This window comes from Corynebacterium gottingense, from assembly GCF_002285125.1.
Taxonomy (GTDB): Bacteria; Actinomycetota; Actinomycetes; order Mycobacteriales; family Mycobacteriaceae; genus Corynebacterium; species Corynebacterium gottingense.
On record NZ_NSGN01000012.1, the window covers coordinates 1 to 55,810 of the forward strand.

Consider the following 55,810-nt stretch of genomic DNA (forward strand, 5'->3'; position numbering starts at 1 on the left):
TAAGAGCGCAGTCCGTGAATGGCTAAAGTTACTAATAGGAGAACAAAGCTCCAACTATTCTGGGAAAATGAAAATATTAGTACGCCACAGATTTCGAGCTGCACTGAACCATTGGCGGGTGGAAAGGCGACGTTGACGATATGTGTTAAAACACATAGACCTGTGGATGTTCATAGCTGCAGGGGAGGTGCGGGTAATGCCCACAACGAAGTACGAAGAATTCATGAAGCCGTACAAAGAGCAAGCTTCGGTTGAAGCGAGGCGTGTGCACGAGGCGGCCGGAGATCGCAGCGCGTGACGCGATCGGCGCGACGCTAGCTGCCGCGCGTCAAAACAGGCGTCTTTCCCAGCAAGCGGTGGCCGACGGTGCCGGGATTCCGCAAGCCGAGTTCAGCCGGATCGAAAACGGGCTAGGGAACCCCACGGTTGATACTCTGCTTAAGATTCTCACCACGCTGGACTTGCAAATGACCCTGGAGTCGTCCTCCGTCTCTGTCTATAACCAGGGGAAATGAACTTTTTGCCGAAAAGTTAGTCGGCGATCGCGTCCAGCGGCGGGGTGGACGCGGCGCGCCGGGCGGGCCATAGCGCAGCCAGCGCGCCAACGATCACGGAGCCGCCCAAGACGGTGGCGATGAGACGGCCGGGGATGATGATCGTCGATAAGCCTTGGCTCTCCAGCACGGTCAGGAACGCCCAGCCGAGCCCCAGCCCGAGCAGGACGCCGAGGGTGGCACCGAAGACGGACATTTGCACCGACTCGAGCGTGATCATGGTGCGGATCTGGCGGCGCTGCGTGCCCACGGCGCGGAGCATGCCGATCTCCTGGCGGCGCTCAATAACCGAGAGCGTGAGCGTGTTGATGATGCCGAGGACGGCGATGATTACCGCCAGGGAGAGCAGCGCGTAGAGGATGAACAGCATCTGATCGATCAGCGTGGCGGCCTCGCCCGCGACGTCCTCGGCGGAGCGGACCTGCACTACGATGTCGTGGCGCACCGCATCCTCCAAGTTGGTGCGCAGCTGCGCCTGGTCCACGGTGCCGTCGCCGCTTACGCCCACCATGAGGATGGTTTCCGCCTTCCACGTGGCCACCTGGGCGGCCGCCTCGCCGGAAACGACGAAGGTTTGCAGAATGTTGGAGTCCTCGAAAAGGCCGCCCACGGTGACCTCGACGGTATCGGTGGACACCCCGGGTGCGGCGAGCTCGAGCGTGTCGCCGACGTGCCAGCCGCGCTCCGCCGCGACCTCGGCGGGCGCGATGAGCGTGTCGCCGGTGAGGTCCGCGGTGCCCTCTACCATGGTGAGCTGCAGCAGGTCGGCGGTGTTGCCGTCGATGACGTCGGTGGCGCCGGCGGCCCCGAGCTGGTGGCCGTACTCGCCGCCAACGGTCACGGGCGCCTGGCTGTAGCTGGTCACGGTCTCGACGCCCGGTGTTTCGGCGAGCCGGTCCGGCAGGTCGCTGGGCACAGGGAACGAGCCGAGCTCCGGGCCGTAGAGGACGTAGTCTGCGCTGACCTCGCTCTTAGCTACGTCGTCGACGGAGTGCTTCATCGTCGCGCCGAGCATGCCAATCACCGTGACCAGGGCGATGCCCAGCATGAGCGCGAAGGCGGTGGTGGCGGTGCGTCGCGGGTTGCGGTGCGTGTTCGTGGACGCAAGCTTGCCGACGGCACCGAACGGCAGCCCGATGGCCCGTCCAAACGGCGGCACCACCGGCAGGCTGAGCGCCGGGCCGGCGAGGAACAGGCCGGTGATCGCCGCCAACGCGGCCGCGCCCACCAGCGCAGCCCGGCGCCCGGTGGAGCCGCCGTCCCACGCCATGCCCGCGGCGGCGGCTGCGACGCCCGCACCGATGAGCAGCACGCCGGCAACCGTGCGCCATGTCAAGGGCTGGGGCGTGGCCGATTCGCTCGCGCGCATCGCCTCGACGGGTCGGGTGCGCCCCGCGCGGCGCGCCGGCGCGAGTGCGGACAGCACCGTCACCACGGTGCCCACGACCAGCGGCACGGCGACGGCCTGCCAAGATAGCCCCACACCCGCGTCCGGCAGGTCCAGGCCGTACCAGCGCATCGTCAGCTTGATCGCGGCGACCAGGCCCACGCCGGCGGCCACGCCGAGCGCGGAGCCGAGCAGGCCAACCAGCGCGGACTCCAGTGCGACGGAGCGCGTGATCTGCCCGCGCGTCGCGCCGAGCGCGCGCAGTAGCGCGAACTCCTTGGTCCGCTGCGCCACGATCATGGAAAAGGTGTTGGCGATGAGGAACGTGCCCACCAGCAGCCCCACCAGCGCGAACGCGATGAGGAAGTAGCTGACAAAGCTCAACGCCTCGCGGATCTGCGCGCTCGTCTCCTCCGCCACGGAAGTGCCCGTGGCGATCTTCAGGTCCGGGTGCGCGGCCCGAAGCTTTTCGACGATTGCCTCGTCCCCGACACGCTCCGCCGCCACCGTGAGCGCGGGCACCGTGTCGCCGCGCGTGTAGAACTCGGTGTACGTCTCCGGGCTCACGCGGAACTGCAGCGACGTCTTCTGCGAGAGGGCGTCGTCGTAGACGCCGGTGACGATGATGTCGTGGCGCCCGTCCTTGTCCACCGCGATGAGGTGCTGCCCGAGCGTGATGCCGTAGTGCTCGGCGCCGTTGGCGTTGACGACGGCCTCGCCGAGCGCGTCCGGGGCGTGGCCCGCGGTGAGCTCCGTGGGCGCGCCGACGGAGTCTTGGGCGCCGTAGTAGACGCTGACCCGGGAGCCGCCCATCTGGGTTTGGATGGCCTCCTCATCCTCGCGAGCTGCAACGATGGACTTTTCGGCGAAAATATTGCTCCGTGCTACCTCGGGGTCGGCGGCGATTGCGTCGGCCTCCTCGCGCGGGATGGCGCCCTTGCCCTCGCCGGGCCGGATGACCGCGTCGGTGCCGTCGAGGACGGTGCCCACTGCGGAGTCGAAGGTGGCGGACAGCATGGAGGTGAACATGAGCGCGCCGGAGAGGAACGCGGTTCCCAGTACGACCGAGAGCACCGTGAGTGCGAGCCGGAGCTTGTGGGCGGCCACGTTACGCAGCGACACCGTGGCCATCGGGGAGGCCATCTATCCCTCCATGGCGGACATGACCCGCAGGATCGTGTCCATGTCCGGGCGCGCCAGCGAGTCGACGATGTTGCCGTCGCGCAGGAAAATTACGCGGTCGGCGTAGGAGGCGGCCCGGGCGTCGTGGGTGACAATCACCACGGTTTGGCCGTCGCGGTCCACGGAGGTGCGCAGGATGTCCAGGACCTCGGCGGAGGAGTTGGAGTCCAGGTTGCCGGTGGGCTCGTCGCCGAAGATGATGTCGGGCCGGGAGACGAGCGCGCGGGCACAGGCGACGCGCTGCTGCTGGCCGCCGGAAAGTTCGGCGGGACGATGCGTGAGGCGTTTGGTCAGCCCGAGGCGCTGGGTGATCTCGCCGAACCACGCGCGGTCGATGGTGCGGCCCGCGATGTTGGTAGGCAGCGTGATGTTCTCCGCCGCGGTGAGGGTGGGCACGAGGTTGAAGGATTGGAAGATGAACCCGAGGCGGTCGCGTCGTAAAGCGGTGAGTGCCTTGTCGCCCAGGGCGGAGAGGTCGGTCTCGCCGATGTAGGCGGAGCCGGAGGTGGCGGTGTCCAGGCCGGCCATGACGTGTATGAGGGTGGACTTGCCGGAGCCGGAGGGGCCCATGATGGCGGTGAACTCGTCGCGACGGAACTCCACGTTGACGCCGTCGAGGGCGGTCACCTGCGCCTCCCCCTGGCCGTAGGTTTTGACCAGGTCGACGGCGCGCGCTGCTGGCGGTGTGGCCACGGTATTACGCCGCTACTACTGCGGGCGCAGCTCGAGGACGTTGATCATGCCGCGGAGCAGGATGTCCATTACTCGGGAGGTAATGCGGTAGCAGAAGTCCTGGTTGTCGTAGGCGAGGACGCCGATGGTGGCGAGCTGTGAGACGCCGTGGATGGATGCCCACAGCGCCATCATCTGGGTGTAGAGCACCCAGGTGGAGCGCGGTCCGTCGGACTGCGAGATCGCGTCGCGGACGATATTCATCAGGAAGGTGAACGCCTTGCCCATGTCGAAAGGCTGGGCGGTGCCGCCCTCGTCGTCGAAGGAGACGGGGACGATGGAGCGGCTGGCAATCTCGATGAGGGCGACGAATCCGACCGGGTCGGTCAGCGCGTACTGCAGGTAGCCGAAGCCGGTGGCCTTGATGTAGGTCAGGCCCGGCGAGCCTTCGGAGACGAAGCTGCTCTGGCGCAGGATCGTCTGGGTGTTGGCCTCGTCGAGGTGGACCTCAAGTTCGCGAAGGAGGGCCGCGTCGCCGTCGAAAAGCTGGCGCGCGGTACTCACTGGGAGGTCGGCTTGCTCGGCGGCGGCCTCCAGGGTCATCCCGTCGACGCTGCGGGCGATGACGACCTCGGCGGCGCCGCGGAACAGGGCCTCGCGCGCCTCGTCTCTGGTGCCACGCGGCATGTCCTTGGCCTTGGTGGTAAACGGCTCGAGGAGCTCGCCCTTGATGTGCTCCGGCTCGAAGGCCAGGATGTGGCCCTCCTTGATCGTGTCAGCGAGGCCGGACAGCAGAGTCTGCAGGGCCGCCTGGAAGGTCTGCCGCTTCGCAGTGGGGGAGAGGTGGCGCATGATGCCAAACGTGGCCAGGTGGGCGAGGCCGTGTATCTCCGAGAGGACCGCCATGGTCTCGCGGAGGATGAGGGCTTTGTCCACCGGCATGCCCATCTCCTCGGTGAGCTCCACCAGCAGCCGGATAATGCGCGTCGTCGCCGGCGGGAAGGCGCCCAGGTCCGGGGCGTTGTCGACCTGCGCCTCAAAGCTGGGGAACTGGTGCGCCACCTTCGAGCGGCTGTACGCGGCGAAGTAGGTGGGGTTGTCCAGTGCCTGGTTGAAGTAACCGGTGGCGTTGGCGCGCAGCTTCTGCGTCACCGACGCGTCAGCGGGCAGCTTTGTCAGCTCTTGGTCGACGAAGCCACGGAGGCGCTCGTCAAGGAACGCGCTGACCTCGCTATACAGATCCTCGTCGGAGCTGAAGAGTGTCTTCGCTTCATCGACGGTGATGCCTGCCAGGTCAGCGGCTGCCGGGATGGTCAGCGCGTCGCGGCCCCCGCGGCCGAGGAGGCGGGTGGCTTGGTCCAACAGGTGTAGCTTGACGGAACCTGTGCGGCCTGTGGACGAGGCGGGGTGTTGTTCTGCATTCACCCTCGCCAGTGTACCTCGTCTTCGACACCTGTCCCACCAAACCGCCGCTTCTCATTCAGTGTTTATGCACAACTTATGCGTAGCTTGGGTGATTAAAGTTTCTTCATAGAAAAACGGGCCGCGCCCGGGAAGGGGTGCGGCCCGTCAATACGGGAACCGAGGGTTACTCGGAGCCGAGCTTGCCGTCGATAGCATCGCGAGCCTGGTCGACCTTGTCGGCCTTGTCCTCGCCGAGCTTGCCCTTGGCAGCGTCCGCAGCCTTGTCCAGGCCCTTGTCGGTAGCTTCCTCGGAGTTCAGTGCATCCTTTGCCTTGTCAAAAACGCCCATTGTGCTAAATCCTTTCGTTCGGGTATTTGCTAATCCGTGGCCCCTCTCGGAACCAGTGGCACCCAACGTAGCGACCAATTGCGGACGCGTCGACCAATCTGGCGGATTTTAAGAGAATTGTTACTTCGCCGTGAGGTCCGCGTGGCCAGCATTGCGCTTCTCGACGCCACGCACCCACGCAATCGTCGGGTAGGTAATGGGCAACAGCACGACCTCCAGCAGCGTCTTCCACAGGAAGCCGACCAGGACGTAGTTGATGAAGTCGCCCGCCGTGCTGATGCCGATCACGCTCGCCGCGATCGCGCAGAACAGGAGCGTGTCCACAAACTCGCCCACGACGGTGGAGCCGATCAGGCGCGCCCACAGGTTGCCCGTGCCAAAGCGGTCCTTCATCTTCTGCAGGACCCACGCGTTGGAGAGTTGGCCCACCACGTAGCCGGCCAGCGACGCCGCCACGATCTGCGGCACCAGACCGAGCACGGAGGCGAACGTGTCCTGGGCGTCGTAGAAGTCCGCGGCGGGGAGCCAGATGGCGATGTAGAAGGAGACGACCGCGAGGATGGCGATGCCAAAGCCGGTGAACACGGCGCGGCGGGCCGCCTTGAAGCCGTAGACCTCGGCGAGGACGTCGCCGATGACGTAGGAGAGTGGGAAGAGGAAGAACGCGCCGTCGGTAAGCAACGGCCCCAACGCCACGCCCTTCTGCGCGGTGATGTTGGAGATGAGGAACACTGCGCAGAAGACGGCGAGCAGGATCGGGTACGGGGAGCGGGAAACTGGGGTATTTGGGGTTGTCACGAATGAGTATTCAACCATAAGTAGGCTCGGGGCATGTCTGCTGGGAGATACGCGCCCTCGCCGAGCGGGGACCTGCACTTTGGCAACCTGCGCACCGCTGTGCTGGCGTGGCTCTTCGCTCGCCGCACCGGCCGTGACTTCTACCTGCGCATCGAGGACATTGACTCGGAGCGTTCCAGCGCGGAATCGGCCGCGCGGCAGATCGAGGACCTCGAGGCGCTGGGCCTGGACTTCGACCCGCCGGTGACCTACCAATCCGACAACGGGGAGCGCTACGCCGCCGCGCTGGAGGGGTTGGAGACCTACGAGTGCTACTGCACGCGCCGTGACATCCGCGAGGCCGCCAGCGCTCCGCACGCCCGCCCCGGCCTCTACCCGGGCACGTGCCGCGACCTCACCGACGCCGAGCGCGAGGCGAAGCGGGCCGAGCTTGCGCAGCAGGGGCGGATGCCGGCGCTGCGGCTGCGCGCCGGGGTCACCGAGTGGCTCGCGCGCGATTTCTATGCCGGCGAGGTCGTCGGGCCGGTCGATGACGTCATCCTGCGCCGCGGCGGCAACCTCAACCAGGCCCAGGCGGGGGATTGGGCGTACAACCTCGCCGTGGTTGTGGACGACGGCGAGCAGGGCATCGACCAAGTCGTGCGCGGCGATGACCTCGCGTTTTCCGCGCCCGCGCAGGCCTACCTGGCCCACCTGCTGGGCTACGAGGAGCCCGAGTACGTGCACGTGCCGCTGGTGGTCAACGGGGAGGGGCGCAGGTTGGCAAAGCGCGACGGGGCGGTGACGCTGCGAGAGATGACGCGCGAGCGGCCGGTGGAGGCGGTGGTGGGGGAGATTGCGGCGTCGATAGGCTGCCCCGGCGTGGGCAGCGTCGGGGAGCTGCTGACACAGTTCGACCCAGGGGCGCTACCGCGCGAACCCTGGGTCTGGAGGGACTGAAGACTCCTCGTCTTATTCGTCGCCGCGCTGTGCGAGCTGCTCGTCGATGCGCAGCAGTCCCGCGCCGTCATTGCCAACGAGCTCCAGCTTGTCGATGATGCCCTGCGCGCTCGACTCCTCTTCAACCTGCTCGGAGAGGAACCAGTTAATGGTGTCGCGGGACTCCAGATCCCCCACCTCGTCGGCGACGCGGGCGATGTGGCGAATCTCCGCCGTCACCTTCTGCTCGTGCTCAAGCGAAGCCTTGAAGGCTTCGAGCGGGCTCGCGATCTTTGGCGCGTCGAGTTCGATGCTGGTGAGCACCACGCGCTGCCCGCGGTCCTGGAGGTGCTTGGTGAACTTGGCGGCGTGCTCCACTTCTTCCTGCGCCTGCGCAATGAACCAGGTGGCAGCGCCGTCGAAACCGAGCTCTGTCATCTCGTTGGCCAGGTGACGGTACAGGTACGCGGCGAGGTACTCCTCGGTGACCTGGGCGTTCATGACGTCGTAAAGCTTTGCGTCCATGGTGATCGGGCCTTTCTTCTGCGGGGCTGATGTCGTGTGGCCAAGCCTAGCCGGAAACGGCGTACGAGTGCTGTGCCGCTACGCCACCTCTCGAAGACCCCCGGCGTCCTCGTCAAACGGGGCTGTTGCCTGCCGGGGTGTGGGGGTTTCCGGTGTTTTTGGCTAGATGACGAGCGCAGGATGACGAGGATGCGGACAACGTCTCGCATCTTTGTCAAGGGGTTCTCGTCAAACAGGACGGAACTCGCCCCCGGCGAGCCCCGCCAGGCGCACAGCCCCCGGCAAAAATAAGGGGACCCCACGCACCTGCCAGAGCTCGCTGACCCTTGCTGCGTTCCCGCCCTGGGGGAGTTCACAAGATAAGCACCGCGTGGGATCCTGCCCCACACTGTAGCCAACAATTCCCGCGAGCTCCAAACCCCGCCAGAGCCCAATGCCTATCGACGCCCCGCCACACCCCTTGCCCAGCGGTTTTGGACCGAATAGGCGCATGCGCTAAAGTATTGCCACGACGCTGTGAGCGTTACTCATTGGAGGATTCGACTAGCGGCCTATGTCACACGCCTGGAACGCGTGCGGGTAGCAATACCCTCGTGGGTTCAAATCCCACATCCTCCGCCAACTCACCGGCACCCCGCAATCACGCGAGGTGCCGGTTTTGCGTTGCTGGGCGATCGCAGCCCCGTTGTAAGATCGGAGCAAAACGTTATCGCCTACCCACGATTGGATGCGTGAATCGCACATGGGACACACTCCGCTGACAGACCACACCCCGGAGCAGCTCGCTGATCTGGCGCAAGAGGTCCGCGCGCAGTACGCCGACCTGCAGGCGAAGGGCCTGAAGCTGGATCTGACACGCGGCAAGCCGTCGTCCGAGCAGCTGGACTTTGGCAACGAGCTCCTGGAGCTGCCGGGCAAGGACCACTTCGCGGACAGCGCCGGCGGCGACGTGCGCAATTACGGCGGCGGCGTGGGCATCCCGGACATCCGCAACCTGTGGGCGGAGGTGCTCGGTGTGGACCCGAAGCTGGTCATCGCCGGCGATTCCTCCTCGCTGAACATCATGTTTGACCTGGTGTCCTTCTCCTACATGTTTGGCAACAATGACTCCGCGCGCCCGTGGAAGGACGAGGAGCACGTCAAGTGGATCTGCCCGGTGCCGGGGTACGACCGCCACTTCTCCATCACCGAGCTGTTCGGCTTCGAGATGGTCACCGTGCCCATGCTCGCCGACGGTCCGGACATGGACAAGGTCGAGGAGCTGGCGAAGGACCCGCAGGTCAAGGGTATGTGGACCGTGCCCGTCTTCAGCAACCCCACCGGCACGGTCTACTCGCGCGAGGTGATCGACCGCCTCGCCGCGATGGAGACGGCCGCGCCTGATTTCCGCATCGTGTGGGACAACGCCTACGCCGTCCACACGCTCACCGACGAGTTCCCGGAGAACCCGAACGTGCTGGAGATCGCCGCGGCCGAGGGCAACCCGAACCGCTTCTGGTACATGAGCTCCACGTCCAAGATCACCCACGCGGGCTCAGGTGTGGCCTTCTTCGCCTCCTCGGAGGAGAACCTGGCCTGGTACACCAAGATCGCGGGAGTGCGCGGCATCGGCCCGAACAAGCGGAACCAGCTCGCGCACGCCATGTACTTCCACGACGCGGAGGGAGTCCGCGCCGTGATGCGCAAGCACGCCGGGTCGCTCGGTCCGAAGTTTGCGGCCGTCAACCGCGCGCTGGAGGATCGCCTCGACGGCTACGGCATCGCTCAGTGGACCAGGCCGGAGGGCGGTTACTTCGTGTCCCTGGACGTGCCGGACGGCACCGCGACCCGCGTGTGGCAGCTGGCCAAGGAGGCCGGCATCAAGCTCACGCAGGCGGGCTCCCCGTTCCCGCTGCACGATGACCCGCACGACCGCACCCTGCGCCTCGCGCCGTCGCTGCCGCCGCTGGATGAGGTCGTCGAGGCGATGGACGGCGTCGCGCTGTGCGTCCTCCTCGCCGCCATCGAGCAGCGTGAGGCCTAACCAGGCCGCGGAGTGGCTCCGCTCGTTATTGCCCGCGGAGCCATCGCTTATCGACGCCCCACCCGCCCCCTTCCCCGCCCTCGCCGCCGAGGGGATCGCCGCCACCTGCGGGTTTTCCGAGGTAGATACCGGACTCGCCCTCGAATCTGAGACGGGTACGGATGTGCGGTGCGAGATGGTGGTGCACGCGGGCGTCGATAAGCAACTGCTCGGTGCCGCACTGGGTGCCGCCGCGACGATGGTCCTGGAGCTGGGCGTGCCCGCGCAGCCCGGGGTGCTGCTGGAGCACCTGCTTGACCGGGTGGACCTGCCGGCTGGGGTGAGTGTGCGGCACGGGTGGCTGCGCGAGCCGCGCCTGTTCGAGCAGGGCACGCCGCTGGTGCGCGAGCCCGGGCGCCTGACGCTGCTGCTGGAGCTGGTGCTGCTCACAGACGACGAGTTCGCCATTGCCTCGGAGCAAGGCGGGGCTGTGCTCGAGCGGCGGATGCGGCGGCGCGGGGCCGCAATGGCCGACTGGCATCGCGATGCCTAAACTTGGGCGGCGTGGCTCTCTACCGGAAATATCGTCCCGCGACCTTTGGTGAAGTAATTGGCCAAGAGCAGGTGACAGTCCCGCTGTCGACCGCCCTGGACAACGGGCGCATCAACCACGCCTACCTGTTTTCAGGCCCGCGCGGTTGCGGCAAGACCTCGTCGGCCCGCATCCTTGCCCGCTCCCTGAACTGCGTGGAGGGGCCGACGTCCACCCCGTGCGGGGTGTGCGACTCGTGCCGCTCGCTCGCGCCGGGCGGGTCCGGCAACCTGGACGTGATGGAGCTGGACGCGGCCTCGCACGGCGGCGTCGACGACATGCGCGACCTGCGCGAGCGCGCCATGTTCGCGCCGGCGGAGTCGCGCTACCGCGTTTTCATCATCGATGAGGCGCACATGATTTCCCAGTCCGGTAACAATGCGCTGCTGAAGATCGTGGAGGAGCCGCCGGAGCACCTCATCTTCATCTTCGCTACCACGGAGCCGGAGAAGATGCTGGGCACGATCCGCTCCCGCACTCACAACTACCCGTTCCGCCTGCTCACCCCGCAGGCGATGCGCGAGCTGCTCGAGCACGTCGTGGCCGAGGAGGGCGCGCAGGTCGACGATGCTGTCTATCCGCTGGTCATCCGCGCGGGCGGCGGCTCGCCCCGCGACACCCTGTCTGTGCTGGACCAGCTGCTTGCCGGTGCCGGCCCCGACGGCCTGACCTACGACCTGGCGCTGCCGCTGCTTGGCGTGACGGACCTTTCGCTTCTCGACGCCGCCGTGGACGCCCTCGCCTCCCGCGATGCCTCCGCCATCTTCCACACCATCGACAACGTCATCGAGTCCGGCCACGAGCCGCGCCGCTTCGCCCTCGACCTCCTCGACCGGCTGCGCGACCTGCTCGTGGTCCGCACCGTCCCCGACGCGTTTGGGCAGGGGCTTGTCGACGCCCCCGTGGACCGCGCCGACATCCTCCGCGCAGAAGCCGAGCAGTTCAGCCCCGCGCAGCTCTCGGCCCTGGCCACCGAGGTCAACGACCGCATCCAGGACCTCCGCGGCGCCACCTCGCCGCGCCTGCTGCTGGAGGTCATGATGGCGCACCTGCTCACCATCGATGGTGGGGCCGGGGCTCCCGCTCCCGGTTCTGCCGCCCCGGCGCAGCGGCCAGCGTCCGGCGGCTCTGCTGGTGGTGGCGCTGGTGGCGGCGCTGCGGCTGCGGCGGCGGCCGCTGCGGCGGCTGCCGGTGGGCGAGGCCAGGTGCGCAGCAAGTCCACCCCGCCGCCGCAGCGTGCCCCGCGGCCGGAGCCGCAGCAGCGCGAGCAGGCGCCGCAGGAAACTCCTCCGCAGGAAAAGCCGCAGCCCACCCCGCCCGCGGAACCCGCCAGGCCGGCTGCGCCAGCCGAGCCCACGCCGCAGGAGCCAAAGCAGCAGAAGCCCGCGCCGCAGGAGCCTGCGGCTGCTCAGGCCCAGGATTCCCAGGACCCTGACGAGCTGTTCGAGCGCGTCCACCGCGATTGGACGCAGCTGCGCCAGTCCGTCGGCAAGCGCAACAAGGTCGCGGAAATCATGCTCACGGAGGCGAAGCCCCTTGGCGTGGATGGTCAGACCCTCGTGATCGGCCACAACACGGGCGCGCTTGCAGAGCGCATCAACGCGGACCGCAACAACGCCGACATCGTCGCTGTGTTTGAGGAGAAACTTGGACGTCGCGTGCAGGTGCGCTGCGTAGTGGGCACCGACCCGTCCGCGGCGAACGTGCGACCGCGGGCGACGCCGCGCGCGGAGCAGGTGTGGAACCCGAACCAGGGGACCTCCTCGAACGAGCCGGCACCGGAGGAGCCTGCGGGGGCGCCGACAGCACAGAAGAGCCAGAAGAACCAAAAGAACCAAAAGAACACAGCCAACGACTGGAAGGCCGCCGCGCAGGCGGCGAGCCGGAAGGCTGCGGAAAAGGCGCAGCGCGAGCGCGACGAGATCCCGCTGCCGCCCGAGCCGATGGACGACGAGCCCGACTACGACCCGTACGCCGACGGCGACGGATTGCCGCAGGACCCGGCGCAGGCTCCGTCACAGTCACAGCCACAGGCGGCACCGGCGCCGCAGCAGCCGGAGCCGGCACCGCAGCCGGCTCCGGCGTACACGCGCGAGGACGAGGAGCGCGACATGGCTGAACAGGCGTTCTCGGAGGAGGGCACGATCGATCACCGCGACGCCACCGAGGTGGCCATGGAGCTGTTGAGTAAGGAACTCGGCGCGAAGCCGATGTAGCCGTTCGCTGGTAGCAAACAGGCGCGGAAGGCGGCGCGGGAACGGGTACACTAGGCCGGGAACGCACCGCCCCAGTCGGGGGAAACAATACTGAGAAAGGTTGCACACCATGACCGAGCCGAACATGCCGAACGATATGCAGGACCTCATCCGCCAGGCGGCGGAGGTACAGGCGCAGCTGCAGCAGGCCCAGCAGGAGCTGCTGGCTACTGAGGTCACCGGTACCGCCGGCGGCGAGCTGGTGAAGGTCACCATGACCGGCGGCGCTGAGATCACCAACCTGGAGATCAAGAAGGAAGCGGTGGACCCGGAAGACGTCGAGTCCCTGCAGGACCTTATCCTCGCTGCGTACCGCGACGCGCACACCAAGGCCGGCGAGCTCGCGCAGGAGAAGATCGGCCCGCTGACCGGCGGCTCCGGCCTGGGCCAGCAGGGCGGCCCGACCGGCGGCCAGTCCGCTGGTGACGGCGAGATCCCGTTCGGCGGCATCATCTAAGCACCGCACTGTTTTTACGTCTGTAGCGCCTGGCCGTGGGGCCGGGCGCTTTGGCGTGTAGTACCCCCGCAAACCAAAGCAAATCAGGGCAAACCAAGGAGGCAATGCCATGTTTGAAGGCCCGCTGCAGGACCTGATCGACGAGTTCTCGCGCTTACCCGGCGTCGGCCCCAAATCCGCCCAGCGCATCGCCTTCCACCTGCTGAAGACGGAGCCGGAGGACATTGACCGGCTGCGCTCCGCGCTGGCTGCGGTGCGCGACGGCGTGACGTTCTGCCGGATCTGCAACAACGTCTCCCGCGACGAGGTATGCCGTATCTGCGCCGACTCCGGCAGGGATGCCACCACGGTGTGCGTAGTGGAGGACGCCAAGGACATCCAGGTCATCGAGCGCACCGGCGAGTACAGCGGGCGCTACCACGTGCTCGGCGGGGCGCTGGACCCGCTGGCCAACGTCGGCCCGAAGGACCTCGCCATCGCCCCGCTGCTCAAGCGCATCGGTGGAGTGCTGCCGGACCGCGACGGCGAGGATTCGCCGCAGGTCAGCGAGGTAATCCTGGCCACCGACCCAGACACCGAGGGCGAGGCGACCGCGTCCTATTTGGTGCGCTTGCTCAAGGACTTCCCGGAGCTGACCATTTCGCGCCTGGCGTCGGGTATGCCGCTGGGCGGCGACTTGGAGTTCGTGGACGAGCTCACGCTGTCGCGCGCGCTTAGCGGCCGTTTGAAGCTGTAAGCGGGACCCGCTACTTCAGCCGCTCGGCGCGCAGCGCGTCCACCACGTCCAGCTCCAGCGGGGCGAGCTCCGCGGTGTCCACGCCGAGGGCGCGGGCGAGGAGGAGGTCCGCCAGCTGCGGGTTCCGGGCCAGGACCGGGCCGTGCATGTAGGTGGCGATCACGCTGCCCTGGACCGCGCCCTCGACGGTGCTGTCCAGGTTGCCCACGCCACGCGTGACCCGGCCGAGTGGCTGGGCGTCCGGGCCGAGGACGGTGCCCCCCATGTGGTTTTCAAAGCCGGTGAGGGGCTCGGTGAGGAGGTCGGTCGCCGGGGTGGTGGTGACTTCGCCGATGGCGCGGGTGGAAAGGGGGGTGGTGGTGGCGTCGATAAGCGAGATGCCCTCGACCGAACGACCAGCAGCGTTGAAGGAGTGGCCGAGGACCTGCAGGCCTGCGCAGATGGCCAGGATCGGGGTGCCGTTGTCGGCGGCTCGCTGCAGGCCTGGCGACGCCTTGAGTCGCTCCGCGGCGAGCACCTGTGCCGAGTCCTCGCCGCCGCCGAGCGTGTAGACGTCGCAGTCGGCGGTGATCTCGTCGGTGAGCAGGAAGGGGCGGATTGCCGCGTCGAGGCCGCGCATGCGGGCGCGCTGGCGCAGGACGAGCGCGTTGCCGTCGTCGCCGTAGGTGCCCAGGACGTCGGGCAGAATCAGGCCGATTGTCAGTTGCTTAGCCACGGTAATCCTCCTGCTTGGCCAGGTCCCGCTTCAGATCGCGGAACGCGGTGTAGTTTGCCAGCACCTCGACGCGCCCCGGCGGGCAGGCGCGGATCGCCTCAACCACGTCGTGGACCACCTCGTGCTCGATGCCCGCGTACAGCAGGCGCACCGCCAGGTCCGTGCCGCGCTCGCCGGCGGACTTCACCGCGATGCCGTCGAAGTCCTCAAACTTCACGTCCCACAGCCAGGACACGTCCGCGCCGTCGCCCTGCTGGGCGTTGACCGCGATGACCACGCCGTCCGCGTCGCGGTCCAACATGGTCAGGGCCTCCTGCCAGCCGGCCGGGTTCTTGGCCAGCAGCAGGCGCACCTCGTGCTCGCCGAGTGTGACCGTGGCGTAGCGGCCGGCCACGTTGTCCACGCCTTCCACGGCGCTTACGGCCTTGTCCAGCGGGACGTCGTAGGCCTCGACGGCCGCGGCGACGGCCTGGGCGGCGTTGCCGCGATTCGCGCGGCCGGGCAGCGTCAGGTGCATGGGCACCTGGCCGGACGGGGTGGAAAGGCCCTGCGCATCTACCGTGTAGGTGGGGGAGGGGCGGCGGAACTCGGTGCCGTCCGCGAGCTTTTCGGTGGCGTACCAGTCGCCCTCCGGGGTGCGCACGACGTAGCCGGGCCCGCGCGGGTTGGTCACCGAGTCATTGACCCAGCCCGCGCCCGCGGACACCCACACCACGTTGGGGTGGTCCCATGCCACCGACGTCATGAGGACGTCGTCGCAGTTGGCCACCACCGTCATCTCGGGGCTCTTTTCCACACATGCGCGCAACGCCCGCTCGATCTTATTGATCTCGCCCACGCGGTCCAGCTGGTCGCGCGACAGGTTGAGCAGCACGAGCGCGTCCGCGTCCAGGCTCTCCGCCACGTGGGGGACGTGGAGCTCGTCTACCTCGAGGACGATGTTGGCGGCGTCGCCGCCCGCCATGAGGGCGGAGATGATGCCGGCGTCCATGTTGTCGCCGCCCTCGTTCGTGGCCACCGTGTACGTCGTGCGCAGCGCCTGGGCCAGCATGCGGGTCGTGGTGGATTTGCCGTTGGTGCCGGTGACCAGCACCGTGGGCCGCCCGCGGCCCAGGCCGTCCATAATGTTCGGGTCGATCGCGCCCGCGACCAGGCCGCCGATCATGCCGCCTGCGCCGCGACCGGTGGCGCGGGAGGCGGTGGTGGCGAGCTTCGCCGCTGTGAGCGCGGCGTTCGTGCGGATGCGTGCAAGGCGTCCTCTCGGATTCATGAGCTCTACGTTAGTGCACGCGCTCTGCAGAACCCATCTGCTCCACGGCGGTGAGGAACTCCTCCCCGGTCAGTAGCGGGATGTCCTTGCGGTGCCCGTGCATCGCCTTCCCGCGGAGTTCGTCCGGCGACGCGCCCCTCGCCATGGCGTCCGTGACCACTACGGAGCTCTCGCGGGTGAGCTTTTCGGTGTAGGTCAGGCCGGCGCGGACGGCGGCGTCGATAAGCGTGTCGGGCTCGAGCGCGATGTCGTCGGTGACCACGACCTCCATGCCCTTGCGCAGGCCGGTCTCCCGGGAGTACTTGCCGGGGTTGTCCGCCGCGGCACCGGCCTTCTCCGCGTCGACGCGCACGGTGGAGCGCTGCAGGCCGAAGCGGTCCGCGGCGAGCTCGTCCGGCGCGCGGCCCGGCACCTCGCCATGCTCACGGAGCTGCATGTACATGGCCACCAGCTTGAGGGTCTGCTCGCGCGAGATCTCCGCCTCGGGGCGGGCGGCGCGCTCCGCGTTGGCCACCGGCGACTCGGAGGCCACGCCAATCAGGTCCGCGACGGCCCCGATGCGCAGGTCCGTGGGCACCACGCCTTGCCGACGCGCCGCGGCCAGCAGGTCCACGATCTGGGTGGGGTGCGGGACGTGGCCCACGCGCTGGCGGCGGCGCCCGTTGCGCTTCTTGCGCGAGCGGTTGGCGCGGGCGGCGGCGCTCATGGCGCGGCGCGCCTCGCTGACGATGAAGCCCCAGGTAGTGGGGGTGTCGAAGGTGACGAGCACGCGGTTGTCGAGAAGCTTGTCCAGCGACTTAAGGAAGCGGGTAAAGCGCGGGGCCTGGGCGACCTCGTGGGTGCTCAGGCCGTGGGTGTGGCGGGGGCCCGGGTCGCAACCGGGGTTGATGACGGCGTGGAATTCCTCGCCGACGCGGCCGCCGTCATCAAAGGTCACGGCATCGATGGTGAGGATCCGCCCGGTGGACGGGTGGATGCCCGTCGTCTGCGCGGAGAGCGCAACGTAGGGGTAGGACTCGTTCGATGTCATTGTTCACATAGTAGTCGGGCCGCGGGCGGTGCGGCCCGCGCCCTGGCCTACTGGTCCAGCACTGCCGGATCCTGCGGGTCCTCCACGGAGGCAACGACGGTGTCGTCGTAGCTCGTCGGCGAGATGCGCGCCGCGGCGCTGTTGCCACTGTTCCACTGGGTGCTGATGGCAATGACGCCCGCGATGGTCAGCAGGATCAGCAGCGTGCCCGCGGCGATGCAAGCCGGGTGGAGGCGGCTCGCCCCCGCCGGCTTCTCCACGGTGTCCTCCGTGACCGCTGCGGCTGGCTGGTCCGGGGTTTGCTCCGCGGCGAGCGCGGCTGCTTCCGCGTCGTCGTCGGCGCGGAAGCGCGGGAAGCGGCGCCGGGGCTGATCGGGTTCCGCGACGCTCTCCTCGGGCTCGCCGATGAGCGTGGTGGACGCGGCCACAGCACCCGCAGGTTCCTCAGCGTCTTTGGCCACCGTCGCCGCGGCGACCTCGCGCGACGCCGGGTCCACCTCGGGCTCCGCCGGCGCTGGCTCGTCCAGCAGCGGGGAGGGGGCTAGTGGGATCGAGTCGCCGGTGAGCTCGCCCGACGCGAGGGAGGGGCGACCGCAGGATGCCTCGTTCGGGGCGCCGACGGTGACGAGCTCCGGAATCCGCTGCGCCTCCGGCAGCGGGAGGAACGGCACCGGCGAAACTTCATTCGGGGTACCGGTCTCGTCCACCCCGCTGAGGTTGACGGTGAGCTCGACGCCGTTGGCGGTGGGCGCATGGTAGCCGCGCACGACCACGATGAGGCCGCGCTGCTCAAGGTTGCGCAGCGTCGGGGTGATCTCGGACGCGGTGCGCGGGTCAAGCGTGCCCACGCCGCCCTTGCCCAGGCAGGCGATGACGTCGCCGGCCTCGTCGAAGCCGAGGCGGACAAGTAAGCTCATCCGGTCATTCATGTCGCGCTCCGCAGCGTCCGGCAGGTAGGACACGACGCGGGGGCCGGTGCCGTCCAGCAGTGCCCAGGGCTCGGTCGGGGGCTCGTTGGCGGGGATGCACAGGCCCGGGCGGGGGAGGCGGAGGGTGAGGTTCACGGTGCCGCCAGCATGCGACTCGGCCCTTGCGGTGACCTCCGGCGTCAGGCCCGCCTCGGCGATGTGGGCGAGCTCCTGGTACTCCAGCGCGTCGTGCTCGGCCATCGCGCCCAGAATTTTGCCGTCAGCGGCGATGTAAAAGCCTGCGTCCTCGCCGCGCTGCAACAGAGTGACCTGGAAGTCGGCGTGCCCGTCGCGAGCATTCGCCAGGTAGTTGCGCACAAGCGCCTGATCCACATCGCAGGTAGGAATGCTTCGGACGGCGCCGATCCCGTGGTCAGGAACCACGTAGCTCGGGCTTTGCATGATCCTTCTCCACCTTACTGTTCGGATTGGAAATACGGGCGGGATGTTGTTGTGTCACGTTGCTCTTAGCTGGCAGCCTATCTCAGAGCGCGGTGATGTTCGACGTGCCGGGTGTCTCCCCAGTGCAGAACTTGCGCTGCGCTGCAACTGCCGGTTCTGGATCAAGTATATGTGTCGCCGTAATCGGGACGAAGTGTGCCTGTTGAACAATCGTGTAATTTACGGGGTTTACGTGCAATAACGCGCGTTCTGCTAGAAATCGGCTGAGAGAGCGCCGGGAGGCGAGTGGTCCGACGTGCGTGAACCACTTAAGAGACTCGGGCACATACTCAGGATCCCCGAGCCGCGCCGCCACCCCCGAAGCGGGGCAGCAAAACGTTGGACTCGCGATGGTGATCGGCTACACGCCGCCAGCCTTTCCCGCAGTCAGGCCGCGGTTCACAGCCGAGGTGATCGCCTTGAGCGACGCGCGCGTCGTGGACGCGGCGATGCCAACACCCCAGGCTGTAGCTCCGTCGACGTCGGCGTAAATGTAGCAGACCGCGTCGGCGTCGTCGCCCGCCGTGCGCGAGCGCTGCGAGTAGTCCTGCACCTCAAAGTCGATGCCCAGGGACTCGAGCGCGTTTGCAAACGCGGCGATCGGGCCGTTGCCGGTGCCGCGCAGCTCGTGGCGCTCGCCCTTATAGTCCACCGTCACCTGGACCGCGGAGTCGTCGTCCTCCGCGACCGCGCCGGTGACCTCGTAGTCCACCAGTTCCAGCGGGGAGTCCAGGTCCAGGTAGGCGCCGGCGAAAATGTCCCACATGTTCTTGGAGTTGACCTCGCCGCCCTCGCTGTCGGTGATGTTCTGCACCACCGCGGAGAACTCGGGCTGCATCGCCTTCGGCATGTTGATGCCGTGGTCCGTCTTCATAATGTAGGCCACGCCGCCCTTGCCGGACTGCGAGTTCACGCGGATCACGGCCTCGTAGGTGCGGCCCACGTCCTTCGGGTCGATGGGCAGGTACGGCACCTCCCACACCGTGTCGCGCAGCTCCTCCCAGGTGACATCGTTGGAGGAAGCGTTCGGGTGCACGCGCTGCGCCAGCGCGTCCAGGCCCTTATTAATCGCGTCCTGGTGCGAGCCGGAGAAGGCGGTGAAGACCAGGTCGCCGCCGTACGGGTGGCGCTCCGGGACGCGCAGCTGGTTGCAGTACTCCACGGTCTGGCGGATCTTGTTGATGTCCGAGAAATCGATCTGCGGGTCCACGCCCTGCGTGAGCATGTTCAGGCCCAGGGTGACCAGGTCCACGTTGCCGGTGCGCTCGCCGTTGCCAAACAGGCAGCCCTCGATGCGGTCGGCGCCGGCCAGGTAGCCCAGCTCGGCGGCGGCAACGCCCTCGCCGCGGTCGTTGTGCGGGTGCAGCGACAGGATGATGGACTCACGGTGCGCCAGGTTCCGGTGCATCCACTCGATGGAATCGGCGTACACGTTCGGGCTGATCATCTCCACCGTGGACGGCAGGTTGATGATCATCGGGTCCGCCGGCGTCGGCTCCATGACGTCCACGACCGCGTCGCAGACCTCCTTGGCGAAGTCCAGTTCGGTGCCCGTGTAGGACTCCGGCGAGTACTCCCAGCGCCAGCGCGTATCCGGGTAGTCCTCCGCAATGGACTTGATCAGCTCGGCCGCGTCGGTGGCCAGCTTCTTAATCGCCGGGCGGTCCTTGCGGAAGACCGCCTCGCGCTGCAGCTTGGAGGTGGAGTTGTAGAAGTGGACGATGACGTTCTTGGCACCCTCGCAGGCCTCGAAGGTGCGGCGGATCAGGTGCTCGCGTGCCTGCACCAGGACCTGGATGGTCACGTCCTCTGGGATCATGTTCTTCTCAATGATCTCGCGCACGAAGTCGAAGTCCGTCTGCGAGGCCGACGGGAAGCCTACCTCGATCTCCTTGTACCCCATCTCCACCAACAGGTTGAACATGCGGCGCTTGCGCTCGGGGCTCATCGGGTCAATCAGCGCCTGGTTGCCGTCGCGCAGGTCTACGGCGCACCACTGCGGCGCGACCGTGATCTTCTTGTCCGGCCAGGTGCGGTCCGGCAGGGTAATGTCCTCGACTTCTTCGGCGAACGTCAGGTACCGGTCCGCCGGCATCTGGGACCCGCGCTGCTTGTTCCACGCCGGCTGGCCCTCGTTCTTGGGGCCGTTTGGGGTCTGGATCTCGCGGGGTACGTAAAAGTCGTTGGCGTTGCTCATTGGTCTTCCTTCCACGGGTGGGCGTTTGCACTATTCACGGCCGGCAAACACGAACTCCGCGACGGGGTGCCGGCCGTGTTAGTGAAGGGCCTGATTCCCGCCGCGGCGTAGAAGGAGTAGCTGCCTGTGTGACATGCCAGACATCTTACATAGCCCAGCCCCTGTGTCACGCGGATCACATATTTATATGCAGGGAGTGCTTATTAACGCCACCGCTACCGAATACTCACGCGCGTCACCATCGCCGCGCTGAACAGCATGCCCGCGATGAGCAGCGCCATCGCTGTCCAGCCGAGGGCCCCGGACAGCGAGAACTTCTCGCCCAAAAGTACAAGTCCCAAGGTCAGGGCCACGAGCGGCTCGACGACCTTCATCGCCGGCAGCGTGGTCGCGAGCTTGCCCGCGCCGAAGGCGAACTGCTGCACGACGGTGCCGATCACGGCGCAGGCGAGCATGGCCCAGAACTGCCAGGAGGCGAGGATGCCCAGGACGCCGCCGTGGACGTAGGCGTCCACGGCCACCTTGGAAAACACGGCCAGGTAGCCGAAGATGGCGCCGCAGAGGATGCCAAAGGCGAGGCTTTGGACGGCCGCGGAGTAGGCGCGGGCGAACGCGAACGTCGAAAAGAGCCCCACGAGCCCGATGCCGACGGCGGTGAGCCACTCCCAGGTGTGCGGCGCGCGCTCGCCGGGCAGCGGGCGGCCGATGACGACCACGACGCCGACGAACACGGTGAGCAGGATGGCCCAGAACGAGGTGGCGGCGGACATGCGGCGGCGCTCGACGCGCGCGGAGAGCAACAGCGTGAGCATGAGGGAGAGCACGAGGACGGGCTGCACGACGAGCAGGGAGCCGAACGCGAGCGCGACCGCTTGGAAGCCGTACGCCGCCAGCGCGAGCGCGAGGGAGAACCACCAGGCGGGGCGCTTGAGGGCGCTGAGCGGGGAGTCATTGACCTCCCCTTGGTCGCGTCCGGCGCGCAAGATTTGGTGGCGCCAGACGGTGCCCACCGCGATCAGGAGCGCGGACGTGAATGCGAAGCCGACCGCAAGATAGTTGTTGTGCACGCAGAATTATATTAGTGCGATACCTCGAATCGTGAGTTTTCGCCCGCTAAGGTTGGATGACGGGTTTGCAACGTTTGCGCGGCCCCAGAATTGTCACCTGAACGGAAGGCGTACAACACCAATGGCACTGATCGTCCAGAAGTACGGAGGCTCATCCCTCGAAAGTGCGGAGCGAATCCGCGCCGTCGCTGAGCGAATCGTTGCCACGAAGAAGGCCGGGCACGACGTCGTCGTGGTGTGCTCCGCAATGGGCGACACCACCGATGAGCTCCTGGACCTCGCCGCGGAGGTCAACCCGACCCCGCCCGCGCGCGAGATGGACATGCTGCTCACCGCGGGCGAGCGCATCTCCAACTCGCTGGTGGCCATGGCGGTGGCCTCGTTCGGCGTGGACGTGCGCTCCTTCACCGGCTCCCAGGCCGGCGTAATCACCACCGAGCGCTACGGAAACGCGCGCATTATAGAGGTCACCCCGGGCCGCGTGCAGGAAGCGGTGGACGAGGGAAAGGTCGCCATCGTCGCTGGCTTCCAGGGTGTGAACCGCGATACGCGCGACATCACCACCCTAGGCCGCGGCGGGTCCGACACCACCGCGGTGGCGCTCGCTGCGGCGATGCACGCGGACGAGTGCGAGATCTACTCGGACGTGGACGGCGTGTACACCGCGGACCCGCGCATTGTCTCGGACGCCCGCAAGCTGGACAAGCTCTGCTTTGAGGAGATGCTCGAGCTGGCCGCGTCCGGGTCGAAGATTTTGGTGCTGCGCAGCGTCGAGTACGCGCGCGCGTTTAACGTGCCCATGCGAGTCCGCTCGTCTTACAGTAACGACACCGGCACTCTCGTCGCCGGAGCATTGGAGGATATTCCCATGGAAGAAGCAGTCCTGTCCGGCGTCGCCACCGATAAGTCGGAGGCAAAGATCACGGTGCTCGGCATCCCGGATACCCCGGGCGAGGCCGCGAAGATCTTCCGCACGCTCGCGGACGCGGAGATCAACATCGACACCGTGCTGCAGAACATCTCCACCCGCGAGGAGAAGAAGACGGACATCACCTTCACCCTCCCGGTGGCGGACCGCCCGCGCGCCATGACCCTGCTGACCAAGCTGCAGCAGGACGAGGGGTGGACCGATGTGACCCACAACGATGAGATTGGCAAGGTCTCCCTTGTCGGCGCGGGCATGAAGTCGCACCCTGGAGTCACCGCTGACTTTGCCGAGGCGCTTCGCGACGCCGGCGTGAACATCGAGATGATCAACACCTCAGAGATCCGCATCACCGCCGTGATCCGCGAGTCCGAGCTGGACAACGCGTGCCGCGCCATCCACGATCGCTTCGACCTCGGCGGCGACGAGCCGGCCGTGGTCTACGCCGGCACCGGCCGCTAAGCTCACGCCACACCGTATATAACCGCAACGCTTTCAAGGAGCTGTTTTCCCCATGACCACCATCGCCGTCGTCGGAGCAACCGGGCAGGTCGGGCGCGTAATGCGCACCATCCTCGCGGAGCGCGATTTCCCGGCAGACACCGTCCGCTTCTTCGCTTCCCCGCGCTCTGCGGGCAAGAAGTTGGACTACCGCGGCACCGAGGTGGTCGTGGAGGACCTGACCCAGGTCACCGAGGACTCCGTCAAGGACATCGACATCGCCCTGTTCTCCGCCGGTGGCTCCACCTCCAAGGAGTGGGCCCCGGTCTTCGCCGCGGCTGGTGTGAAGGTCGTGGACAACTCCTCCGCGTGGCGCAAGGACCCCGAGGTTCCGCTCATCGTCTCCGAGGTCAACCCGGACGACGCGAAGGCCCTGCCCAAGGGCATCATTGCCAACCCCAACTGCACGACCATGGCGATCATGCCGGTGGCGAAGGCGCTGCATGACGCAGCCTCGCTCACCACCATGCGCGTCGCCTCCTACCAGGCCGTTTCTGGCTCTGGCCTAGCGGGCGTGGAGGCCCTGGCGGACCAGGTCGCGGAAATCGGCGACCGCAACACCGAGCTCACCCTGGACGGCTCCGTGCTCGCCCCTGAGGACCTTGGCCCCTACGTCGCCCCGATCGCCTACAACGCGGTCCCGCTGGCGGGCAACCTTGTTGACGACGGCACCGAGGAAACCGACGAGGAGCAGAAGCTGCGCAACGAGTCCCGCAAGATCCTGGGGATCCCCGAGCTCAACGTCGCCGGCACCTGCGTCCGCATCCCGGTCTTCACCGGCCACACAATGGTGGTCCACGCCGAGTTTGCCAAGGCGATCACGCCCGACAAGGCGCGGGCCGTGCTTGCGGACGCGTCGGGCGTCTCCGTTGCGGACGTGCCCACGCCGCTCGCCGCCGCGGGCAAGGACGAGTCCCTGGTTGGGCGCATCCGCCAGGATCAGACAGTTGAGGGCAACCGTGGCCTGATCTTCGTCGTTTCCGGCGATAACCTGCGCAAGGGCGCGGCGCTGAACACGATCCAGATCGCCGAGCTGCTGGTGTAGCAATACGGTCGTCCTGCGATAGGTCACGAGCAGGGCGACAAACGGTTGCAATTCCATAAAGAGAGTTGCCTGTAGCTGAGATTTCGCCAAAAATGGTGGCTATGAGTATTCGACGCCGACGCAACCGTGCCCAATTCGCGGCACACGCAGCAGTCGGCGCTCTGCTCCTGGGGGCTATGGGGGCCGTCACGCCAGCGCCTGGCGCGCTGGCGGCGGAGACGGGCAAGTGGTCGAACACCACGATCAAACCCGGCCAGACGCTGTTCTTGGTAACGGCGAAGGAGAGCGGGGCGTCGCTGCGCATGAATTCTGAAGACCCAAGCACGCTGCCCGCGGGCTGGAGCGCCATTTCCCGGCCGAACGGGCTGCGCCTTACCGCGCCGCAGTCCGCCAATGGCAGCGATTACGCCACGGTCCAGGTGACGGAGGGCGGCGCCGTGGTTGATGAGTTCAAGGTGCGCCTGGACACCAGCGGCACCGGCAAGCGCGCCCGAGCCACCGCCACGTCCACGCTGGCGCCCGCGCCGGAGACCAGCGAACGCAAGCAAGAACAGGACGAAAAAGCCCCCGCGACAAGCGCGGGGGAGCGTCCGACCCCGACCCCCGTGGCTGCGCAGCCCGTCGCGGTGGTGGCGACCTCGGAGGCCCCCATGACCTCGGCTGAGCCGACCAGCGAGACGGCGGTACTGCCCGCCGCGCTACCGGGATCCGAGACCGGCGCGGCGTCCGAGGGCTGGTTCGGCGGGATCGTGTCCCGCGTGAACAGCCTCTTCAGCCGCTAGGCGGCCGCTACAGGCGGGTGCTGCCGTTCCCGTTGCCCGTGTCGGCGTCGTCGCCGGACTCGGCCTCCTCGGCCTCCTCCTTGGCAATCATGTCGTCCACGGTGGTGTCGTTCCACGGCTCGTCCGGGTTTTTGGCGTACTCCTCCTTGGACTGCGGCTCCGTGTAGGACACGTAGACCACGTCGCCGTCGGGGTCCTCGGGGTCGTATTCGACCTCGTCGTCGTCGATAAGCTCCTGGCCCACCTCGTCCTCGAGGGCCTCGGTGAACTCCTCCTCCTCGATGACGGATTTGCTGGTCAGGTATTCCAGCTCCTTCTCATCGTTCTTGGTAAAGCGCTCGCGCGGATCCAGCTTGAGGCGGGTCAGCTCGAGGGCGCGACGGCGGCGGTTGCCCTCCTTGCGCAGCTTCTGGGCGCCGCGCAACCATGCCGCAGCGACGACGACGATGAGCAGGATGCCAATGTAGCCCAGGACCGGGTAGACGTACGCAACCAGCGTCTTAAAGCCGACGAAGGAGAGCGCGAAACCGACCAGGCAGGTCACGCTGAAGATGATCGGGTACTTGTCCTCGCGGCCGCGCGAGAGGCGCTTGCCCAGCGCGTAGAACATGCCCATCGCGGTGGCGAAGATCATGCCGAAGACCACAAGCGCCATGATGGTGCCCAGGATCGGGTTGATGTCATTGATCAGGGTCAGCATCGGCATGTCCTCGCCGGAGACCGTGTCAATCTTGACCATCAGCGCGGTGGCCAGCAGCATGAGCATGACCAGGTAGCCCATGCCGCCAATGAAGCCGCCCAGGCCCGCGGCGCGGGTGTCCAGGTAGTTACCGCCGATCACGAGGGCCATCGAGACCACGCACATCACGTTGAGGCCCGTGTAATTCAGCGCCGCCATCCACCAGTTCGGCAGGGTGGTGTTGACCTGCTCTGCGGACATGTTGATGCTGTGCCAGTCAATGTCGGTGGTGATGAGGGTGTACGAGCAGCCGAAGATGACAAAGGCCAGCAGGAACGGGGTGAGCGAGCCGATCGCGGCCGTCACCTTGTCCACGTCGAGCATGCCCACACCCAGCACGAGCACGAGCATGAGCACCGCGCCGATCCAGACGGGGATGCCAAACTGCTGGTTCAGGTTCGACCCCGCACCGGCGAACATGACGAAGCCGATGGAGAACAGGGTGGTGATCGTAGCGATGTCCAGAATCCAGGACATCACCTTGCTGGAAATGTTTCCCAGCACTTCCATGTGCTCGTTGGCCTGGAAGTACGACCCGAGCTGGAGGATGGACACGCCGGCGATGAGCATGAGCACGGAACCGAGGATGGCGCCGTAAATGCCTTCAGTGCCGAACGCTGAGAAGTACTGCATTGCCTCCTGGCCGGATGCGAAACCCGCGCCAACAACCACGCCGATAAAGGCGAAGGAGATACCTATTGCGTTTTTAAGCATGAAATCTTTCCGTAAGAAATCAGGGATGTTCGGATAAACCTTTGCAATAGTATCGCCATTTGCTCTCAATGACAGTTAAGCGGGGAGCATGCTTTGCGACGCCACGCTGTCCACAGCTACCGCTCACTGACGACGGTGCTGCCGCCGTCCTCCCGCTCCGACTCGTCGTCGGCCCACTGAGCCGCGAGGTCTTCCTCGCTCGGGTTGCCCTTCCACGGCTCGTCCGGGTGCTTGGCGTAGTCCTCCTTGGACTGCGGGTCCGTGTAGGTGACGTAGACCACGTCGCCGTCTCGGTCCTCGGGGTCGTAATCGACCTCGTTGTCGTCGATAAGCTCTTGGCCCACCTCCTCCTCGAGGGCGGCCTCGAGCTCCTCGTTGTCCACGATGGAAGCCTGGATGATGAAGTCCAGTTCCTTCTCATCGTTTTTGGTAAATCGCTCGCGGGGGTCGAGCTTCAGGCGCATGAGCTCGCGGGCGCGGCGGCGGCGATTCCCTTCCTTGCGGAGCTTCTGCGAGCTGCGCAGCCACGCGGCGGCAAGGACGACGATGAGCAGAATGCCCAGGTAACCCAGGATCGGGTAGACCACGGACACGAGCGTTTTGAAGCCGACGAAGGAAAGCGCGAAGCCGATGAGGCAGGTGGTGATGAAGATGGGGCGGAACCGCTCCTGGCGGCCGCGGGCCAGGCGCTTGCCCAGCGCGAAGAACATGCCGAGTGCGGTGGCGAAGATCATGCCGAAGATGACCAGGGACATGATGAAGCCGAGGACCGGGTGGATGTTGGTGATAAGGGTGAGCATCGGCATGGCATCGCCCGCGATGCTGCCCACTGCGGCGAGCAGACCGCAGGACAGCAGGAGCAGCATGACGAGGTAGCCCATGCCGCCGAGGAAGCCGCCCAGGCCCGCGGCGCGCGTGTCCAGGTAGTTGCCGCCAATAACCAGGGCCATGGAGGCGACGCAGATGGCGTTGAGTCCCGTGTAGTTCAGAGAGGAGATCCACCAGTTGGGCAGTGTGGTGGAAACCTCCTGGGCCTGCGCGTTGAAGCTGGACCAGTCGAGGTCCGTGGTGCACAGGGTCCAGATGCAGCCGAAGATGACAAAGAACAGCAGCAGCGGGGTCACGGCGCCGACTGCGGCGGTGACCTTGTCCACGTCCATCATGCCGATGACCAGCACGAGCGCGAGCATGAGCGTCGCGCCGATCCACACCGGCCAGCCGAACTGCTGGTTCAGGTTGGCGCCCGCGCCGGCGTACATGACAAAGCCGATGGAGAACAGGGTGGTGATGGTGGCGATGTCCAGGATCCAGGACATGACCTTGCTGGACACGCTGCCCAGTACCTCCATGTGCTCGTTGGCCTGGAAGTACGAGCCAAGCTGGAGGATGGAGACGCCGGCGATGAGCATGAGCGCGGAGCTTAAGGCCGCGCCCCAGATGCCCTGCGTGCCGAACGCGATGAAGTACTGCATTGTCTCTTGCCCGGAGGCAAAACCGGCGCCGACGAGGACGCCAATGAACGCGAAGGCGATGCCAATTGCGTTTTTGAGCATGAGAGGCTCACTACTTTCAAGAATGTTCGTGTGATTTCCACACACAAGTGTAGCGTGACCTAGCTCACGGCGTGTGACTGACCTTAATCGTCGTCGGTGTGGTGAATGAGATCACGCCTTGCGCGGGCGACGCGCGAGCGGATCGTGCCCACCCGCACGCCGGTGATCGCCGCGGCCTCCTCGTAGGTGTAGCCCAGGACTTGGGTCAGCACGAGGGCTTCGCGGCGCTCGGGGCGGAGGCTGTCGAGGAGGAGGCGGGCGTCGATAGCCTCTGACCAGGCGTTTGCGTCATCGGGGCTGGCTTCCTGCGCGGCCACTTCGTCGTACTCGGCGACCGCCTTGCGCGGGCGCGCCATGTCGTGGCGCACCGAATCGACCCACGCGCGGCGCGCGAGCGAGAGCAGCCAGGTGCGTGCCGACGAGCGCGCCTTGAACCGGGGGAGCGACCCGAGGACGCGCAGGTACGTCTCCTGGGCGAGGTCGTCGGCGTGTTCGGCGCCGGCGAGGTGGGCGAGCAGCCGCCAAACGTCGTCTTGCGTCGCGGCGATAAATTGCGACAGCGCGGCCTTGTCGCCGCGACCCGCTTTGAGCGCGAGGGCGGTGACGTAGTCGTCGTCAGTGCTGCTCACGAATGCTTAGGCTACCAGCGCACGCGAAATTCCCTAGGCTTGGCGGGGTACGTGCCACCGACAGTCAAGGAGGAGCCACCAATGGCTGAGAAGAGCAAGGCAGAAGACATCGTTGCAAAGGGCGAGCGCCCCGCGGGCAACGGCCGCACCACCCAGCTGAGCGGCCAGCCGGTCGCCTCTGAGCACCTGTCCATCGTCCAGGGTCGTCGTGGGGCCAATGTGCTTAACGACGTCCACATGATCGAGAAGCTGGCCCACTTCAACCGGGAAAACGTGCCGGAGCGCATCCCGCACGCGAAGGGCCACGGCGCCTTCGGTGAGCTGCACATCACCGAGGACGTGTCCAAGTACACCAAGGCCAAGCTGTTCCAGCCCGGCACCGTGACCCCGATGGCGGCGCGCTTTTCCACCGTCGCCGGTGAGGCCGGTTCCCCGGATACTTGGCGCGACGTCCACGGCTTTGCACTGCGCTTCTACACCGAGGACGGCAACTACGACATCGTGGGCAACAACACCCCGACGTTCTTCATGCGCGACGGGCTGAAGTTCGCCGACTTCATCCACTCCCAGAAGCGCCAGCCCAACTCCGGCCTGCGCGACGACGAGATGCAGTGGGACTTCTGGACCCGCACTCCTGAGTCCGCGCACCAGGTGACCTACCTGCTGGGCGATCGCGGCACCCCGAAGACCTCCCGTCACCAGGACGGCTTCGGCTCCCACACCTTCCAGTGGATCAACGAGGAAGGCACCCCGGTGTGGGTGAAGTACCACTTCAAGACCCGCCAGGGTTGGGAGTGCTTCACCGATGAGGAGGCCACGGAGAAGGCCGGGTCCGACCCGGACTTCCAGCGCGAGGACCTCTTCAACGCGATCGCGGAGGGCGACTACCCGGTCTGGGACGTGAAGGTCCAGATCATGCCGTTCGAGGAGGCGAAGGACTACCGCTTTAACCCCTTCGACCTGACCAAGGTCTGGTCGCAGAAGGACTACCCGCTTATCGACGTCGGCTACTTCGTGCTCAACCGCAACCCGAAGAACTTCCACGCCCAGATCGAGCAGCTGGCACTGGACCCGGCCAACCTGGTCCCGGGCGTTGGCCTGTCGCCGGACCGCATGCTGCAAGCCCGCGTGTTCGCATACTCCGACCAGCAGCGCTACCGCATCGGCGCGAACTACAAGGACCTGCCAGTCAACCGCCCGTTGAACCAGGTGAACACCTACTCCGAGCGCGGCAGCATGGCGTACTTCTTCAACGAGGAGAACGAGCCGAACTACGTGCCCAACCGCACCGAGAAGGGCGCCGGCTACCTGGACAACAACGAGGATTCTTCCTCCAACTTCACCGACTACGGCCAGGCGGAGAACCTCTACGTCAACCCGGACCCGGAGGGTACTGACCTGGTGCGCGACGCCTACGTGAAGCACGCCGAGGACGACGACTTCGGCCAGGCCACCACGCTCTACCGCGACGTCTTCGACGACGCGGCCAAGGAGCGCTTCGTGCACAACATCACCAACAAGATGATGGCAATCAAGAACAAGGACGTTGAAGAGCGCGTCTACGCCTACTGGGGCAAGGTCGACGCCGACCTGGAGACCAAGGTCCGCGAGTCCCTGGCCAAGAAGCGCGCCGAGCAGGAGAAGTAACTTCTGATTCGCACCGCGCGTTGGAAGGGGGAGGCCCGTGTGGGCCTCCCCCTTTTTTGCTCTGCGGCCGCAGAGTGGCTGTAGGGCGAAGCGCTAAGTTCGGGGGCATGACGTTTGTCATGTGGCATTGATGACAAACGCTTCTACCAGCCAGGATGTGTTCCGGGCAGTGTGGAAGCCATGGAACACGTCATTGAAGTCAGCAACTTGCAACGCCGTTACGGTGAGTTCACCGCCGTCGACGGCATTAGCCTCCATGTCGCCCGCGGCGAGGTGTACGGCCTGTTGGGCACCAACGGCGCGGGCAAGACGTCCACGCTAGAAATCCTGGAGGGGCTCGCCGCACCGGGCGCGGGCGAGGTGCGCGTCTTGGGGATGGACCCGGTGGCGGATCGGGTACGCCTCCGCCCGCACACGGGCATCATGCTGCAGTCCGGTGGGCTGCCACGCGCACTTTCCGTGGAGGAAACGTTGACCATGTGGGCGGGCACGTGCACCGCCCCGCTGCCAATCGACGACGTGCTGGCAGACGTCCAGTTGACGCATAAACGTGAGGTGACAGTCGGGGCGCTGTCAGGCGGCGAGCAGCGGCGCCTTGACCTTGCCTGCGCGCTGCTGGGAAGTCCGGACGTGGTGTTCTTAGATGAGCCGACGACCGGACTCGACCCTGAGTCCCGCCGCCGCGTGTGGGAGCTGCTGCGCGGACTGAAGGACCGTGGGGTGACGATCGTGTTGACCACGCACTACCTCGAAGAGGCCGAGTTCCTCTGCGACCGCATCGCGATTATGCACGGCGGCCGCATCGAGGTCGAGGGCACGACCACGGAGTTAGCGAGCACGGTGCCCTCCACCATCGAGTTCGTACTGCACAGCACATCAGCCCCTGCGCTGCCAAACCTTCCCGGGGCGCTGGTGCACAGCACCGACATTTCCGAGGGCACGAAAGTATCGGTGCACACCTCCAGGCTGCAGGACGACGCCTCCGCAATCCTGCAGTGGGCGCGCGAGCGGAACCTCGTACTGGCTCAATTTGTAGCGCAGCCCGCGAACTTGGAACGAGTCTTCCACGGCGTCGCAGCAACGCAGCGTACCCACACCACCCGAAAGGACGAAGTAGCATGAGCACGACCACGATGAACCCCACGAACCACGCCGCGCGCAGGCTGCGGGCCCTCGGCCGCGCCGAGTGGCTGCAGTTCACCCGCAACCGGCTGCTTGTCTTCGCCGGCCTCGTTTTCCCGCTACTGTTGCCACTCTTCCTGTGGTTGGTCGGGGACCAGTCGGTGGGGTCGACCGCGGCGGCATCTGAAGTGTTCGTGTTGTTCGCGCTGAGCTTCGGCGTGTTCTATCCCGCGCTTTCCATGGCGGTGACCAGGCGCGACGAGGGAGTGCTCAAGCGTCTGCGCACGGGCGAGTCCCGCGACTGGGAGCTACTGACCGCCATTTGTCTCCCGCTTGCTGCGCTCACCCTCGTGCTGGCGGTCATCGTGGTAGTCGCGTTTTCGAGCATGTCCATGGTGCTGCCGATTGACCCGCCGGTACCCCACGTGTGGCCGAAAAACCCGTTGATCATGGTGATTGCGATGCTGCTCGGCGTTGCGGTCTCCCACGGGTTGGCCATGCTGACCAGTCGTTTTACCCAGAACGCGGAAGGCGCGCAGATCACGTCGATGCCGGTGCTGATGCTCGTGATTTTCTCGCAGACCGGTATACGTGAGTACCTTCCGGAGTCCCTTGCCAACGTCATCGACCGGACACCCTTTGCGCTGGCAAGCGACGTCTTTCGCGATGGTTGGGTCGGCGAAGGCTCGTTCGCTTCGCTGCTGGCAGGCGCGGCAACGCCGATGCTCCTGCTCGCGGTGTGGGCCGCGGTGCTGATCTCGGCGGGGTATCAGCGCATGCGCTGGGAAACGCACCGGGAGGCGTGAGACCACTGCTACGCTCGGAGCACACTATGACGCAAACACCGCCCCGCACCTCGGCGAAGCAACCAGAACCGAAGTACTCGTCGCGGTTCCTCACGCTCAACCGCTGGTCGCTCATCGGGATGCTGTGGCTGTTCGTCGGGACCTTTTCCTCGGTCATTGTGAAGCGCTCGGGGGCAACCCTCGCCGAGACGTTCGTTGGCGTGGGCATTGCGGTGCTGGCGAGTCTTGTCGGGACGGTGGTGCTGGAAACCAGGCCAGAGTTGCGTCTGGAGACGCGCGAGCACAGCAGCGGCTGGCTGCGGTGGGGGATGCTCGCCCACCTTATTGTCTTGGCGGTGTGCGCGGTGGTGCTCCTCTTTGGCCCGGCGGAGTGGAAGGCGGCCTCAGCGATCGCGGTCGGGGCTGCGTTCTTTAGCGTCCAGCTTGCTTTCCTGCCCTTCATAGCCAAGCAGCGGATGTGGACGACGCTTGCCCTCGCGTGTGCGCTCGCGAGCGTATTCCTGTTCGGCTCGGTGGAGATCGCCGCGATCGTTGTGGTGTACAGCATCGCGTGCGTGGTCATGGTCCCCTTCACCACGTGGTTTTCCCGCGCGATCATTGAAACGGAGCGCGCCCGCCGGCTGGAGTCGCAACTCGCCGCCGCGGAGGAGCGTCTGCGCATGTCGCAGGATCTCCACGACACCATGGGGCAGCATCTCGCGGCGCTGACGATCAAGTCGCAGCTTGCGCTCGCACTCGCCGAGCGCGATGACCCGCGCGTGCCCCAGGAACTGCGTGAGCTGCACCAGCTCACGCAGCGCGCAGCCGCCGATATGCGCAGCGTGGTGAACAACTACCGGACCCCGGACCTCGCCACCGAGCTCGAAAGCGCGAAGCAGGTGCTCGGCGGCGCCGGGGCCGAGGTTTCCATGGCCGGAACCAGCCACAACGTGCGCCCGGACCTGCGGGTGACCGCCGCGTGGTTCGTGCGCGAGACCACGACCAACATCTTGCGCCATTCCCAGGCCACGGCGGTGTCGATTGAGCTGCAGTCGGACGCGATCACTGTGGTGAATAACAATCCGCGCCCTGGAGAGGGGAGCGGTACGGGCCTGGAGGGGCTGCGTCGGCGGGCGGCGGCGCATGGGGCGTCGATAAGCGTCGAGCGAACAGCTGAATCCTTCCGCGTGCGACTGGAGGTGGGCGCATGATCAGGGTCGCGCTGATTGATGATGAGACGCTGGTGGCCGATTCCCTCGCCATGCTCATCGGCTTGGAGGAGGACATTGACGTGGTGCACGTCGCCTACTCGGGCGCGGGATTCCTCGAGTGGTGGCGATCGCTGCCCGCCGCCGCGCGCCCGGATGTAGTGGTCACCGACCTGCAGCTTGGGCAAGGTGGGGCGGATGGCATTGAGGTCGCCTCGCTTATCGACGCCCACGTGGTCGTCGTCACCAGCCACGCGCGGCCAAACGTTGTCCGGCGGGCCCTCGACTCCCAAGTGCTCGGCATCTTGCCCAAAACGGCCGCGGCCGGCGAGCTCGCTGCGGCGGTCCGTGCGGCGCACGCCGGCAAACGCTACATCGACCCGGAGCTGGCAGCCGCCACGATTGCTGCCGGGGAATCGCCGCTGACTGCGCGGGAGGCCGAGGTGCTCGAACTGGCGGGCCAGGGCGGGTCTATCGAGGCGATCGCCAGCGCAGCGCACCTGGCCACCGGCACCACGCGGAACTACATCTCTTCCGGCATCGCGAAGACCGGCGCGGAAAACCGCTTCGAGGCGTACACCATCGCCCGCGAACGCGGCTGGCTGTAGCGCCTACTGCGGCACGTTGCGCGAGGTCTTGTCCTTCGGGTCCACCACGGTGACGCCGTGGATGGAGCGGCCGATGACGAAGGAGCCGACGGAACCGATGATCCACACGCCGGCGATGGCCAGGATCGCGCGGATGAAGGCGTTGATGCTGAAGCCCTCGGTGGACCAGCTCATCAGCAGGTTCGCCACGATCAGCAGCGGGAAGGCGAGGCAGACAAGGGGGCCGAGCAGGTTCGCGCGGGTGAGCGCGTCGGGAGCGCGCAGCTGCAGGGAGGCGGTGGCCACCACGAAGATGGTGGAGATGATGACCAGGACAGCGACGATGATTTCGATGATGCTCATTAGCGGCGTCCTCTCGAGATGATGCGGGCCATGGAGATGGTGGGGATCACGCCGCAGACCAGGGCGGCCAGGACGGCGATCTCGTAGGTGATCATGCTCTGGTTGAACAGGGTCCACACCAGGTAGATGGCGATCATGGCGTAGAACACAAGGTCCGCCAGCACCGAGCGGGAGAGCTCGTCTGTGGTGACGATGATCTTGGCCAGGCCCGCGAGGAGGCTCAGCGCCATGATGACGATGCAGACGGTCATGATGGTCTGGAACATGGGTTAGTCCATCCTTTCTGCGGCGGGTAGTTGCTCGGCGTGCTCCTGGTCAAGGTCGGGGCCCAGGTGCTCATACGGCTTCCAGAGGACCTTGGAGGCGTCGAGAGGCGTGTCCTTGAGCGATGGTTTGAGGTGTTCCTCCATGTCGGCGAGGTCCTCGATGACACCGAGGGGGTCGTCGCCAAACGCGGCCTGCACGATGAGCAGGTCGCTCCCATCCTCAGACGCCGCGTGGCGGAACCCCAGCGAGAGCGTGCCCGGGGTGGCGGTGATGGACGTGGAGAACCAGAAGCGCTCCCAGTCGGTGTGCACCCGCATGGGGTAGAAGATCACGCAGGGGTGCAGGCCGGAGTCTGGTTTGAAGGCGGCGACGGTAGCGTCGATGCCCGCGGCGTAGATTTCCTTGATCAGCCAGGCGCCGTATCCGATCGCGTGGCCGACGCGTTTCAGTGCAGATTGCTGTGCCATGTTAGTGCTGGCCTCCCTGCAGCGAGTCGAGGTCGGGGATGCCGATCGGGTTGGTGCCCAGAACGGCGGTGGAGTAGGCGTCGACGTCCAGGAGGTCGTCGACAGCCGAGGTGGTGATGCCCCACAGCTGGCCCGCGCCGATGAACATCACCAGCGAGAGCACGATCAGCGCGAGCGACGGAAGCAGGAACTTCCAGCGCACGTTGAGCGCGTCCGGGTATTGCTGCATCGGGCGGCCCCAGAACACTTCCTTCCACACGCGCATCATGGACAGCAGCGCGCCGAAGGAGGCGATGATGATGGCGGCGATGACCACCCAGGTGCGCCAGTCGTGCGCGCTGGCGGCGGCCATCGTAATGGTCACCTTGCCAAACAAGCCCGAGAACGGCGGGAAGCCGACGATGGAGAAGGCACCGGCCGCGAAGACGGTCGCGGTGAAGGGGTCGCGCCGGGCCAGGCCGGAGAGCTTGCCGATCGCGCCGGTGCCGTAGGTCTCCTCGATCGCGCCCGCGTTGAGCACGAGCGAGGCGACGGTGATCATGTGGTGCAGCGTGTAGATCAGGCCGGCGGCCAGCGCGTAGCGCGCATCCGCACCCGCGCTGGTAAACGCCAGCATGATGAGGATGAACGGCATGCCGTTAACCATCTGGTAGGCCAGCACGCGGCGGATCGTGTGCTCGCCCAGGCCCGCGAAGCCGCCGATGAGCATGGAGATCACCATGACCACGATGATCAGGGTGTTCCAGCGCGGGTCCATGTCAAAGATGACGACCCAGATGCGGAAGAGCATGTACACGGCCACCTTGGTGTGCAGCCCCGAGAAGAGGCCCATCACCGCAGCGCTTGACGACGGATACGTCCTGGGCAGCCACGTGTGGACCGGGAAGACACCCGCCTTGGCGGCGATGGCGATGACCACCAGGCCCATCGCCACGGTGACCGGGCCGTTGCCGGCCGCGGCGCCGCGCAGGGCGGCGATGTTCACCGCGCCCGCGACGCCGTAGAGGTAGCCAACGCCCATCACGAGCATCGTGGAGGCGGCCAGGTTGACCAGCACGAAGGCGCGCGCGGAGAGCAGGCGGCTGCGCGTACCCGTCATGGCGATCAGGCCGTAGGAGGGCAGCAGCATGACCTCGATCATGACGAAGAAGTTGAACAGGTCGGCGGTGAGCAGCGCGCCGGAGACGCCGGTGACCAGCACGAGGGTGAGCGGCGTGTAGAACCGGGCCTGCGTCTCGCCCGCGGCGATGGCGAACCAGTTGGCGGTCAGCGCCACGATCATGGTGGTCACGATCATCACGGCCGAGAACTGGTCGGCGGCGAAGGAGATGCCCACGCCGCCTTGGTAGAGGCCGATGACGTGGGAGATCGTGCCGTGGGAGGCGGTGTAGGTGTAGAGCCACACGCCGAGGCCCAGGTTGATGGCTGGGATGAGGAGCGAGAGGGCGTCGTTAAGCGTCTTGCTCGGGCTCAGCGCGGTGACGGCCGCGACGATGAGGGGCAGGGCGACAAAGACGGGGAGGATCGCGTCGACTGACATCAGTTGTTTGCCTCCAGCTTCTTCGGGTTGAGGCGCGAGTTGCGGCCGGCGGTGGACAGGGCGGACGGGGAGAGCTGGTTCGGGTCGAACTGCTCGCCCTCGCGGGACTTGCCCACCGTCTTGGGCACGTCGAAGGTGTCATCGTTCTTGCCCAGCGACGCGAGCATGAGCATGATCGTCGTGGTGGCCATCGCGATGACGATGGCGGTGAGGACGAACGCCTGCGGCAACGGGTCAGAGAGGTTGTCGAACGCGGTGCGCGACGGGAACGCCTCGCCGCGCCAGGCGCCGACCCCCGTGGCCAGCAGGGTGAGGTTGGAGGCGTGGCCCAGCAGCGACATCCCGAAGACGACGCGAACCATGCCGCGCTGCATCACGAGGTAGACGGCGCCGGCCACGAGGACTGCGACAGAAAGTGCCATGACCATGGTTTATAGCTCCTTTGTCTGCATAGGCTTGGGGTTGTCGGCGGGGTTGAGCGGGGCCGGGTGTGCGTCCACCGCGTCCTCCGGCTCCTCCGGGGCTGGCACGTCCGGGAGCGGATTTTCCGGCTCGTCACGCGTGTAGTCCAGGTTGTCGCGCTCGGTGCCCGGGCGGAGGTAGCCGCCCAGCGCGTTGATGGCCTGGGTGACCATGCCGAGCACGGCGAGGTAGATGCCGAAGTCGAAGATCAGCGACGTCGTCATGTGCTCCCCGGCGATCTCGCCGTGGATGGCGTACATGAAGCCGCCCTCGAGGAAGCCGAGGAAGCCGGAGCTGATGGCGATGATGATGCCCCAGCCGGTCAGCGCGATCGGGGTGAACGGCTTGACCACCTCGGTGTCCGCGCCGCGCGACAGGTAGTTCAGACCGAACGCCGTGGCCAGCACCAGGGCGGCGACGAAGCCGCCGCCGGGCGCGGTGTGGCCGCGGAAGAAGATGAGCACGGACAAGACGACGAGGATCGGCACGACCAGGGCCGCGCCCTTGCGCACGGGCAGCGAGTTGAACTGCGACTGGCCGAACGGGCGCGGGCGGGTGCCCGCCTCGAACATGTGGCGCGGCATGGACTGGGTTACCGCGGCGATGACCACGGCGGCCATGCCCAGCACGGAGAGCTCGCCGAGGGTATCAAAGCCACGGAACTCCACGATGATCACCGCGACGATGTTGTCCGCCCCGGTGACCTCGCCGCCCTCGGTGAGGAACCAGAGCGCCAGGTCCGAGCGGTCGTGGCGGCCTAGCAGCCCGTAGACGCCAAAGAAGGCGACCACGCCGGCGATGACCGCGAAGATGGCGGCGAAGAGCTTGCGCCGGTTGTTGGTCTGCGGGAACATGCGCGGCTGGTAGCGCAGCACCACCATGATGACGATGACGGTGAGCGACTCCACCAGGAACTGGGTGAGCGCCACGTCGGGCGCGCCCAGCATGAGCATCTGCAGCGACATGCCCACGCCCGCAGTGCCCAGCAGGACCGCGGACGCGAGGCGGGAGCGGGTGAGCACCATGCCCACCACGGACAGGGCGATGATGGAGAACGGGATGAGGTCCCACCACACGTCGATGCCCTCGGCGCGCGGTGCGAGCGGCATGCCGTCGACGCCGTCGGTGCCCAGGAGGGTGGTCAGCCCCAGCAGGACCACCAGGATGAGGATGGGCAGCAGGTGGCGCGACGGGTTGAAGCCGTTGGCCATCTGCCCCAGGCCCTTGCCCACGGCGCCCAGCCCGGAGACGGTGGCGGCGAGGAGGTCGTTGCCGCTGGTGGGCAGCAGCTGCTTGTTCTCTACCGAGGCGAACATGCTGCGGCGGGCGAACGCGACGAGCGCGATGCCGACGACCAGCACGGCCATGGAGACGATGAACGGTGCGTTCACGCCGTGCCATAGCGCCAGGTGGGAGTGGTACTCGGTGTTGCCCGTGATCGTGTGGACCGCGGCGTCGAGCGGGCCGTCGACCCAACCGAGTAGGAAGGGCACGACGAGCGACATCGCGCCGGGCAGCGCGGCGGGCAGCCAGAGGCTGACGGGCGCTTCGTGGACACCGCTCATGTCCTTCGGGCCGTCGAAAAACGCCCCGAACACGATCTTGGCGGAGTAGATGAAGGTGAGCAGCGCGGCGAAACCGGCGATGAGCAGCAGCGCCATGCCGTACTCGGTGTCCTCGAACGCGGCGAGGATGGACTCCTTGGAGATGAAGCCGAACAGCGGCGGGATCGCGGCCATGGAGGCGGCCGCGATGACGGTGGAGGCGAAGGTGAACGGCATCTTGTCCCACAGCCTGCCCAGGCGGCGCATGTCGCGCGAGCCCGCCTCGTGGTCCACGACGCCGATGAGCATGAAGAGGGAGGACTTAAACAGCGCGTGCGCGAGCGTGTGCGTGAGCGCCGCGGCCAGTGCGATCGGGGTGCCCACGCCGATGGCGGCGACGATCCAGCCCAGGTGGGACACGGTCGAGTAGGCGGTCAGGTGCTTGAGGTCCGTCTTGGTGATGGCAAACAGCGCGCTCATGATCGCGGTGCCCAGGCCCACTACCAGCAGCAGCCAGTTCCACGCGGTGACGTCGGAAAAGATGGTGGAGAAGCGCAGCAGTAGGTAGATGCCGGCCTTCACCACGGCCGCTGCGTGCAGGAACGCGGAGACCGGCGTGGCCGCGGCCATCGCCTCCGGCAGCCAGAAGTGGAAGGGGAACTGCGCGGCCTTGGTAAAGCCGGAGACCGCCACCAGGATGGCAACGGTGGTGGTCAGGCCGGGGTTCTCGCGCCACACATCCGACGCGAGCACCTCCGTCAGGCGCGTGGTGCCAGTGCTTATCGACGCCACCGCCAACGCCGCCAGCAGCGTCAGCCCGCCAAAGAACGTGAGCATCAGCGTGCGGTAGGACCCGGCCTCGCCGCCGGACCCGGAGCGCGCGATGAGCAGGAAGGAGGCGATGGACACCAGCTCCCAGCCGATGAAGAGCACCACCGTGTCATTGGCCAGCACGAGCAGCAGGACCGAAAGCGTAAACGCGGTCATGATGGTGTAGAAGCTCGTGTTGCCGTCCCGCTTTGGCAGGTAGGCGGCCGAGTACGTCATCACGACCGTGCCGATGACCAGGGCGAGCAGCGCGAAGAAGATGCTCAACCCGTCGGCGCGCAGCGCAAACGACACGGCGCTGCCTTCCCCGAGGATGTCGCGGGCCCAAGTCACCTCCCACTCAAGGGGCTGCCCGTCGGCGACGCCCGGGAACTCTCGCCCAAGGACGACGGCGGCGGCCGCGAGGATCAGCGCGATCGGGTAACCGGCTTTGCGGTCCATCGCGCGCACGAGAATGGGTGACAGGATCACTGTCGCCGCAACTAATGCGAGCACGACAGGGAGCGTCATGGTGAACCCTCTCCAAAACATAGGTGGCCAATTCGTGTGCGCCTGCCACGGTGAGCCGATCCGGGCAGCGCACACGCGCGCAGAGCCACCCAGCCGTGGCGACAACACCTGAAACGGTACCAGGCAGTTTTGATGAACCTGCAACAGCGCTGAATCGCACCTTATTAATGGTGCTGCTGCGCGTGGGCGTCGAAAAGCGCTTCTCGGTGCGCCGTACCCAGTCACGCCAGTAACTCGGGTTACATTGAGTTGCATGAAATGGCGATTCTGTTGTGCCGTCCTTGTCCTCATCGTCGGCGTGTTCCTGCCCTTAAGCCCCGCGAGCACGTGGACCCGCTCTGGCGACGACGCCACCGGCGCCCCGGCCGTGGCGCCCGGGCAGGACGGGTTGGTGGAGGCTCGCAAGGCGGCCGGCGAGGCCAGCGCGCAGGCCGGCTTCCTCACGCAGGGCACCGGGCAGCTTGTCGACGGAGTGTCCCAACTCGACACCTCCTCGCAGGAATTGATCAACGCGATCGCCGCCGCCCAAACCGGCTCGCAGGAGCTGTCCAACGGCATGGTCCAGCTGCAGGCCGGCACCGGCCAACTGGCGGGCGGCGCCACCCAGGTCGCCGACGCCATCGGGGGAGTGGCCGACCAGGTCGCGGGCTTCGACGCGGTACGCGGACAGGTCGTGGCCACCATCGACCGCACCCTGGAGTCCACCAAGGATGCGAAGGACCCGGACGTGAAGGAGGCCCGGACAGCGCTCGAGGGGCTGCGCGGACAGGCGGAGACCGCCCAGCTGCCGCCCGAGATGCTGGGCCAGCTCGAGGAGTTGCGCAAGGGATCGCGCGACGTGGCCAACCAGCTCTCCGTGCCCGGGTACGCCTACCACGACGGCATCTACTCGGCCACCAACGGAGCCGCCGAGCTTGCCAACGGCTTGACCACGCTCAACGACCAAGCCTCCGGCGCCACCGACGGCGTGACGCAGCTGCAGGAGGGCGCGGCCAAGATCGACGACCTGGCCAACAAGACCTCTGACCAAATCGCCGCCGTCCGCAAGGCGATGCCGGCTGCGGCTGGTGCTGGTGGTGGTACTGGCTCTGGTGCCGGTGTTTCTGAGGCTCCGGCGCCGCGGTCCACGCTCGCACCGGTCGCGGCAATGCTGATCGCGGCGCTGGTCATGCTCGGCGGCACCGCCACGGGCGCGGCCGCGCGCCTCGCCCCGGCCCGCCGCTGGTGGATCCTCGGGCTCGGCAGCCTGTTCGTCGCCGTGGCCGGCGGCGCCCTCGTCGCAGTCCTGGGCAGCGGTCTTACCGCCGCGACCGCCGGGCTGCTCGCGCTCGGCCTGGTTGTCGGTGCGGCCGCGAGCGCCGGGCTTACCGACGTGCTGGGCGCTGCCCTCGGTACCCGTGTTGGCTTGCCCATCGCGGGCGTCCTCGCCGTGGCACAAGTCGGCCTGGTCGGCTGGCTGTGGCGGACCGCATCCACCGCACCGGTTGGCAAGGTCTGGGAGTACGCCGCGGGCGCCACCCCGATGCACTGGACGACGGCGAGCCTGTCTGCCGCCGGCAACGGGGGCTCCACCACGGCGCTGTGGGCCGGCATGTGCGCTGGTCTCGTCCTTGCTGCGGTGTCGTTCGTCGGCGCGAAGGGGCGCGGATAAGCAAAGGTGCATACCGTGTGTTACGCTTTGCTGGCTCATTCCAAGTAATAGGGGCTTGGAAATGAGTGGTCTCCTTTCGCCCCACTGGGGTGAAATGGGTTAGGGATGGGATGGACCCCGCCAGGACGCTTCGCGCGGCCGGCGGGGTCCTCTTTTTGCACGGCGAACGCTGGCGGTGGGGCTTGGCTGGATGCGGCTGTTGCCTGCCGGGGTGTGGGGGTCTGGTGTTATTCGGCTAGATGACGAGCGCAGGGTGACGAGGATGCGACCAAATGTCTGCGTGTTTGTCATCGTGTTCTCGTCAAACACGCCCCGGCCGAGCCCCAGCGGAGCCCAGGCCGGCCCCAGCCCCCACACACCGCAACCCCGCCAACAAGGCAAAACAAAAACCCCGCCCTGTTGGGCGGGGTTTCAGTACCGTCGGGATAACAGGATTTGAACCTGCGACCTCCTCGTCCCGAACGAGGCGCGCTACCAAGCTGCGCCATATCCCGGTTGTAACTGCTCTGCTGAGCGGTACCTGGGATACTTTAGCCCAGCGTCGCTGTTTGGCCAAAACGGCAGGTCAAGTGCCTACTCGGCTCGTTCGGTGATGCGCAGCAGCGCCGCCGATGGCGGGCAGAACAGTCGCACCGGCGCGTACTTGGAGGTGCCGAGCCCGTTGGAGACCTCCATCCACATCTTCCCGTAGCGGTGCAGGCCGGAGGCACGCTTGCGGTCGATGTCCGCATTCGTGACGATGGCGCGCTCGCCCGGCAAACAAATCTGCCCGCCGTGCGTGTGTCCGGCAAGCGCGAGGTCGTAGCCGTCTGTTTCGAATTGGTCGAGGACGCGTCGATAAGGCGCGTGCAACAGGCCGATCGACAGGTCCGCGTCCGCATTGGGTGCTCCCGCGATCTCCTCGTAACGGTCCAGGTCGTGGTGCGGGTCGTCCACACCGGCGAGCGCGAGCCGGAGGTCGCCGACCTTGAACTCGAGGCGGTGGTGGGTGGCGTCGCGCCAGCCGCGCTCGATGAACGCGGCGCGCATCCCCTCCCACGGCAGGTCCACGTACGACGGCTCGCGCTTCTGGTCCAGCAGGTACTTGAACGGGTTCACGGGCTTGGGCGCCCAGTAGTCGTTGGTGCCAAAGACGAACGCACCGGGGCGGTCGAGCAGCGGCCCGAGCGCGTCGAGGACCCACGGCACGCCGCGCAGGTCCGAGAGGTTGTCGCCGGTGTTGATCACCAGGTCGGGCTCGAGTGCGTCGAGGGAGGAGACGAACTCCACCTTGCGCTTCGCCCCCGGGATCATGTGCAGGTCCGCGATGTGGAGGACGTCGAAGGAGTCCTTCCCGCGCAGCGTGCCTGGCGCGAGCAGCGGCAGCTCGTATTCCTTGAGCTGGAAGTTGGTGGTCTGGCTCGCGCCGTACGCCAGCGCGCCCATGCCGGCCGCGCCGAGGCCGCCGATGGTCGTTGCGATAGTTTTCAGCTTGCTCACCCGCCCAACCTTAGTGTGCCCCCGCCGTCGTGGGGGTGCGTCGCGTATCGTTTGCCCTATGAGTGCATTGAAAGATCAGATCCGCGCAGACCTCAAGGAAGCCATGAAGGCGAAGGAGAAGGAGCGCACCGGCACGATCCGCATGCTGCTGGCCTCCATCCAGGCCGCGGAGACCGAGGGGTCTAAACACGAGGTCACCGACGAGGACATCCAGAAGATCATCGCCCGCGAGGTGAAGAAGCGCCGCGAGTCGGCGGAGATCTACTCGCAGAACGGCCGCGAGGATCTCGCGGAGTCCGAGCTCGCGGAGGCGGAGATTCTGCAGGGCTACCAGCCGAAGCAGCTGGATGATGCGGAGCTCAAGGAGCTTGTCGACGCCGCCGTGTCCGCCACCGGAGCCACCTCCATGGCCCAGATGGGCCAGGTAATGAAGGAGGCGACCGCCAAGGCCGCTGGCCGCGCCGACGGCAAGCGCATCTCCGAGGCGGTCAAGGCGCGCCTCTCCCAGTAAGCGCCGACCGCGCCTACTGCTGGCCGTTACCGCCGAGGATGTTGCCGATGTTGTCGGCGGCGTCGCCAAGCTGGCGGCCAATATCATCCAGGTTGACCGGTGCCTCCGGCGCCTGGGGCGCCGCCGGGCCCGACGGCGCGGGGGCGGAGGGGGCGGCCGGCGACGGGTTCGCCGGGGTCGCTGCGCCCGCACCGCCTGCACCTCCGGCGCCTGGGGCGCCGTCGGAGCCGCCCGAGCCATCAGAAGCGTTGATGGTGACCAAGCTGCCGGGGGCAAGGTTCGGATCCGCGGGGACGGCGGAGACGACGCTGTTGAACGGCGCGCCGCCTCCGGCGACCATGTTGACTGTCACCGTGTAGCCCAGGCCCTGGAGCCGGGCGCGCGCGGTGTTCGCGTCCAAGCCGACGACCTGATCAATCGGCCCGCGCCTCGTGCCCTTGTCAAAGGCGCCGCTGGCGGCCGGGATGCCGGCCGCTGCCGCGCCGGGCACGCCGTAGGCGGTTTGGAACCAGGTGCGGGCGGCCTCGTTGCCGCCGTATAGGTCGCCGTAGGAGCACTGGCGGACTGGGCCGGTGCACAGCGGGGTGGTCTGGGTGCCGTCATTGAAGATGTAGGTCGCCGCCGCCATCCCGCGGGTGAACCCGAGGAACGCGGAGGACTGGTGGGACTCGGTCGTGCCGGTCTTGGCGGCGACCGGGGCGTTCCACCCGGCCGCGGCGGCGGCGTCCTTCGCGGTGCCGTTCACGGCGTCGCCCGACATGCCCTGCGCCAGCGCATTCGCGATGTCGGGCTCGATCGCCTGCTCGCAGGCGGGGCGGTCGATGAAGACCTCCTGGCCGTGCTTGTCGCGCACGGACCTGATCGGGTTCGGCTCGCACCAGCGGCCGTTGGAGGCCAGCGAGGCGCCCACGTTGGACAGCTCCAGCGCGTTCACGGCGGTGGGGCCGAGGACGAAGGCGCCCATGTTCTCGTCCTTGGCGGCCTGGGCGACGGAGCGGTCGTCGCCAAACGAGCCCTCGTCCAGGTAGGAGCGGAGCCCCAGGCGCACGGCAATGTCCACGGTGCGCGCGACACCGACCTGCTGCACGAGCTGGATGAAGGTGGTGTTGGGGGACTGCGCGAGGGCGTCGCGAAGCGAAAGGCGCGGCTTGTAGGTGCCCGCGTTCTCCACGCAGTACGCGTCGGGCGGGCAGTTGGCGGCGCCGCCCTTGCCCATGCCGTAGACGACGGCGCGGGTGGGCGTCTCCAGCATGGTGTCCAGGCCGTAGCCCTGCTCCAGCGCGGCGGCGGCGGTGAAGATCTTGAACACGGAGCCGGCACCGTTGCCCACCAGGGAGGTCGGCTGCGGCATGATGGTCTGGCTCTGCTCCAGGTCCAGGCCGTAGTAGCGCGACGAGGCCATAGCCAGGATGTCACGGGAATCCGCGCCCGGCTTGATCACGTTGACCACCTCGGCCACGCCGTTGGTGTACGGGCTGACGTTGTTGCGCGCCGCCTGCACCGTGGACTCCTGCACCTGCGGGTCCAGGGTGGTGGTGATGGTGTAGGAACCGCGCTCAAGCTCCTCCAGGGGCAGGCCCTTGTCGGCAAGGTAGCGCAGCGCGTAGTCGCACATGAAGCCGCTGTCGCCCGCGGTGAGGCAGCCCTGGGGGAGGGTGCGCGGCGTATCCACGATGCCCAGCGGTTTGCCCGCCAGCACGTCGGCTTCGTGCTGGTCCAGGAAGCCCTGCGCGGCCATGTTGTTCAGCACCACGTTGCGGCGCTCGGTCGCCCCGTCCGGGTTGGTGTAGGGGTTGAGGTACTCCACGGACTGGAGCAGGCCGATGAGCAGCGCGGCCTGGTCCGGGGTGAGTTCCTTCGCCGAGGTGTCGAAGTAGGTGCGCGCGGCGGCCTCGATGCCAAACGCGTGGTTACCAAAGGAGACGAGGTTGAGGTAGCGCGTGAGGATCTCGTCCTTGCTCAGCGTTTTGTCTAGGTCCGAGGCCATGCGCATCTCGCGCAGCTTGCGGGGGATCGACTGCTCAGTCGCGGCCTGCGCCTCTTCGTCGTCCTTCGCGTCCACGAGCCAGAGGTAGTTCTTCACGTACTGCTGGTTAATCGTGGAGGCCCCCTGCTCCACGCCGCCGGCGAGCACGTTGGTGACCATCGCGCGGGCGAAGCCCTGCATGTCCACGCCCTCGTGCTGGTAGAAGCGGCGGTCTTCCGTGGAGACGAGCGCGTCCTTCGCGTGCTGGGCAATCTCCTCGCTGCCCACCTCGTAGCGGCGCTGGTTGTAGATCCATGCCATGGGTGTGCCGTTGACGTCCGTCACCGTGGTCACGCCGGGCACCTCGCCGCCCGACATGTCGGAGAGGTTTGACTGCATCGTCTCGTCGGTGCGGGCAATAGCCATGCCGCCGATGCCCGCGACGGGGGCCAGGCAGAGCGCGATAGCGACGCCGGCGGCGAGGAGCGCGGCGAGAAGTTTTCCTAAGGAACTCAGTGCAGACACGCCTTTACCTTAAATGATCGGCGTGCCGCGGGTGAATACATATCTCCCCCCAAAAATGTGACCCATTCGACAGGGGTGGGGGTGTGTGAATACACTTACAGGTGCAAAATGCATACAGCATTCCTGAAGCTTATTTGCCAGGTTGCGGGCCCGTGATCGGGAACCTGCAGCAAAGGAACGGTAGGCCGATGTGGGTGCCACACAGGCTTGGCGTAGTATAAATTGCGTCAAGGTGTGAATTATGCACGAACGCCCTCCCGAAAGGAGACCGCCATGACCACAACACTCGGACGCAACGACCTGCACGCCGGACTGCGCGCAGCCTCTACCACCGCGCGAAAGTGTGACGCAGACGGCAACCTCATGTTTGATCGCGGGGAATGGGTGACCAGGGCGCATTGCCGCAACGGCGATCCGGACGCGCTCTTCGTTCGCGGCGCCGAACAGCGCAAAGCCGCGGCCATCTGCCGCCGCTGCCCGGTGCAGATGGAATGCTGCGCGGACGCGCTGGACAACAAGGTGGAGTTCGGCGTCTGGGGTGGCCTCACCGAACGCCAGCGCCGCGCCGTGCTGCGCAAGAACCCCGATGTGACCGACTGGGCCGAGTACCTGTCCTCCGGGAAAGAAATCGTCGGCCTGTAGCGGCCATGCACGGTAGGGTGGTCGCATGAAGAAATGGGAATACGCCACCGTGCCGCTACTCACTCACGCAACTAAGCAGATCCTGGATACCTGGGGCGAGGACGGGTGGGAGCTCGTCTCCGTCACCCCGGGCCCCAACCCGGATAACGTCGTCGCGTACCTCAAGCGAGAGGTGGAGTAAGCCGTGGCTGCATCGTGGACCGCAACACTCGCCGAGCTTGGCATTGAGCTCCCGCAGGTCGCCGCGCCCGTCGCGGCGTACGTCCCCGCGAACCGCGTCGGCAACCAGGTCTGGACGTCGGGGCAGTTGCCGCTTATCGACGGCACACTGCCGGCCACCGGCAAAGTCGGCGCAGAGGTCAACGCGGAAGATGCCTACACGTACGCCCGCCAGGCCGCGCTGAACGCGCTCGCCGCCGTGGACGCGCTCGTGGGGCTGGACAATGTCACCCGCATCTCCAAGGTCGTCGGCTTCGTCGCCTCGGACCCGTCCTTCACCGGCCAGCCGGCCGTGATCAACGGCGCCTCCGACCTGATGAAGGAGGTCTTCGGCGAGGCCGGTGAGCACGCCCGTTCCGCGGTCGGCGTTGCTGTCCTGCCGCTGGACGCACCCGTCGAAGTTGAGCTCGTGGTTGAGGTTGCAGAGGGGGCGGAGGGGCGTCGATAAGCGCATGCCCCGTGCTGCGCTGATGGTGCAGGACGCGGTAGGGTTGGAGGCATGAAGCACCCCGCTTACAGTCAGTTGCGCCCTGTGACGACCTCCGCCGCTGTCGTATTGGCGCCCAACCCGAGCTATGCGGCGCTGGAAGGCACGAACTCGTGGGTCATCCGCGACCCGGAAGACGAGTACAGCATCGTGGTAGACCCGGGCCCGGCGGATGAAGGCCACCTCAACGTGCTGCAGGCTAAGGCAGACAAGGTCGCCCTCATCCTCATCACCCACCGCCACCACGACCACGCGGACGGTGCAGAGCGGTTCCGACAGCTCACCGGCGCGCCGATTCGTTCGTTCGACCCGCAGTACTGCCACAACGCGGAAGCGCTGCAGGATGGCGAGATCATTTCCATCGACGGCGTGACGCCGAAGCTGCAGGTCGCGCACACCCCCGGCCACACCCGGGACTCCGTCAGCTTCTTCGTCTACACCCACGAGGTGGAGGACGATCAGCTGGAGGGCATCATCACCGGCGACACCATCGCGGGGCGCCACACCACCATGATCTCCGAGACTGATGGTGATGTGGGCGAGTACCTGGACAGCCTGGAGATGCTGGAGGCTCGCGGCGAAAACATCATGCTGCTGCCGGGCCACGGCCCCGAGGGCGAGGATCTGTCCAAGTACGCGCGTAAGTACATTGACCGCCGCAACCAGCGCCTCGAGCAGATCCAGCAGGCGCTCAAGGAGCACGGCGAAGACGCGGACATTAACACCCTCGTCGACGCGATTTATGACGATGTTGATCCGGTGCTCCGCGGCGCCGCCGAGCAGTCCACCCGCGTGGGCCTGCGCTACCTGCGCAACCAGAAGTAACGCCCCCCGTACAACAACAACTGCCCCGGCAAGGTGCCGGGGCAGTGTTCGTATTTGGGGTGCTCGCGCGCTAGCGGGCGCGGCGAGCCAGGTGCTCGGTGTCCACGATGAGGACGGACTTGCCCTCCAGCTTGATCCAGCCGCGGTGCATAAACGTAGCGAGCGCCTTATTCACGGTCTCGCGGGAGGCGCCGACCAGCTGCGCGATCTCTTCCTGCGTGAGGTCGTGGTTGACGCGCAGCGCGCCGCCCTCCTGGGTGCCGAAGCGGTTGGCCAGCTGCAGCAGCGTCTTGGCCACGCGGCCGGGCACGTCGGTGAAGATGAGGTCTGCCAGCGAAGCGTTGGTGCGGCGCAGGCGGCGGGCCAGCACGCGCAGCAGCTGCTGGGAGATTTCCGGGTGGTCCGTGATCCACTGCTTGAGCATCTGCGAGTCCATCGTCGCCGCGGTCACCTCGGTGACGCAGACGGCGGAGGAGGTGCGCGGGCCCGGGTCAAAGATGGACAACTCACCGAACATGTCGGACGGGCCCATCACGGAGAGCAGATTCTCGCGTCCGTCGGGGGCGTGGCGAGCCAGCTTTACCTTGCCGTCTACGATGATGTAGAGCCGGTCGCCCGGTTCGCCCTCATCAAAAATGGTGGTACCGCGGGAGAACGTCAGCGTCTCCATCTCCTTGATCAGAGCGGCCACCGCGTCGGCGTCGACGCCCTGGAAAATGCCGGCCTTGGCCAGCGTGTCCTGAATGCCTTCCATTGAACCTCCTCGGAACGGCGGTGACTGTTATCCTCTGCGTGGTTTGGGTCACCTAAGTTTTATTTTTACGGCGTGGTCACAATGGCAGATGCTACCAGTTCATGTTGTGATGGGTACCATATCCCGGAAAAGTTTCCCTACCGGCAATTTTAGGTTCAGCAAACGTTCAGTCTGCAGCACTTGTGCGTGTTAATGGGCCTCAACTGATGCTGCTTCGAGGCGTTCCATGCCCAGGGTGAACAGGCCGAGGAAGAGGGGCAGGATCGCAACTAAAATTACCGTCATAGGGGCCATGGTACGTGTGCGATAGCATTGCAGCATGTCTAACGCCTTGCTTCCCCCTGCGCCGGACGCCGGGAAACCGCCGGCCGGCAAGCTTACGCCGCCGCGGCGCCGCGCACCGGGATCCCACCCGGCGGCGAAGGGGAAGGAGACGGAGCTGGGCCGCACTCGCCGCGCCCGGCGGATCAACCGCACCCTGGCGGCGGCGTTCCCGGACGCCCACGCGGAGCTGGACTTTTCCAACCCGCTCGAGCTGCTCGTTGCCACGGTGCTCTCGGCGCAGACGACCGACGTCCGCGTCAACCAGGTCACCCCGGCCCTGTTTGCCACCTACCGCACGGCGCAGGATTACGCGGCGGCAAACCAGGCGGAGGTAGAGGCGCTGATCCGCCCCACCGGGTTCTACCGCGCCAAGGCCTCCAACCTGATCGGGCTGGGGCAGAAGCTGGTCACGGACTTCGGCGGCGAGGTCCCGGTCGCGCTCGAGGACCTGGTCACGCTCCCTGGAGTGGGGCGCAAGACCGCGCACGTGGTGCGGGGCAACGTCTTTGGTAAGCCGGGGCTCACCGTGGATACGCACTTCCAGCGGCTCGTCGCGCGCCTAGCGCTGAGTGTGCAGCGCGACCCTGTGAAGATCGAGCGGGAGATTGCCCAAATCATCCCCGCGAGCGAGTGGACGATGTTCTCGCACCGGCTCATCTTCCACGGCCGGCGCGTCTGCCACGCGAAGAAGCCAGCGTGTGGCGCGTGCCCCATTGCGTTCGACTGCCCCGGCTTCGGCGCGGGGCCAACCGACCCGGAGGAGGCGGCGGCCCTGGTCACCGGGGAAGAGCGCGAGCACATCCTGGGCATGCTGGGTGATGCGCAGTGAGGTCGGGCAAGACCGCGGTCGTGGCCAGCGTGGTGGGCGCGCTGGTGGTCACCTGCTTCGTCGTCGCCGGCGCTGTAGCGCTGCTGCGCGGCGGCGGATCGGGTGATGAGGTGCGTGGGAAGGGGGAGACGGGGGCGTCGATAAGCGAGGAAGCGCCCGTGGCCCAGCGGCCCGACTGCGTGGCCGGTGGGGTCGGTGGCGTGGAGCTGCCGTGCCTGGGCGGCGCCGATGTGCCCGGAGAGCGCGCGGGTGTGACGGTAGTCAACGTGTGGGCCTGGTGGTGCGAGCCGTGCCGCACTGAGCTGCCCGTGCTCGAGCGCTACGCCGCGGACCACCCGGACGTGGAGGTCGTGGGCGTGCACGCGGACCGCCAGGCGGCGGCCGGGGCCGACCTGCTCAACGAGCTCGGCGTGGAGCTGCCCAGCTACCAGGACTCCGACAATAGTTTCGCGGGGCAGCTGGGTCTGCCCGGCGTCGTGCCCATCACGGTGGTGTTCCGCGACGGCGAGCAGGTGGGCACGCTCGCGCAGGCCTTCGAGTCCGAAGAGGCACTGGCCAGCGCCATCGACGGGGTGCTCCGGCGATGAGCGAGCGCAAGGAAGGGCAGCTTCTCGACGTCCCACTGCAGCCCCACAAGGCGCCCCGCTGGCTCGCGCCGCTGATCGACCGGATTCAACGCGGCACCTACCGCGAGGCGGTGCGCCCCCTCCTGCACGGGCGCACCGTGCCGGAGGACGCGGCGGACGAGGCCGCGGTGCTGATCCTGTTTACCGGGAACGCGGCGTCGGCGACCATCCCGGACGACGCGCACGTGCTTATCACCCACCGCACGCCGCGGATGCGGAGCCACTCGGGGCAGATGGCGTTTCCCGGCGGGCATATCGACGCCGGGGACCGCGGGCCCGTCGACGCGGCGCTGCGCGAGGCCTGGGAGGAGACCGGCCTCGAGCGTTCGCGCGTGACGCCGCTGGCCACGCTGCGCACCGTGACTACGGGCGGCAGCGGACTCCGGGTGCGGCCGGTGATTGCGTACGCGGAGCAGCCGGGCGAGACCTACGTGGCCAGCCCGTTTGAAACGGACGACGTCTTCTTCATCGCCGTGCGCGACCTGGTGGACCCCGCGAACCGGCTGCAGGTGGGGCTGGCCAATTTTGCCGGGCCCGCCTTCCGTGCCGGGTGTTACGTTGTGTGGGGCTTTACGGCTATTCTGCTCTCAATACTTTTGGAGCAAGCCGCGTGGGCCCGCGACTGGGACCGCACCTTGCGCGATTTGGACGAGGTGCTCGCCAACTCCGCCAACGGGGAGCCGCGGTACACGCGGTAGCCCCCGCGGACCGGCCCCGATGACGCCCCACAACACGAACCAGGAGACAGCAAAACAGTGACCGGATCAGCCATCGTGGACCTCGTCGCGGCGATTCTGGTGGTGGGCAGCTTCGCGGCGGGGTGGCGACGGGGCGTGCTGGCGTCCGTGTTCATCGCGGTGGGCAGCGTGGCCGGCTTGATTGTGGGGCTGCTCGCTGCCGCGTACACGCTCGACTTCTTCTCCGGCCGCGGGCTGCGCGTCATCATTTTCCTGGCGGTCGTGGTGTTCTTCGTCGGGCTGGGGAACTTGGCTGGCTCCGCGATTGGCGACGCCCTGCGCGGCGCCCAGCGGTGGCGCCCGGTGCGCGCGCTGGATTCCGTCGCGGGCGCGTTGCTGCAAGCGCTGGCCATGTCCCTGGCGCTGTGGCTGGTGTCGATCCCGCTGGTCAGCGCGCTTCCGGAGCCGCAGAGCGCCGCGCTGCGGGACTCGCGGGTGCTGCGCGGGATTGACGCCGCAACACCGGACGCATGGGCGCAGCTGCCCGCCAAGGCGGCCGCATTGCTGCACGACACGGGCCTGCCGCCGCTGGTCTCGCCGTTGAGCGCCGATGCGAAGCGTGAGGTGGACGCGCCGGACGAGTCGGTGGTGACCGGTGACCTGGTCGACCGCGTCCGACCGAGCGTCGTCCACGTCGTGGGTGACTCGGAGACCTGCCACCACCGCCTGATGGGCAGCGGCTTCGTCATCGCGGACGGCTACGTGCTGACCAACGCCCACGTGGTGGCGGGCACCCAGCTGGTCAACCTGGACACCGTGCTGGGCGTGAAGCACGCGGACGTCGTGCTCTACGACCCGGAGGTGGACATCGCCGTCCTTCACGCCCCCGAGCTGGGCCTGCCGGAGCTGACGTGGGCGCCGCGCGAGCTAAAGTCCGGCGATGACGCCGTGGTGATGGGCTTCCCCGAGTCCGGCCCCTTTGAGGCAGACGCGGTACGCGTGCGGACCCAGTTGGAGCTCAGCGGCCCGGACATTTACGCCACTGGCCGGGTGGAGCGCGGCGCGTACACGATCCGCGGCGACATCCGCCAGGGCAACTCCGGCGGGCCCATGTTTACCCCGGAGGGGCAGGTCGCGGGCATGATTTTCGGCACGGACGTGGACGTCGCGGACACCGGCTACGCCCTGACCGGCACGCAGCTCCGCGAGGTGATTGGCGACGTCGAGCGCCTCACCGACCCGGTGGACACGCAAACCTGCGCGGTCTAAAGCACCAGGAGTGCTATGACGCCAAGTGCTTCTCGACGCCCCGCACAAACGCCCCCGGATCCCCCGCGTAGGGCAGGGCGTGGAGGACGTGGTTGGCGCCGTTAGCTGGCGCGTGCCGCCGCAGGCGGTGCGTGGCGAGGATGTGGGGCAGCGCGTTATCGATGCGCAGCGCCGCAAGCCGGGTCGCGAGCGTTTCCGCTGGGTGATCGGGGTGCTTGGCGGCGCTGTCGGCCGCTGCCCGCGCGAGGGTGGCGTGAAACGCGCTGCGCCACGCGCGGTCCAGCGCGCCGGGCAGGTGTGTGGCGGTGGCGGCCGCGACGGGGGCGGGGAGGCGGCCGAGCCAGGCGGGGAGGTGCGGCTCGTTGGGGAGCGTGAGCACGCTGCGGACGAGCTGGGGCTGGGCCTGCTCGAGGGCGCGGGCGACCACGGCGCCGGTATCGGCGGCGACGAGGGCGGCATTCGCATGTCCCAGGGTGTGGATCACCCCGCCGAGGTCGCCGCGCAGGATGCGCAGCAGGTTGCCGCCGCGGTGGGCGGGCTTGTCAGACATGCCGAAGCCCCGCTGGTCCAGCGCGGCAACGTGGTAGCCGCGGCTGGCCAGCGGGGCGAGGGCGTAGCGGAAGTCGAACCAGCCGCCGTACGCGCCGTGGATGAGCAGGACCAGGGGGTCGGCGGAGTCGCCGGCCACGGCGGCGTGCAGGCGCACGCCGCGAGTGTGCAGCATGCGGTGCGCAAACTCCCCCGGCAGGTCAACGACCGAGGGTGGCGTCGGGGTCAGGCGGGGCATGCCCGGAGCGGCCCTGGAGGCGAAAAGCGCCTACTTGGTCACTGCCGTGGAGCCGGTGGTGTGCGCGGCGGAGGAGTACAGGCCGCTGGAATCCTTGGACAGGTTCTGCTGGGCCTGGCCCGGGCGCAGGTGCTTCAGCTCGCCGACGGACTCGATGGTCTTCTCCGGCGCCTTGATCTTCTTCACCTTCTGCAGGCCCATGAAGGCCAGGATGCCGGCGAGGGCGATCATGATGAGGAAGACGATGAGGAATGCCCAGCCGCGGTGCATCCAGGACGCGAGCATCTCCGCCAGGGCGAAGAAGGCGAAGAAGCTGGAGTACAGTGCGATGACGCCGGCCACGGCGAAGAGGCCGCCGCCCATGGCGCCCTTCTTGACCTCGCCGATGACCTCGGTCTTGGCCAGCTCGATCTCGCCGCGGACCAGGGTGGAAATCTGCTCCGTCGCGTTGGAGACCAGCGTGCCAATGGAATCCTTACCCGGCTGGGTGGTGTCGGCGTCGCGCAGCGGGATGGAGTCCACCTTGGCAGACACTGCCGTGGAACCGCTGGTGTACAGACCGTCTTTGCTCACTGTTTTTCAAACCTTCCTGCGAGTCGCCTACAAGGCGTGTGGCTACTGCTGCTCTCGCGCGTATACGTACACGTGTGATGCATTGTCCTCCACGACTTTAGCTATAGTCCAGCCTTCGTGCCTGTATTGGGGCCGGAAGGTCGACGAAACCGCTGCCGCGCAAGTTAGGATTTAAGCCTAAAACATCCTGTAAATGGTCCAAAATGCGCAGATTCTTTCACGGGTGTGAGCGCTGCGTGGGAAGGAATGTGGTGAAGGTCCTTAAGATCCTTGGCAAGGCGCTGGTTGCGCTCCTGGTTGTGCTCGTGCTCCTCGCGGCGGTGATTGTTGGGTTGCGCGCTTACAACCGGCACACCTACCCGTTCGCGAGCGTGGGGTCGTCTTCTGTTGTGGGGGAGGGGGATGGCGGGGCGTCGTTAAGCGTTGCCCCGATCCACGGGGACCAGATCGAAGGGTTCCACATCACGCCAGAGCGGAAGGCGCACCCGGGCGTGGTGGTTGTGTACGGCGGCTCCGAGGGCGGGGCGGACCGCTCTCGTGCCGAGTGGCTCGCGGGCGAGGGCTACGAGGTGCTCAGCATGTATTTCTTCGGGCAGGAGGGGCAGCAGCAGGGGCTCGCGGAGGTGCCGCTGGAGCAGTTTGATGAGGTCAGCACGCTTATCGACGCCACCGTGGACGGCGACGGGCCGGTGACGGTGGTGGGGACGTCGAAGGGCGCGGAGTTTGTGGAGCTGCTGGCGGCAAAGGGCTTCCGGGTGGACAACGTGGTCGCGTTCGTGCCCGCGAGCTATTCCTACTCCGGGCTGGTGTTCCAGCAGGCGGAGGAGTTGCCGTCGTTTACCTACAAGGGTGAGGCGGTGCCGTTCGCGTCGTTCCGCGCGGGGTCCATGGCGGCCGGGGCGAAGCAGATGTGGGACATGGTGACCGGCTACCCGGTGTCGTACCGCGCGACCTACGAGTCCGCGGCGGAAGCGGCACCGGAAGAGGCACGCATTGACCTTGCGCACTTCGGTGGGAACGTCCTGCTCTTCGCCGGCGAGGACGACCAGATGTGGCAGTCCGCGGACGCGGCGCGCGAGCTCGAGGCGCAGGGCGAGCGGGTGGAGGCCCACGTGTACCCGGACGCCGGGCACATCTTCTTTGCGCACGCGGAGGAGCTGCCGGACGGCTGGCAGATCATGCTCGGGGGTACTCCGGAGGGTAACCGCGCCGCGGACGAGGACTCGCGGGCCGTGTTGCTGGAGCGCCTCGACCAGTGGCACGGGAGGCAGTAGCTACTCGAGCTCCTCGGGCGGGGGCTAGGCGGAGCGGCCGTCGCGCATGATCGCGCGGGTGACCAGCGTACCGACGACCGCGAGCGCCGTGATCCCGGCGATGACGCCCGCGCCGATGCCCACCTCGCGCGCGTTGGGCATCTGGATGAGCGGCTCCGGGTTCTTGAACGTGCGGATCTCCCAGCCAGACGACATGGCGTGCTTGCGCAGGGCGCGGTCCGGATTGACGGCCACGGGGTTGCCCACGGCCGCGAGCATCGGGATGTCCGTGGCGGAATCGGAATAGGCGTAGCAGCGCGCGAGTTCGTAGCCGTGCTCGCGGGCGAATGTTTCCACGGCCGCCGCTTTGGCCTCGCCCTTGAGGTACTGGGTGATTGTGCCGGTGAGCTTGCCGTCTTCCACCTCCACCTCGGTGGCTACGACGGTGTCCACGCCGAGCTCGGCGGCGATCGGCTCGACGAGGATGTCCGCGGAGGCGGAGATGATGATGACGTCGTGGCCCGCCGCGCGGTGCTGCTCGATCAGCTCGCGCGCCTCGCGGTAGATCGCGGGCGTGACCACGTTGTGCATCGTTTCGGTGGTGATGCGCCGCACTTCGTCCACGTCCCAGCCCTTGACCAGCTGTGCGAGTTGGTCGCGCGAGGCGTCCATCTGC

General features: G+C 67.0%; 53 protein-coding genes, 2 tRNA genes and 1 other RNA gene (1 of these 56 cut by a window edge). 27 read left to right on the forward strand and 29 right to left on the reverse strand.

Features of this window, described 5'->3' with window-relative positions:
* The first annotated feature begins 263 nt into the window (after window positions 1-263).
* Entirely contained in the window at window positions 264-515 is a 252-nt protein-coding gene (locus CKJ82_RS12170) for a type II toxin-antitoxin system RelB family anti-toxin (RefSeq protein WP_369825041.1), read from the forward strand.
* A 16-nt stretch (window positions 516-531) separates the two neighbouring features.
* Here the strand turns inward: CKJ82_RS12170 and CKJ82_RS10640 are convergent, their stop codons facing one another.
* From CKJ82_RS10640 to CKJ82_RS10660, 5 genes are all read right to left on the reverse strand, one after another.
* Window positions 532-3,084 carry an ABC transporter permease gene (locus CKJ82_RS10640; RefSeq protein WP_095538124.1) on the reverse strand — a complete coding sequence of 851 codons (2,553 nt, stop codon included), beginning with the start codon at window positions 3,082-3,084 and terminating at the stop codon, window positions 532-534.
* Window positions 3,085-3,816 (reverse strand): ABC transporter ATP-binding protein, encoded by a 732-nt coding sequence (locus CKJ82_RS10645; protein WP_095538125.1) that lies wholly within the window; start codon window positions 3,814-3,816, stop codon window positions 3,085-3,087. It abuts the gene before it with no gap.
* Window positions 3,817-3,831: 15 nt separating this feature from the next.
* On the reverse strand, window positions 3,832-5,220 hold the full coding sequence (locus CKJ82_RS10650; protein WP_095538126.1) for a TetR/AcrR family transcriptional regulator: 1,389 nt from the start codon (window positions 5,218-5,220) through the stop codon (window positions 3,832-3,834).
* 163 nt (window positions 5,221-5,383) lie between these two features.
* On the reverse strand, window positions 5,384-5,548 hold the full coding sequence (locus CKJ82_RS10655) for an antitoxin (protein ID WP_095275241.1): 165 nt from the start codon (window positions 5,546-5,548) through the stop codon (window positions 5,384-5,386).
* Between the two features lie 120 nt (window positions 5,549-5,668).
* Entirely contained in the window at window positions 5,669-6,364 is a 696-nt protein-coding gene (locus CKJ82_RS10660) for a queuosine precursor transporter (RefSeq protein ID WP_095538127.1), read from the reverse strand.
* A 15-nt stretch (window positions 6,365-6,379) separates the two neighbouring features.
* Here CKJ82_RS10660 and gluQRS point away from each other — a divergent pair, with 15 nt between their 5' ends.
* Window positions 6,380-7,285, forward strand: coding sequence for a tRNA glutamyl-Q(34) synthetase GluQRS (gene gluQRS / locus CKJ82_RS10665; RefSeq protein WP_095538128.1), 906 nt, complete (start codon window positions 6,380-6,382; stop codon window positions 7,283-7,285).
* A gap of 12 nt (window positions 7,286-7,297) precedes the next feature.
* On the opposite strand, the gene CKJ82_RS10670 is transcribed toward gluQRS, so the two are convergent.
* Both CKJ82_RS10670 and ffs read right to left on the reverse strand, forming a co-directional pair.
* Window positions 7,298-7,789, reverse strand: a complete 492-nt coding sequence (locus CKJ82_RS10670; RefSeq protein ID WP_095538129.1) for a ferritin — start codon at window positions 7,787-7,789, stop codon at window positions 7,298-7,300.
* Between the two features lie 284 nt (window positions 7,790-8,073).
* Window positions 8,074-8,172, reverse strand: an RNA gene (ffs, locus tag CKJ82_RS10675) — signal recognition particle sRNA small type.
* Between the two features lie 149 nt (window positions 8,173-8,321).
* Here ffs and CKJ82_RS10680 point away from each other — a divergent pair.
* The 6 genes from CKJ82_RS10680 to recR all read left to right on the forward strand — a co-directional run bounded on the left by CKJ82_RS10680 (window position 8,322) and on the right by recR (window position 13,831).
* Window positions 8,322-8,410 (forward strand) — tRNA-Ser (locus CKJ82_RS10680).
* Between the two features lie 106 nt (window positions 8,411-8,516).
* Entirely contained in the window at window positions 8,517-9,812 is a 1,296-nt protein-coding gene (locus CKJ82_RS10685) for an aspartate aminotransferase type Ic (protein WP_276291594.1), read from the forward strand.
* Window positions 9,802-10,344: a suppressor of fused domain protein gene (locus CKJ82_RS10690; RefSeq protein WP_095538131.1), complete on the forward strand. Its 543-nt coding sequence runs from the start codon at window positions 9,802-9,804 to the stop codon at window positions 10,342-10,344. Before CKJ82_RS10685 ends, CKJ82_RS10690 begins: the two co-directional genes overlap by 11 nt.
* An 11-nt stretch (window positions 10,345-10,355) precedes the next feature.
* Entirely contained in the window at window positions 10,356-12,599 is a 2,244-nt protein-coding gene (locus CKJ82_RS10695; RefSeq protein WP_095538175.1) for a DNA polymerase III subunit gamma and tau, read from the forward strand.
* A gap of 109 nt (window positions 12,600-12,708) precedes the next feature.
* Entirely contained in the window at window positions 12,709-13,095 is a 387-nt protein-coding gene (locus CKJ82_RS10700) for a YbaB/EbfC family nucleoid-associated protein (RefSeq protein ID WP_095275234.1), read from the forward strand.
* A gap of 109 nt (window positions 13,096-13,204) precedes the next feature.
* Entirely contained in the window at window positions 13,205-13,831 is a 627-nt protein-coding gene (recR, locus tag CKJ82_RS10705; RefSeq protein ID WP_095275233.1) for a recombination mediator RecR, read from the forward strand.
* A 10-nt stretch (window positions 13,832-13,841) separates the two neighbouring features.
* Here recR and CKJ82_RS10710 read toward each other — a convergent pair whose 3' ends face one another.
* From CKJ82_RS10710 to CKJ82_RS10735, 6 genes are all read right to left on the reverse strand, one after another.
* Window positions 13,842-14,546, reverse strand: coding sequence for a type 1 glutamine amidotransferase (locus CKJ82_RS10710; RefSeq protein WP_095538132.1), 705 nt, complete (start codon window positions 14,544-14,546; stop codon window positions 13,842-13,844).
* A complete protein-coding gene (locus tag CKJ82_RS10715) occupies window positions 14,539-15,816 on the reverse strand; it encodes a Mur ligase family protein (protein ID WP_095538133.1) in 1,278 nt (425 codons plus the stop codon). The genes CKJ82_RS10710 and CKJ82_RS10715 overlap by 8 nt, the downstream gene beginning before the upstream one ends.
* A gap of 10 nt (window positions 15,817-15,826) precedes the next feature.
* Window positions 15,827-16,846, reverse strand: a complete 1,020-nt coding sequence (locus CKJ82_RS10720; RefSeq protein WP_095538134.1) for a DNA polymerase III subunit epsilon — start codon at window positions 16,844-16,846, stop codon at window positions 15,827-15,829.
* Window positions 16,847-16,893: 47 nt separating this feature from the next.
* Window positions 16,894-18,216, reverse strand: a complete 1,323-nt coding sequence (locus CKJ82_RS10725; protein WP_095538135.1) for a hypothetical protein — start codon at window positions 18,214-18,216, stop codon at window positions 16,894-16,896.
* A 400-nt stretch (window positions 18,217-18,616) separates the two neighbouring features.
* Window positions 18,617-20,452, reverse strand: coding sequence for a 2-isopropylmalate synthase (gene leuA, locus CKJ82_RS10730; RefSeq protein WP_095538136.1), 1,836 nt, complete (start codon window positions 20,450-20,452; stop codon window positions 18,617-18,619).
* Window positions 20,453-20,667: 215 nt separating this feature from the next.
* On the reverse strand, window positions 20,668-21,519 hold the full coding sequence (locus tag CKJ82_RS10735; protein WP_095538137.1) for a DMT family transporter: 852 nt from the start codon (window positions 21,517-21,519) through the stop codon (window positions 20,668-20,670).
* A 121-nt stretch (window positions 21,520-21,640) separates the two neighbouring features.
* Between CKJ82_RS10735 and CKJ82_RS10740 the strand changes: the two genes are divergently transcribed.
* The 3 genes from CKJ82_RS10740 to CKJ82_RS10750 all read left to right on the forward strand — a co-directional run bounded on the left by CKJ82_RS10740 (window position 21,641) and on the right by CKJ82_RS10750 (window position 24,772).
* Window positions 21,641-22,906 (forward strand): aspartate kinase, encoded by a 1,266-nt coding sequence (locus CKJ82_RS10740; protein WP_095538138.1) that lies wholly within the window; start codon window positions 21,641-21,643, stop codon window positions 22,904-22,906.
* Window positions 22,907-22,958: 52 nt separating this feature from the next.
* Window positions 22,959-23,990, forward strand: coding sequence for an aspartate-semialdehyde dehydrogenase (locus CKJ82_RS10745; RefSeq protein WP_095538139.1), 1,032 nt, complete (start codon window positions 22,959-22,961; stop codon window positions 23,988-23,990).
* Between the two features lie 101 nt (window positions 23,991-24,091).
* Window positions 24,092-24,772 (forward strand): hypothetical protein, encoded by a 681-nt coding sequence (locus CKJ82_RS10750; RefSeq protein WP_133064072.1) that lies wholly within the window; start codon window positions 24,092-24,094, stop codon window positions 24,770-24,772.
* Window positions 24,773-24,779: 7 nt separating this feature from the next.
* On the opposite strand, the gene CKJ82_RS10755 is transcribed toward CKJ82_RS10750, so the two are convergent.
* From CKJ82_RS10755 to CKJ82_RS10765, 3 genes are all read right to left on the reverse strand, one after another.
* A complete protein-coding gene (locus tag CKJ82_RS10755) occupies window positions 24,780-26,225 on the reverse strand; it encodes a YkvI family membrane protein (RefSeq protein ID WP_095538141.1) in 1,446 nt (481 codons plus the stop codon).
* Window positions 26,226-26,341: 116 nt separating this feature from the next.
* The gene (locus tag CKJ82_RS10760) at window positions 26,342-27,778 is read right to left on the reverse strand and encodes a YkvI family membrane protein (RefSeq protein WP_205691407.1); all 1,437 of its coding nucleotides are present in this window, start codon (window positions 27,776-27,778) and stop codon (window positions 26,342-26,344) included.
* Window positions 27,779-27,861: 83 nt separating this feature from the next.
* Entirely contained in the window at window positions 27,862-28,407 is a 546-nt protein-coding gene (locus CKJ82_RS10765; RefSeq protein ID WP_095538142.1) for an RNA polymerase sigma factor, read from the reverse strand.
* An 81-nt stretch (window positions 28,408-28,488) separates the two neighbouring features.
* On the opposite strand from CKJ82_RS10765, the gene CKJ82_RS10770 reads away from it, so the two are divergent.
* From CKJ82_RS10770 to CKJ82_RS10790, 5 genes are all read left to right on the forward strand, one after another.
* Window positions 28,489-30,054 (forward strand): catalase, encoded by a 1,566-nt coding sequence (locus tag CKJ82_RS10770; protein WP_095538143.1) that lies wholly within the window; start codon window positions 28,489-28,491, stop codon window positions 30,052-30,054.
* Window positions 30,055-30,234: 180 nt separating this feature from the next.
* Window positions 30,235-31,176: an ABC transporter ATP-binding protein gene (locus tag CKJ82_RS10775; protein ID WP_095538144.1), complete on the forward strand. Its 942-nt coding sequence runs from the start codon at window positions 30,235-30,237 to the stop codon at window positions 31,174-31,176.
* Complete coding sequence (locus CKJ82_RS10780; RefSeq protein ID WP_095538145.1) at window positions 31,173-31,982, forward strand: ABC transporter permease; 810 nt, start codon at window positions 31,173-31,175, stop codon at window positions 31,980-31,982. The genes CKJ82_RS10775 and CKJ82_RS10780 overlap by 4 nt, the downstream gene beginning before the upstream one ends.
* Window positions 31,983-32,008: 26 nt before the next feature.
* A complete protein-coding gene (locus tag CKJ82_RS10785) occupies window positions 32,009-33,172 on the forward strand; it encodes a sensor histidine kinase (protein ID WP_095538146.1) in 1,164 nt (387 codons plus the stop codon).
* Window positions 33,169-33,777 (forward strand): response regulator transcription factor, encoded by a 609-nt coding sequence (locus CKJ82_RS10790; RefSeq protein ID WP_095538147.1) that lies wholly within the window; start codon window positions 33,169-33,171, stop codon window positions 33,775-33,777. The genes CKJ82_RS10785 and CKJ82_RS10790 overlap by 4 nt, the downstream gene beginning before the upstream one ends.
* Before the next feature lie 3 nt (window positions 33,778-33,780).
* Here CKJ82_RS10790 and CKJ82_RS10795 read toward each other — a convergent pair whose 3' ends face one another.
* From CKJ82_RS10795 to CKJ82_RS10820, 6 genes are read right to left on the reverse strand one after another with little or no spacing between them, the layout of a single operon-like run.
* Window positions 33,781-34,119: a Na+/H+ antiporter subunit G gene (locus CKJ82_RS10795; protein ID WP_095535922.1), complete on the reverse strand. Its 339-nt coding sequence runs from the start codon at window positions 34,117-34,119 to the stop codon at window positions 33,781-33,783.
* Complete coding sequence (locus CKJ82_RS10800; RefSeq protein ID WP_095535923.1) at window positions 34,119-34,385, reverse strand: cation:proton antiporter; 267 nt, start codon at window positions 34,383-34,385, stop codon at window positions 34,119-34,121. The genes CKJ82_RS10795 and CKJ82_RS10800 overlap by 1 nt, the downstream gene beginning before the upstream one ends.
* Window positions 34,386-34,388: 3 nt before the next feature.
* Entirely contained in the window at window positions 34,389-34,853 is a 465-nt protein-coding gene (locus CKJ82_RS10805; protein WP_095538148.1) for a monovalent cation/H+ antiporter subunit E, read from the reverse strand.
* 1 nt (window position 34,854) lies between these two features.
* A complete protein-coding gene (locus CKJ82_RS10810) occupies window positions 34,855-36,393 on the reverse strand; it encodes a monovalent cation/H+ antiporter subunit D family protein (RefSeq protein WP_095538149.1) in 1,539 nt (512 codons plus the stop codon).
* Complete coding sequence (locus CKJ82_RS10815; RefSeq protein WP_095538150.1) at window positions 36,393-36,821, reverse strand: cation:proton antiporter subunit C; 429 nt, start codon at window positions 36,819-36,821, stop codon at window positions 36,393-36,395. The genes CKJ82_RS10810 and CKJ82_RS10815 overlap by 1 nt, the downstream gene beginning before the upstream one ends.
* Window positions 36,822-36,824: 3 nt before the next feature.
* A complete protein-coding gene (locus tag CKJ82_RS10820; RefSeq protein WP_095538151.1) occupies window positions 36,825-39,737 on the reverse strand; it encodes a DUF4040 family protein in 2,913 nt (970 codons plus the stop codon).
* A gap of 253 nt (window positions 39,738-39,990) precedes the next feature.
* On the opposite strand from CKJ82_RS10820, the gene CKJ82_RS10825 reads away from it, so the two are divergent.
* Entirely contained in the window at window positions 39,991-41,388 is a 1,398-nt protein-coding gene (locus CKJ82_RS10825; protein ID WP_095538152.1) for a hypothetical protein, read from the forward strand.
* A gap of 420 nt (window positions 41,389-41,808) precedes the next feature.
* Here the strand turns inward: CKJ82_RS10825 and CKJ82_RS10830 are convergent.
* Window positions 41,809-41,882: transfer RNA gene (locus CKJ82_RS10830), tRNA-Pro, on the reverse strand.
* A 79-nt stretch (window positions 41,883-41,961) separates the two neighbouring features.
* Window positions 41,962-42,813 carry a metallophosphoesterase gene (locus CKJ82_RS10835; RefSeq protein ID WP_240510766.1) on the reverse strand — a complete coding sequence of 284 codons (852 nt, stop codon included), beginning with the start codon at window positions 42,811-42,813 and terminating at the stop codon, window positions 41,962-41,964.
* 112 nt (window positions 42,814-42,925) lie between these two features.
* Between CKJ82_RS10835 and CKJ82_RS10840 the strand changes: the two genes are divergently transcribed.
* Window positions 42,926-43,378: a GatB/YqeY domain-containing protein gene (locus tag CKJ82_RS10840; RefSeq protein WP_095538153.1), complete on the forward strand. Its 453-nt coding sequence runs from the start codon at window positions 42,926-42,928 to the stop codon at window positions 43,376-43,378.
* Between the two features lie 13 nt (window positions 43,379-43,391).
* Here CKJ82_RS10840 and CKJ82_RS10845 read toward each other — a convergent pair whose 3' ends face one another.
* A complete protein-coding gene (locus tag CKJ82_RS10845; RefSeq protein WP_095538154.1) occupies window positions 43,392-45,869 on the reverse strand; it encodes a transglycosylase domain-containing protein in 2,478 nt (825 codons plus the stop codon).
* Window positions 45,870-46,232: 363 nt separating this feature from the next.
* On the opposite strand from CKJ82_RS10845, the gene CKJ82_RS10850 reads away from it, so the two are divergent.
* Genes CKJ82_RS10850 through CKJ82_RS10865 form a run of 4 tightly spaced genes read left to right on the forward strand, consistent with a single transcriptional unit; the run spans window position 46,233 to window position 48,042 of the window.
* Window positions 46,233-46,511 (forward strand): WhiB family transcriptional regulator, encoded by a 279-nt coding sequence (locus tag CKJ82_RS10850; RefSeq protein ID WP_095538177.1) that lies wholly within the window; start codon window positions 46,233-46,235, stop codon window positions 46,509-46,511.
* A 25-nt stretch (window positions 46,512-46,536) separates the two neighbouring features.
* Window positions 46,537-46,692: a Sp36 family protein gene (locus CKJ82_RS10855; protein ID WP_095066741.1), complete on the forward strand. Its 156-nt coding sequence runs from the start codon at window positions 46,537-46,539 to the stop codon at window positions 46,690-46,692.
* 3 nt (window positions 46,693-46,695) lie between these two features.
* The gene (locus CKJ82_RS10860) at window positions 46,696-47,178 is read left to right on the forward strand and encodes a RidA family protein (protein ID WP_095538155.1); all 483 of its coding nucleotides are present in this window, start codon (window positions 46,696-46,698) and stop codon (window positions 47,176-47,178) included.
* Window positions 47,179-47,229: 51 nt separating this feature from the next.
* Window positions 47,230-48,042, forward strand: a complete 813-nt coding sequence (locus CKJ82_RS10865; protein WP_095538156.1) for an MBL fold metallo-hydrolase — start codon at window positions 47,230-47,232, stop codon at window positions 48,040-48,042.
* 70 nt (window positions 48,043-48,112) lie between these two features.
* On the opposite strand, the gene glxR is transcribed toward CKJ82_RS10865, so the two are convergent.
* Window positions 48,113-48,796: a CRP-like cAMP-activated global transcriptional regulator GlxR gene (glxR, locus tag CKJ82_RS10870; protein ID WP_095535934.1), complete on the reverse strand. Its 684-nt coding sequence runs from the start codon at window positions 48,794-48,796 to the stop codon at window positions 48,113-48,115.
* A gap of 319 nt (window positions 48,797-49,115) precedes the next feature.
* Between glxR and nth the strand changes: the two genes are divergently transcribed.
* Genes nth through CKJ82_RS10890 form a run of 4 tightly spaced genes read left to right on the forward strand, consistent with a single transcriptional unit; the run spans window position 49,116 to window position 52,521 of the window.
* The gene (gene nth / locus CKJ82_RS10875; protein WP_095538157.1) at window positions 49,116-49,949 is read left to right on the forward strand and encodes an endonuclease III; all 834 of its coding nucleotides are present in this window, start codon (window positions 49,116-49,118) and stop codon (window positions 49,947-49,949) included.
* Window positions 49,946-50,536: a TlpA family protein disulfide reductase gene (locus CKJ82_RS10880; RefSeq protein ID WP_095538158.1), complete on the forward strand. Its 591-nt coding sequence runs from the start codon at window positions 49,946-49,948 to the stop codon at window positions 50,534-50,536. Before nth ends, CKJ82_RS10880 begins: the two co-directional genes overlap by 4 nt.
* Window positions 50,533-51,273, forward strand: a complete 741-nt coding sequence (locus tag CKJ82_RS10885) for an NUDIX hydrolase (RefSeq protein ID WP_095538159.1) — start codon at window positions 50,533-50,535, stop codon at window positions 51,271-51,273. Before CKJ82_RS10880 ends, CKJ82_RS10885 begins: the two co-directional genes overlap by 4 nt.
* A 57-nt stretch (window positions 51,274-51,330) precedes the next feature.
* Window positions 51,331-52,521, forward strand: a complete 1,191-nt coding sequence (locus tag CKJ82_RS10890; protein ID WP_095538160.1) for a MarP family serine protease — start codon at window positions 51,331-51,333, stop codon at window positions 52,519-52,521.
* 13 nt (window positions 52,522-52,534) lie between these two features.
* Here the strand turns inward: CKJ82_RS10890 and CKJ82_RS10895 are convergent, their stop codons facing one another.
* Both CKJ82_RS10895 and CKJ82_RS10900 read right to left on the reverse strand, forming a co-directional pair.
* A complete protein-coding gene (locus CKJ82_RS10895; RefSeq protein ID WP_095538161.1) occupies window positions 52,535-53,308 on the reverse strand; it encodes an alpha/beta fold hydrolase in 774 nt (257 codons plus the stop codon).
* 30 nt (window positions 53,309-53,338) lie between these two features.
* On the reverse strand, window positions 53,339-53,881 hold the full coding sequence (locus CKJ82_RS10900) for a phage holin family protein (protein WP_095275193.1): 543 nt from the start codon (window positions 53,879-53,881) through the stop codon (window positions 53,339-53,341).
* A gap of 251 nt (window positions 53,882-54,132) precedes the next feature.
* Between CKJ82_RS10900 and CKJ82_RS10905 the strand changes: the two genes are divergently transcribed.
* Window positions 54,133-55,155, forward strand: a complete 1,023-nt coding sequence (locus tag CKJ82_RS10905; protein WP_205691408.1) for a dienelactone hydrolase family protein — start codon at window positions 54,133-54,135, stop codon at window positions 55,153-55,155.
* Window positions 55,156-55,179: 24 nt separating this feature from the next.
* Here CKJ82_RS10905 and CKJ82_RS10910 read toward each other — a convergent pair whose 3' ends face one another.
* Window positions 55,180-55,810, reverse strand: the 3' portion of a protein-coding gene (locus CKJ82_RS10910; RefSeq protein WP_233125657.1) for an HAD family hydrolase. Its footprint extends 176 nt past the window's final position; the window shows 631 of its 807 coding nt (coding positions 177-807); its start codon lies off the right edge, out of view; the stop codon is at window positions 55,180-55,182.

Coding starts and splice junctions, on each gene's coding strand:
- CKJ82_RS10640 (WP_095538124.1), bottom strand. CDS start 3,084: ATGGCCTCCCCGATGGCCACGGTGTCGCTGCGTAACGTGGCCGCCCAC.
- CKJ82_RS10655 (WP_095275241.1), bottom strand. CDS start 5,548: ATGGGCGTTTTTGACAAGGCAAAGGATGCACTGAACTCCGAGGAAGCT.
- CKJ82_RS10660 (WP_095538127.1), bottom strand. CDS start 6,364: ATGGTTGAATACTCATTCGTGACAACCCCAAATACCCCAGTTTCCCGC.
- gluQRS (WP_095538128.1), top strand. CDS start 6,380: ATGTCTGCTGGGAGATACGCGCCCTCGCCGAGCGGGGACCTGCACTTT.
- CKJ82_RS10670 (WP_095538129.1), bottom strand. CDS start 7,789: ATGGACGCAAAGCTTTACGACGTCATGAACGCCCAGGTCACCGAGGAG.
- CKJ82_RS10685 (WP_276291594.1), top strand. CDS start 8,517: ATGCGTGAATCGCACATGGGACACACTCCGCTGACAGACCACACCCCG.
- CKJ82_RS10700 (WP_095275234.1), top strand. CDS start 12,709: ATGACCGAGCCGAACATGCCGAACGATATGCAGGACCTCATCCGCCAG.
- recR (WP_095275233.1), top strand. CDS start 13,205: ATGTTTGAAGGCCCGCTGCAGGACCTGATCGACGAGTTCTCGCGCTTA.
- CKJ82_RS10715 (WP_095538133.1), bottom strand. CDS start 15,816: ATGAATCCGAGAGGACGCCTTGCACGCATCCGCACGAACGCCGCGCTC.
- CKJ82_RS10720 (WP_095538134.1), bottom strand. CDS start 16,846: ATGACATCGAACGAGTCCTACCCCTACGTTGCGCTCTCCGCGCAGACG.
- CKJ82_RS10725 (WP_095538135.1), bottom strand. CDS start 18,216: ATGCAAAGCCCGAGCTACGTGGTTCCTGACCACGGGATCGGCGCCGTC.
- leuA (WP_095538136.1), bottom strand. CDS start 20,452: ATGAGCAACGCCAACGACTTTTACGTACCCCGCGAGATCCAGACCCCA.
- CKJ82_RS10740 (WP_095538138.1), top strand. CDS start 21,641: ATGGCACTGATCGTCCAGAAGTACGGAGGCTCATCCCTCGAAAGTGCG.
- CKJ82_RS10745 (WP_095538139.1), top strand. CDS start 22,959: ATGACCACCATCGCCGTCGTCGGAGCAACCGGGCAGGTCGGGCGCGTA.
- CKJ82_RS10750 (WP_133064072.1), top strand. CDS start 24,092: ATGAGTATTCGACGCCGACGCAACCGTGCCCAATTCGCGGCACACGCA.
- CKJ82_RS10755 (WP_095538141.1), bottom strand. CDS start 26,225: ATGCTTAAAAACGCAATAGGTATCTCCTTCGCCTTTATCGGCGTGGTT.
- CKJ82_RS10760 (WP_205691407.1), bottom strand. CDS start 27,778: ATGCTCAAAAACGCAATTGGCATCGCCTTCGCGTTCATTGGCGTCCTC.
- CKJ82_RS10770 (WP_095538143.1), top strand. CDS start 28,489: ATGGCTGAGAAGAGCAAGGCAGAAGACATCGTTGCAAAGGGCGAGCGC.
- CKJ82_RS10775 (WP_095538144.1), top strand. CDS start 30,235: ATGGAACACGTCATTGAAGTCAGCAACTTGCAACGCCGTTACGGTGAG.
- CKJ82_RS10780 (WP_095538145.1), top strand. CDS start 31,173: ATGAGCACGACCACGATGAACCCCACGAACCACGCCGCGCGCAGGCTG.
- CKJ82_RS10785 (WP_095538146.1), top strand. CDS start 32,009: ATGACGCAAACACCGCCCCGCACCTCGGCGAAGCAACCAGAACCGAAG.
- CKJ82_RS10790 (WP_095538147.1), top strand. CDS start 33,169: ATGATCAGGGTCGCGCTGATTGATGATGAGACGCTGGTGGCCGATTCC.
- CKJ82_RS10795 (WP_095535922.1), bottom strand. CDS start 34,119: ATGAGCATCATCGAAATCATCGTCGCTGTCCTGGTCATCATCTCCACC.
- CKJ82_RS10800 (WP_095535923.1), bottom strand. CDS start 34,385: ATGTTCCAGACCATCATGACCGTCTGCATCGTCATCATGGCGCTGAGC.
- CKJ82_RS10805 (WP_095538148.1), bottom strand. CDS start 34,853: ATGGCACAGCAATCTGCACTGAAACGCGTCGGCCACGCGATCGGATAC.
- CKJ82_RS10810 (WP_095538149.1), bottom strand. CDS start 36,393: ATGTCAGTCGACGCGATCCTCCCCGTCTTTGTCGCCCTGCCCCTCATC.
- CKJ82_RS10815 (WP_095538150.1), bottom strand. CDS start 36,821: ATGGTCATGGCACTTTCTGTCGCAGTCCTCGTGGCCGGCGCCGTCTAC.
- CKJ82_RS10820 (WP_095538151.1), bottom strand. CDS start 39,737: ATGACGCTCCCTGTCGTGCTCGCATTAGTTGCGGCGACAGTGATCCTG.
- CKJ82_RS10825 (WP_095538152.1), top strand. CDS start 39,991: ATGAAATGGCGATTCTGTTGTGCCGTCCTTGTCCTCATCGTCGGCGTG.
- CKJ82_RS10835 (WP_240510766.1), bottom strand. CDS start 42,813: ATGGGCGCGCTGGCGTACGGCGCGAGCCAGACCACCAACTTCCAGCTC.
- CKJ82_RS10840 (WP_095538153.1), top strand. CDS start 42,926: ATGAGTGCATTGAAAGATCAGATCCGCGCAGACCTCAAGGAAGCCATG.
- CKJ82_RS10850 (WP_095538177.1), top strand. CDS start 46,233: ATGTTTGATCGCGGGGAATGGGTGACCAGGGCGCATTGCCGCAACGGC.
- CKJ82_RS10855 (WP_095066741.1), top strand. CDS start 46,537: ATGAAGAAATGGGAATACGCCACCGTGCCGCTACTCACTCACGCAACT.
- CKJ82_RS10865 (WP_095538156.1), top strand. CDS start 47,230: ATGAAGCACCCCGCTTACAGTCAGTTGCGCCCTGTGACGACCTCCGCC.
- glxR (WP_095535934.1), bottom strand. CDS start 48,796: ATGGAAGGCATTCAGGACACGCTGGCCAAGGCCGGCATTTTCCAGGGC.
- nth (WP_095538157.1), top strand. CDS start 49,116: ATGTCTAACGCCTTGCTTCCCCCTGCGCCGGACGCCGGGAAACCGCCG.
- CKJ82_RS10885 (WP_095538159.1), top strand. CDS start 50,533: ATGAGCGAGCGCAAGGAAGGGCAGCTTCTCGACGTCCCACTGCAGCCC.
- CKJ82_RS10895 (WP_095538161.1), bottom strand. CDS start 53,308: ATGCCCCGCCTGACCCCGACGCCACCCTCGGTCGTTGACCTGCCGGGG.